This window comes from Mycobacterium sp. E3339 (assembly GCF_001666915.1).
Lineage (GTDB): Bacteria > Actinomycetota > Actinomycetes > Mycobacteriales > Mycobacteriaceae > Mycobacterium.
The window spans coordinates 57672-115342 of the sequence record NZ_LZIZ01000060.1 but is presented as its reverse complement, the minus strand read 5'-3'; the positions used below and the strand labels follow the sequence as shown (position 1 = coordinate 115342).

The window sequence follows — 57671 nt, the reverse complement described above, 5'->3', positions numbered from 1 at the left end:
GGGATCCGATCGGACGCCCGCCGGAATCGGGAGCGCCTGCTCGAGGTCGCGACGGCGGCGTTCGCCGCCGCCGAGGGGCGATCCGTATCGCTGGAGGCCATCGCGCGCGACGCCGGCGTCGGAATTGGCACGCTGTACCGCCATTTCCCGAATCGGGAGGCGCTCGTCGAGGCCATCTACCGCGCCGAGCTCGCCGAAGTGGCCGCGACGGCGGAACGGCTGCTCAAGCGGCATCCGCCCAGGGCTGCGCTGCGCCGCTGGATGGACCGCTATGCCGCCTTCGTGGCCGCCAAGCGCGGAATGGCCGAATCGCTGCACGCGATCTTCGACTCAGGCGCCATGCAGGCCAGCCAGACTCGTGACAGCATCGTCGGCGCCGTGGACCTGCTGTTGCGCGCCGGCGCCGAGGACGGGAGCCTGCGCCCCGATGTGCAGGCCGACGACGTGGTGTCCAGCCTGATCGGCATCTTCATGGCCAGCGGCTCGCCGGAGCAGACGGGCCGCATGCTCGACCTGCTGGCCGCGGGCATCGCCGCCGCCTGACCACCGAGCGTCACGCCAGCGTGACGGCAGCCGCTGAGCGCCGCGCTGGCGTGACGCTCGGCGCAAGAACTTAGCCCACGGCGCGCTCGGCGCCCTCCCAGAACCGCGCGCGCACGGCCTTCTTGTCGGGCTTGCCCAGCGCGGTCACCGGCACCGAATCGACGACGATCACCTGCTTGGGCGATTGCACCGAACCCTTGCGCTCCTTGACGGCGGACTGGATCTCGACGGTCACCCGCGCCACCGACTCCTCGTCGGAGGGATGGTCGGGCCGCAACACGATCACGGCGGTGACGGCCTCGCCCCACTTCTCGTCCGGCGTGCCGATCACGCAGACCTGCGCGACGGCCGGGTGCTCGGCGACGACGTCCTCGACCTCGCGCGGGAACACGTTGAACCCGCCGGTGACGATCATGTCCTTGACCCGGTCGACGATGAACCAGAAGCCGTCCTCGTCCTCCCGGGCCATGTCACCGGTGTGCAGCCAGCCGTCGGAGAACGTCTTGGCCGTCTCCTCCGGCAGGTTCCAGTACCCGCCGCTCAAAAGCGGCCCGGACACGCAGATCTCGCCGACCTCGCCCTGCGGCACCGGGTTGCCGTCGCCGTCCAGCAGTGCCGTGCGGGCGAACAGGGTGGGTCGCCCGCAGGAGGTGAGCCGCTTCTCGTCGTGGTCCTTCTTGGCCAGATACGAGATCACCATCGGGGCTTCGGACTGCCCGTAGTACTGGGCGAAGATCGGCCCGAAGCGGCGAATGGCCTCGGCCAGCCGCACCGGGTTCATCGCCGAGGCGCCGTAATAGACGGTCTCCAGCGAGGACAGGTCGCGGGTGTGCGAATCGGGGTGGTCCATCAGCGCGTAGATCATCGACGGCACCAGCATGGTCGCGGTGATCTTCTGCTCCTCGATCACCCGCAGCACCTCGGCCGGGTCGAACTTGGTCAGCACCACCAGCTCGCCGCCCTTGATGATGGTCGGCACGAAGAACGCCGCCCCGGCGTGCGACAGCGGGGTGCACATCAAAAAGCGCGGGTTTTCCGGCCACTCCCACTCGGCCAGCTGGATCGTGGTCATCGTGGTGATCGACTGCGCGGTCCCCAGCACACCCTTCGGCTTGCCGGTGGTGCCGCCGGTGTAGGCCATCCCGCCGATGTGATCGGGCGGAAGGTCGGCGGCCACCAACGGCTTGGGCGAATACTTCGCGGCCTCGGCCACCAGGTCCACCGCGGAATCGCCGAGCGCCTCGGGGACCGGGCCGATGGTCAGGATCTGCTTGAGGCCGGGCACCTTCTCCAGCAGGCCCAGCGCCCGCTCGACGAACATCGGGTTCGGGTCGATGATCAGCGACGTCACCCCGGCGTCGTTCAGCACGTAGGCGTGGTCGTCCAGCGAGCCCAGCGGGTGCAGCGCCACGCGCCGGTAACCCTGGGTCTGCCCGGCGCCGATGATCATCAGCACCTCGGGCCGGTTCAGCGACAGCAGCCCGACGGTCGCGCCGGTGCCCGCGCCCAGCGCCTCGAACGCCTGGATGTACTGGCTGATCCGCTCGGCGAGCTGGCCACCGGTCAGCGTGGTGTCGCCGAGGTGCAGCACCGGCTTGTCCTTGTTGCGTTTGAGCGCACCTACGGTCAGGTGTCCGGAATGAATGGGAAGGCGCAGTAGCTCGTCACTCATGAGGCCAAGACTAGAACGTGTTGCAGTTTTAGTCAGCCACCCCCTCAACCGGCGCCTTGATCACTAGCATCCCTGGACATGGCCGCCGCAGATCTCGTCGTCACCGGAACCGTGCTGACCGTCGACGAGAAGCGGCCCACCGCCGAGGCGCTCGCCGTCGCCGACGGCCGCATCGTGGCCGTCGGCACCCGCGCCGAAATCGAGGCGCACCTCGGCCCGGACACCCGGACCATCAACGTCGGTGACGGCTGCGTCATGCCGGGATTCGTTGAGGCGCATGGCCATCCGCTGATGGAGGCGCTGGCGCTGAGCGACCGGATCGTCGACATCCGGCCCGTCACGCTGCCCGACGCGGACGACGTCGTCGCCGCGGTCCGCCGCGAGGTCGCCGCCCGGGGTGCCGACGGCGCCTACCTCAACGGCTGGGATCCGCTGCTGCAGCGCGGGTTGCCGCAGCCGACGCTGGACTGGCTCGACGAAACCGCGCCCGACGGGCCGCTGGTCATCATCCACAACTCCGGGCACAAGGCCTACTTCAACTCGCATGCCGCCCGTCGGTCCGGATTGACCCGCGACACCCCCGATCCCAAGGGCGCGCGATTCGGCCGCGACGCGCGCGGCGACCTGGACGGCTCCGCCGAGGAGACCGGCGCGGTGTTTCCGCTGCTGGCCGGGGCCATCGCGCCCGAAGACTATCCGGCGATGCTGCTCGCCGAGTGCGCCCGGCTCAACCGCGCCGGCCTGACCACCTGCTCCGAGATGGCCTTCGACCCGGCGTTCGGTCCGGTGGTCGAGCGGCTGCGCGGCGACCTCACGGTCCGGCTGCGCACCTACGAGATCTCCAACCCGCAGATGCGCACCGACGCCACCCCCGGCCAGGGCGACGACATGCTGCGCCAGGTCGGCATCAAGATCTGGGTGGACGGCTCCCCGTGGGTCGGCAACATCGCCCTGTCCTTTCCCTACCTGGACACCGACGCCACCCGCACCATCGGGGTGCCGCCCGGCTCCTGCGGGCACGCCAACTACACCCGCGAACAGCTCAGCGAGATCGTCGGCGCCTACTTCCCGCTGGGCTGGCCGATGGCCTGCCACGTGCAGGGCGACGCCGGCGTCGACACCATCCTCGACGTGTACGAGGAGGCGCTCAAGCTCCACCCGCGCGACGATCACCGGCTGCGCCTCGAGCACGTCGGCGCCATCCGGCCCGAGCAGCTGCGGCGCGCCGCCGACCTCGGCGTCACCTGCAGCATCTTCGTCGACCAGATCCACTACTGGGGCGACATCATCGTCGACGGCCTGTTCGGTCCCGAGCGCGGATCCCGTTGGATGCCAGCGGGTTCCGCGGTGGCCACGGGCATGCGGATCTCGTTGCACAACGACCCGCCGGTAACCCCCGAGGAGCCGCTGCGCAACATCAGCGTGGCCGTCACCCGCACGGCGCCCAGCGGCCGGGTGCTGGCGCCCGAGGAACGGTTGACGGTCGAGCAGGCCATCCGCGCGCAGACCATCGACGCGGCCTGGCAGCTGTTCTCCGACGACGTGGTCGGCTCGCTGGAGGTCGGCAAGTACGCCGACCTCGTGGTGCTGTCGGCCGACCCGCGGACCGTCCCGCCCGAGCGGATCGCCGACCTCGAGGTGCGCGCGACCTTTCTGGCGGGTCGCCAGGTCTACGGCGCGTGAAGCCGACGCTGGAGGAGCTGCTGGCGCGCCTGCACGTGGTCGCGCTGCCGATGCGGGTGCGCTTCCGCGGCATCACCACCCGGGAGGTCGCCCTCATCGAGGGCCCCGCGGGCTGGGGGGAGTTCGGGGCCTTTCTGGAGTACGAGCCGCCGGAGGCCGCGCACTGGCTGGCCGCCGGCATCGAGGCGGCCTACCGCCCCCCGCCGCCGCCGCTGCGCGACCGCATCCCGATCAACGCCACCGTGCCGGCCGTCGACGCCGCCCGGGTGGATGAGGTGCTGGCCCGGTTCCCCGGCGCCCGGACGGCCAAGGTGAAGGTCGCCGAGCCCGGCCAGACGCTGGCCGACGACGTCGAGCGGGTCAACGCCGTGCGCGAACTCGTGCCGACCGTGCGGGTGGACGCCAACGGCGGCTGGAGCGTCGAGCAAGCGGCCAGGGCGGCCGCCGCACTGACCGCCGACGGCCCGCTGGAGTACCTCGAGCAGCCCTGCGCGACGATCGGCGAACTCGCCGCGCTGCGCGCGCGGGTCGACGTGCCGATCGCCGCCGACGAAAGCATCCGCAAGGCCGACGACCCGCTCGCCGTCGTCCGCGCCCGCGCCGCCGACGTCGCGGTCCTCAAAGTCGCTCCGCTGGGCGGCATTTCGGCCATGCTGTCGATCGCCGCGCAGATCGACATCCCCGTCGTGGTCTCCAGCGCGATCGACTCCGCGGTCGGCATAAGCCAGGGGCTGGCGGCGGCCGCCGCGCTGCCCGCGTTGCGCCATGCCTGCGGCCTGGGCACCGGCGGGCTGTTCGGGCAGGATGTGGCGGACGTCGCCCCGCCCGTCGACGGCACCCTGGCGGTCGGGCCGGTGACGCCGGATCCGGAGCGACTCCGCGCGCTCGCCGCGGCCCCGGAGCGGCGGCAGTGGTGGATCGACCGGGTCAAGGCCTGCCACCCGCTGCTTGTACCGTCGTCCGAGTGATCAACCTGGCTTACGACGACCGCGGCTCCGGCGAGCCGGTGGTGTTCATCAGCGGCCACGGCGGTGCCGGTCGGACCTGGCACCCGTATCAGCTGCCGGCGTTCCTGGCCGCCGGCTACCGCGTCATCACCTTCGACAACCGCGGAATCGGCGCCACCGAGAACGCGCAGGGTTTCACGACGCAGACGATGGTGGCCGACACCGCGGCGCTGATCGAGGGCCTCGACGCCGCCCCGGCCCGCATCGTGGGGATGTCGATGGGGGCGTTCATCGCCCAGGAGCTCATGCTCGCCCGGCCCGAACTGGTCAGCTCCGCGGTGTTGATGGGCACCCGGGGCCGCATGGACAAGGCGCGCCAGTTCTTCCGCGACGCCGAGGCCGAACTCAGCGACGCCGGCGTCCAGTTGCCGAACTCCTACGACGCGAAAATCCGTCTGTTGGAGAACTTTTCGCGCAAGACGCTCAACGACGACGTCGCCGTGGCGGACTGGATCGCGATGTTCTCCATGTGGCCGATGAAGTCCACCCCCGGTACCCGCTGCCAGCTCGACGTCGCCCCGTACACCAACCGGCTGCCCGCCTACCGCGCCATCGCGACCCCGGTGCTGGTGATCGGCTTCTCCGACGACGTGCTGACGCCGCCCTACCTGGGGCGCGAGGTCGCCGACGCGCTGCCCAACGGCCGGTACGTGCAGATCCCCGACGCCGGCCACCTGGGTTTCTTCGAGCGCCCGGAAGCCGTCAACGAGGCCGCGCTGAAGTTCTTCGCCGGCAACTGAGCCCGGCCCCGGTCGGCGGGTTGTGACAGGCTGTAGGAGTGAACCCCTCGACGACACAGGCCCGCGTCGTCGTCGACGAGCTGATTCGCGGCGGCGTCCGCGACGTCGTGCTCTGCCCGGGGTCGCGCAACGCGCCGCTGGCCTTTGCCCTGCAGGACGCCGACCGCTCCGGGCGGATCCGGCTGCACGTCCGCATCGACGAGCGCACCGCCGGCTACCTGGCCATCGGGCTGGCGATCGCCGCCGGCGCCCCGGTGTGTGTCGCCATGACGTCGGGCACCGCCGTGGCCAACCTGGGACCGGCCGTGGTGGAGGCCAACTACGCGCGGGTGCCGCTGATCGTGTTGTCGGCCAACCGGCCCTACGAGATGCTGGGCACCGGGGCCAACCAGACCATGGAGCAGCTGGGCTACTTCGGCACCCAGGTCCGCGCCGCCATCAGCCTGGGCCTGGCCGAGGACGCGCCCGAGCGGCTGGACGGGCTCAACGCCACCTGGCGATCGGCCACCTGCCGAGTCTTGGCCGCCGCCACGGGATCTCGCACCGCCAATGCCGGGCCGGTGCAGTTCGACATCCCGTTGCGCGAACCGCTGGTGCCCGATCCCGAGCCCCACGGCGCCACCGTTCCGCCGGGACGGCCCGACGGACGCCCGTGGACCTACACCCCGGCCGTCACCTTCGACCAGCCGCTGGACATCGACCTGTCGCCCGACACCATCGTCATCGCCGGACACGGCGCCGGCACGCACCCCAACCTCGCCGAGTTGCCGACGGTCGCCGAGCCCACGGCGCCGGCCCCCGCCAACCCGCTGCACCCGCTGGCCCTGCCGCTGCTGCGGCCCAAGCAGGTGATCATGCTCGGCCGCCCGACCCTGCACCGGCCGGTGTCGGCGTTGCTGGCCGACCCGCAGGTTCCGGTGTACGCGCTGACCACCGGGCCGCGCTGGCCGGACGTCTCGGGCAACTCCCAGGCCACCGGGACGCGGGCGGTCACCAGCGGCACGCCGAATCCGGCCTGGTTGAGGCGCTGCGCGGAGGTCAACCGGCACGCGATCGAGGCCGTGCGAGGGCAGCTGAAGGCGCACCCGCTGACCACGGGTTTGCACGTGGCGGCCGCGGTGGCCGACGCGCTGCGTCCGGGGGACCAGCTGGTGCTCGGGGCGTCGAACCCGGTTCGCGACGCGGCCCTGGTCGGCCTGGACACCCACGGCATCCGGGTCCGCTCCAACCGCGGGGTCGCCGGCATCGACGGCACGGTGTCCACCGCGATCGGGGCCGCCCTGGCCTACGAGGGCCGCACCGTCGCGCTGATCGGCGATCTGACGTTCGTCCACGACAGCTCCGGGCTGCTGATCGGCCCCACCGAGCCGACCCCGCGCCAGTTGACCATCGTGGTCTCCAACGACAACGGCGGCGGTATCTTCGAGCTGCTCGAGCAGGGTGACCCGCGGTTCTCCGACGTGTCCTCGCGCATCTTCGGCACGCCGCACGACGTCGACGTGGGCGCGCTGTGTCGGGCCTATCACGTCGAGAGCCGTCAGATCGAGGCCGACCAATTGAGCGCGGCGCTCGACGAACCGCCCACCGGGATGCGGGTATTGGAGGTCAAGGCCGACCGGTCGTCGCTGCGACAGCTGCATGCCGCCATCAAGGCCGCCCTGTGACGAGCCCAAAAGCGTTACTGCGCATCCTGATTCACGGGCGCAGTGACGAGCCGCCGCAGACCCCGGCGAGGATCGCGTTGCGCTGGGCCCGGATCGCGGTGCTCATCGTCACCGGCCTGGTCACGCTGCAGTCGGTCCTGTTGGTCGCCGGCGCATGGCGCGACGACCTTGCGATTCAACACAACATGGGGGTGGCGCAGGCCGAGGTGCTCAGCGCCGGGCCGCGCCGCTCCACCATCGAATTCGTCACCCCCGAGCGGGTCACGTATCGTCCCGAACTCGGCGTGCTGTACCCGTCGCACCTGGCGACCGGGATGCGGATCTACGTCGAATACAACAAGAACGACCCCAACCTGGTTCGCGTGCAGCACCGCAACGCCGGGCTGGCCATCATCCCGGCGGGGTCCATCGCGGTGGTGTGCTGGCTGGTGGCCGCCGTCCTCCTGGTGGGGCTGGCGCTGCTGGACAAGCTGCTGGATCGCCGGCCCGAGGCGAAGATCACACCCGCCTAGCTGGGGTTCACTGCGCCCGACCAGCAGATTTCGCGTGACGTATGCCCGCAGGCAACCTTCGCGACAGCCGGTGCTGAGACCGTAGTGTCGTGCGCGTTGCCATCGTCGCCGAATCGTTCCTGCCGGAGGTCAACGGTGTCAGCAACTCGGTGATCCGGGTCCTCGAGCATCTGCGTCGGACCGGTCACGAAGCCCTGGTCGTCGCGCCGGACACCCCACCCGGCGCGGCTCCGGCGGATCGTATCTACGACGGGATTCGGGTGCACCGAGTCCCGTCGCGCATGTTCCCCAAGGTGACCACGCTGCCCCTGGGCGTGCCGACACCCCGGATGGTGAGCGTGTTGCGCGGATTCGACCCGCACGTCGTGCATTTGGCGTCGCCGGCCTTGCTCGGCTACGGCGGTGTCAAGGCGGCCCGCTGGCTGGGCGTGCCGACGGTCGCCGTGTATCAAACGGACGTACCGGGTTTCGCGGCAAGCTATGGCATCCCCATGACGCAACGGGCCGCATGGGCGTGGTTCCGGCACCTGCACAGCCTCGCCGACCGCACGCTGGCACCGTCCAGCGTGACCATCGAATCCCTTGTGGCGCACCGTTTTCCGCGGGTGCACCACTGGGCCCGCGGTGTCGACGTGCTGCGGTTCGCCCCGTCGGCCCGCGACGAGGCGCTCAGGCGGCGATGGTCGCCGCACGGCAAGCCGATCGTCGGGTTCGTCGGCCGGCTGGCGCCCGAGAAGCACGTCGAGCGGTTGGCCCCGCTGGCGGCGCGCGACGACCTGCAACTCGTCATCGTCGGTGACGGTGTCGACCGGAACAAGCTGCAAAAAGCAATGCCGACGGCGGTTTTCACCGGCGCGCTGTACGGCGAAGAGCTCGCCGTGGCATACGCCAGCATGGATGTCTTCGTGCATCCCGGCGAACACGAGACGTTCTGCCAAGTCGTGCAAGAAGCGCTGGCGTCGGGGTTGCCGGTGATCGCCCCCGACGCCGGCGGCCCACGCGACCTTGTCACGCCGTGGCGCACCGGTTTGTTACTGGGCGTCGACGAGTTCGAGGCGAGGCTGCCCGCGGCCGTCACCCACCTGATCGACGAGCGCCATCGCTACGCGCTGGCGGCCCGGCGCAGCGTGCTCGGCCGCAGTTGGCCGGTGATCTGCGACGAGCTGCTCGGCCACTACGAGGCGGTGTTGTCGCCGTTCGCCCGCAGGCGGATGTTCGCCAAGCGGTACGCCCAGGGCGGTTGAGCTGCCGGGCGGCGCCGCGCCGCCCAACGTTTGCTGTCCTCATCCTGACTTAATATTCTCGCGGCAGCGCATTGCGTTCTAACATCCAAGTTTGGTGCGACGCGTTTGGCGGACGGTTCTCGACCAGGCTTTGCGTTGGGGGTCAGAATTGGCCTGATAGGAGGGGTCAGTATGTCTTCCCATCTGGAGGTCTGGAAGCCGTCAGGACGCGAGCTGGTGGCACTCAGTGGTGAGCGAGTGACGCTCGGCAAGTCTTTGACCAATGCGGTGGCGCTCGAACACGACGCGACTGTGTCCCGCGTGCACGCGGTCTTGGAGAACTTCGGGCAGGCCTGGTCCGTGCGGGATCTGGGTAGCCGCAACGGCACCTTTGTCAACGGGGAAAAGATCGCGGCAGAACGGATCCTGCGGTCCGGAGACGAATTGCGGCTCGGCAGTTCACGGTTGGTCTTCTGGATGACAAGGGGGCCCGACGAAGCGCCGGGTGATCAAGAAACCGAGACGGGTAAGTCGATCTTGCGACCGCCCCGGATGACCGCGCGCGAATTCGAGGTCCTCAAGGCTTTGTGCCGTCCCTTCGTCTCCGATGACCCGTTTCCCGAGCCCGCATCCGTACGTCGGGTAGCCCAGGAGTTATTCGTTACCGAGGCGGCCGTCAAGCAACATCTGCAACACCTGTACGACAAGTTCGGCATCACCACCGAGGGAGATCGCCGCGTCCGGCTAGCCAACGCGGCCATCCGGCTCGGGGCCGTCAACCGTTCCATGCTGCGTGAGCGTCGTCCGCAGCAACGGTGACCGGGAGGGACGTTCCGGCGGGGCCACCGCGGCCGTGTGCGATCACGACACCTTGTCGAGCACCCCGCCGCCGAGCAGGGCGACGGCGCTGAGCGCACTGCGGCGGTATTCGTCGCAGGCGGGGCATGAATCGATGTGGCGCGCAATGCGTTTGCGCATCAGGACGTTGAACTGCTGGTCCCAGCCGGCCAGGTCTGCGGTGAGCTGGGGGCATCCGGTTTGGGCGGTGCGCCGGGCCACCAACAGTGCGCCCAGCGAGCGCTCGATGGTGTCGCGCAGCCGTTGCAGGAGCTTTTTGGTGGAGTCGTAGCTCATGCCCAAAGCCTGCGCGAGCTCGGTTCCGGCCAGGCCGCGACGGTAGGCAAGCTCCAACACCTGGCGGTCGCGCTCGGACAATCCCTGGGCCGCCTGGGCGATCAGTTGAGCGAGTTCGTTGCGCGCCGTCAGCGTGAAGGGCCCCGGACCGGTTGCCGCATCGTCGGGCAGCTCGTCGTAGGCGGCCTCGCGGCGGCGTCCGGCCGCGATTCTCAGCGCGCTGCGACGGGCGATGGCGTAGAGCCACGGCCTCAGCTTGTCCGCGTCGCGCAGCTTCGGCAACTCCGTTGTCGCGGTGCAGAAGACCTCCTGCACGCAGTCAGAGGCCGCGTGGCGATCGCGCAGTATGCCCACGCAGTAGGCGTGCAGCGGGGCGGCGTACCGGTTGTAGATCCCGGCCAAGGCCCCGCGGTCGCCGGCCGCCGCAGCGCGGGCGAGGTCGGCGTCGCTGACGATGCGGCTGTTCGGAAGTGTGGTCATGGAAGTCATGACTGAAATGCTCGGTGATTGTAGATGAGTTCGTAATCACCGCGGTGGCCAGTTTCCGCTCCCGCGCGGGAAGGGTTTACTACCCATTTGGTAAGGGCCCGATGGGCGGGCCCCGGTACCCGAGCACGCGAACGACCACCGCCCCTAACCGATGTGACGGTTAGGGGCGGCGGCGACGATTTTGACGTGTTTGGTGCAGCTCACGCCTTCGTTTTGGTGTGGGCCGTCCGGGTGCCGGTGCCGTTCCCGGTGCCGGTGCCCGTGCCGTTTCCGGTGCCGGTACCGGTGCCGTTGCCGCGGCCGCCGTGCGCGAAGCGCAGCTCGTCGGCGGTCAGGGTGCGGATGCTCTGGCGGCGCAGCGCGAGCTTGTCGTGATTGATACTCATCGGATCTTTCCTTCTTAGTGATTCGTTGACGGCGAGCCCGGGCGGGCCCACTCATAGGTAGGAGCGCCGGCGCCGTCGAAGGGTGACATCTTTTTGCATGCCACGACAACGAGGACTGCCCCACAATCGATACGGAATCGCTTGTGGGGCAGTTTCTTTCGGGCGGGCATTGCGGCTAGGCCACGGTGACCGTCTGTTGGGGTAGATCCGTGGCCGTCAGCGTCGGATTGGTGCGGGTGCCGGTGTGGGTCCCGGTGGTGGGCACCGTGGTGTGCTTGGTGGTCTTGCCCGTGCCGTTGCCGCCGCCGGTACCGTTGCCGCCCTCGCCGCCGTGGGCCATGCGCAGCTCGTCGGCCGTCAGGGCGCGAATGCTCTGCCGGCGCAGGACCAGCTTGGCGTGGTTGGTGTTCATTGTCTTCTCCTTGTTGTGATTTGTGTTGGCGCGGACCGGGTTTCGCCCGTGCTCACAGGTAGGAGCGACGAAACGGGCGAAACGTGACGCTATTTGGCCCGCGCCAACTGGCTCGCATAGTGGCGATCGAGGAAGCTCAGCAGGATGAGTTCGTGGGTGCGGGCGGCCGAGCGCAGCAGCCGCACGGCGTTCAGGTGACTGAAGCTGTGCAGCAGGTCCGAATAGGACTGGGTCAGCCCACCGGACTCGCAGAGGTCCGCCAGCTCCGCAAGCAGCGGCACCAGCCGCTCGGATCGCCGCCCGAACGCTTGGCGCGCGGACTCGTACGGGTGCTCCTTGGTGTCATCGAGCAGCGCTGTGACGTCGGCGCGCTCGCGGCGCCAGCGCTGCCCGATCCCGGGGTCCAGGTTGGCCGCGTTGGGGTATTCAAGCCGGTAGCCGGCAGCCCCGCTCCTGGCCCACTCGCGGCGCTCCCGGATGTCCAGGCCCGCGTCGGCCAGGAGGCGGTCGGTGGCGTACAGGCACAGCTTCCAGCGGGCGTCGGCCGCCTCGTCGCCGCAGGGGTCAAGCAGGTCCAGCACCTGCAGCACGGCCTCGCTGTCGACGGCGTGGATGTGCTCGGCCAGTTCGATGCCGGCGTCGCCGCCGTACCGTTCGATCTCGCGGTGGTAGGTGTCGGTGGCCAGCTTCCATACCGTGCCGTCGGCGAGGTGGGGGGCGAGCGCGTCGGTCAGTGCCGGTAAGGCGTGGTCACGCAGTGCCGCGGGGTTACCATGCAACCGAAGCCGCAGGTGATGTTCGGGGTCGGCATAGCGCAGGAAGAACCAGTGGTCGACTACGCCGCCTTCGCGCAGCTTCGCGATGACGGGTCCGACGGTGTCGGTCAGGATGCGATCCGCGGACGCGGTACCCGCGTACGCCTTGAGGTAGAGCCACTGACTGCCGGGCGCGAAGGTCCGGTGCGCCTTGGGCGCGGTCCACGATCTGGGGGCGGGTGCCGGCTCGCCGCGGCGGACGAACGGCACGATGAGTTCGTGGGCGAACCGGCCCTGCGGCCCGGTGGCGACCCCGGTGGGCAGGACCTCCTCGACGATCGCCTCACTCCGCCCGCGGAGCACCTTCGCGGCCGCGGCGGTCAGGACCGGGCTGGCGGTGTCGACGTACAGGCGGTTGTCACCGTCGGCGATGAGCAGCTGGCCGGGTAGCCCCCGCTGGCGGGTGAGGGCCGCCCAGCCGGGCACGGCGTCGGGTTTGGTGACCAGGGAGATCTCGTCCGCCGACAGCCGCCAGCGGGCCCGCGCCAACACCAGGCGCCCGGAGGTGACCCGCGGCAACGTCGGCGCCCCGGAGAGGGCGCCCCAATCCCACGCGAGTCCGCCGGTTACGCCGTCGCTTTGCAGCGCGGCGAGAAACCGGTACACCCCGAAACCGCGCCACGCCGGATTGTGCGCGGTGGTCAGCCGCGGCCTGACTTCGGCGCCCAGCCGCGGGCTATAGAGGACGACGCGGTCACCCTCGAGCCGCACGGTCAGCTCGTCGACGCCGAGCTGACGGTCCGCGGGTGAGCCCGAACGCCCCAACAGCACCAGTTCGTAGTCGCGCAGCACCGGCCGGGCCAAGACGTTGCCCACCCGGCCTTCCGGCAAATGGATGATTTCGGCGAACACCACCCCGGGCGACTGCGCCTCCTCGGCACGCAAATGGTTTCGGACCGCGTCGGACAGGCGGGGATCGCCGTGACAGAACCGGCCGAGCAGCTGCGCCCCCGAAGGCCCGTAGGCACAGTCGATCTCGACGCCGTCCTCGAGCAGGCTGGCATTGACGGCCAGACCGTCGGGCAACGGCGCCGGCGACGGCGAGGACGACTCGAGTCGAGCGACTGTCGCGGCGTCGAGCTCGAGACTCGCGGCGCCACTGTCGCGAACGCGCATGACTAGGTCGAGCAATGCCGCGTCGCGGGCGGCGAACGCGTAGTGCGGCGCCGGGCCACCCAGGTCCATGCCCTCCAGCAGCGGCGACTCGTCGGCCGCCGGGTGCGTCGACGCGTCGAACCCGATGCCCATCTCCTCGTCGAGCGCCTCCATCAGGGCGACCTCGCGGTCCTCGTAACGCGCCGCGAACTGCTGCTTGAAGCGGGTCAGCGCCGGATCCTCGCCGCCCGTGGACAGCCGATGCAGCAGTTGCACGCCCTCGGTCAGCAGCCGCACGGTGTCCGACCCCAGGGTCAAACCCGAGCCCGCCCGGTGCAGGTCGACCTGGACCAGCCGCGCCTCGTCTCCCGCACCGGCCAGCTCGAGCAGCGTCGCGGCGACCGCCTCGTAGGCCTCCGGCGGATTGCCGATCCCGGCGGCGTCCAGACCGGCGAGCTCCTCGCATACGCGCCGCAACGCCTCCGACGTCGCGGCGAAGTCCGGCCCGCTCAGCGACGACATCAGCTGCGTCAGCGGTTCGGCGCCCGTCACCGCGGGCTCGGCCACCGGTGTCAGGACCTTGGCCTCGATCAGGGCGTCGACGTATTCGCGGGCCTCGTCGCGCTCGACCCCGACCCCTTCGGCAACGGCCTCGACGACTCGGTCCACCACGCGGCCGCCGGCGGCCGCCTCCAGCGCACACCGCAACGGCGCGTCGTCCTCGACCACGACCAGGTGATGCGTGCGACGGCCGTCGCGAAGCCGGCTTTCGATGAGCCGCATGGCGCCCGCCGCGTGGTAGCGGCTGGAGTTGGGTTCCACCTTCATCGACGGCCGTGTCGCCGGGTCGGCCAGTAGCCGTTCCACCAGCGCGGCCAGCACCTCCGTGTCGGGTCGGCTGTGCCGGCTCACCCCCTCCGGACCGTCGACCACCAGCGCGGTAGCTCCCGGTTCCGGACTCACCTTCCCCAGCGAGCAGCCGGCGAAGAGCCCGAATGGTGTTGCGCGGGTGCACATGCGGGCCAGGTAAGCGGTCACAGAGGCGATCACTCGGGCGTCCGGATCGCCCGCCACCAAGCGGCGCGTCAACCCCGGCGAGGCGAGGTGCAGCGCCTCCCGAATCTCCGGCCGCGCGACCAGGCTGCGCCAGTAGGTGGAGTCGGCGCGCAGGCGGTCCAATTCCTCCAGTGGGAGCAACGGCGCCCGCATCACGAAGAAGCCACTCGGATTCAGTGCGGATGTCGATTCGTTCATTTCCAGCTCCTAATGGGTCGTCTCGCCGACGAGTTGTCCGGCTACGAGTTGTGCGTAATGACCACCAGCGGCCATCAGGTCGAGGTGAGACCCGGCCTCGACCACCCGGCCCTTGTCCATCACCACGATCTGGTCGGCGTCGATCACGGTGGCCAGTCGGTGCGCGATCACGATGACGGTGCAGCCGAGTCGGGCGATGTTGGCGTGGACCCTGGCCTCGGTGACGGTGTCGAGGCTGCTCGTCGCCTCGTCGAGCAACAAGATCCGCGGCCGGGGAGCGAGCGCGCGCGCCAGGGCAAGCCGTTGGCGTTGACCACCCGAGAGCGATGCGCCCGCGTCGACGAGCGGGGTATCGAATCCCATTGGCATCGCGCGGATATCGTCGGCGATGCCGGCCAGCTCCGCGGCTGACTCGAGCCGTTCCAGCGGCAGGCCGGGGTTGCCCAGCACCAGGTTGTCGCGAATCGGCAGCCCGAAGATATAGGGGTCTTGGGTCACCACGCCAATTTGGGAGCGCACGCTGCGCGGGTGCAGGGCGGCAAGGTCCATGCCGTCGAGCAGGACGCGGCCCTCCGAGGGGGCGTAGAGACCCAAGAGCAGCCGGCCGAGCGTGGATTTGCCTGAGCCGGAACGCCCGACGATGGCCAGGACCTGTCCGGGGCGCACCTCGAGGCTGGCGTCGTTGACGACCGGTGGGCCGTGGGGGTCGTAGCGGAAGGTGAGTCGTTCGGCGCGTACCGACCCGGTGAGCTCCGGCGCATGCCGCAGCTCGCGACCGGCGGTTTCGGTGGGGGTGTTGAACACGTCGTCGAGGCGGGCCAGATAGCTGCCGAGCAGCTGCACCTGCAACGCGGTGGCGACCAGAATGCCCAGTGGCTCAAGGAATCCCGTTGCCAGCGCGGCCAGGGCGAGCATGGTGCCCAGCGACAGCTGCCCGCCGGAAGTCAGGGCGGCGCCAACCAGCAGCACCGCGATGGGGGACAACAGCGCCAGGCCGTGGATCGCGGTCGACACGAGGGCCTCCAGTCGCCCTCGGCGCAGCGAGACGTTCATTTCGGCGACGAACAGGTTGGTCCAGTGAGAAACGGCGCGACGCTCCGCGCCGGCGGCCTTGAGCGTCTCGACGGCCGAAAACATTTCGTAGGCATAGGACTGCGAGCGGGCCTCGGTGGCCAGCGCCTCGCCCATCAGGTGCTGGTTGCGGCGGCGCGCCGCGAACAGCACGGCGACTTGGGCAGCACCCAGCCCGCAGACGAGGACGCCCAGGGCCGGCGACAGGACGAATATGACGACCAGGTAGAGGGTGGCCAGCGTGCCGTCGAGTAGCGCGGAGATGGTGCCCGTGGTGAGGATCTCGCGAACGGTGGCGTTGCTGCGCAATCGCATCATCAGGTCCCCCGAGGAGCGCTTCATGAAGAAGGCGTACGGCAGGTCCACCAGGTGCTCGAGGAAGTCGAGCGTCATGTCGACGTCCAGACGGCTGCGCAGCCGTAACAGCAGCTGGGCGCGCAGATACGTCGCGAGCACCGAATAGCCGATCAGCGCGGCCATCACGGCGGCCAGCACCTTCAGCAAGCGCCCGTCGTCATTGGGCACCACCCGATCGACGATCACGCCGGTCAGCGCCGGCACCGCCAGCGCCATCACCCGCACCACCACCGAGGTGACCAGCACGCGGGCGATTCCGCTCGACCGGGCCAGCAGGCGCCGGGCGTGATGCAACGCCCCCGGGGCCTTCCGGCCACCGGCCGCGAAACTGTCGCCGGGCTCCAGCATGACCGCGACGCCGCTGTAGAGGTCGTTGACGGTGCCCCAGCTGAGCCGGTAGCGCCCGGCGGCCGGATCGACAATGGTCACGCCGCGCTGTGACGTCGAGTCGAGAACAACGAAATGTGCTGCACCCCAATGTAATATGGTGCCCCGCGGCAGGTCCCGAAGGTCGTCGAGCTCGGTGGCGACCCCTCGGGCGCGCAAGCCGTACGCCGACGCGGCCTCGGCTAGCCGCAACGCGTCCACGCCGTCGCGCCCGGTCCCGGTGGCTTCGTGCATCTCGGTGAGCGAAACGTGGCGCCCGTGATAGCCGAGCGCCATGGCCAGCGCGGCGGCACCGCAGTCGGCCATCTCGGCCTGCGCGATGTACGGGATCGCCCGCGTCCGTCCCTTCACCGCAGCCTCGGCATCAGCACGCCGATCAGCCGCCGCCGTCCCTGTGGGACAACAAGCTCACCGGCCGGTGCCGAAACGGGACGGGCCAATTCGGCCTTCACCTCGGTCGCGGTCACATCGACGACGACGCCCTGCGTCGTGCCGGAGGGGTCCCGGAACTGGACGGGCGCACCCGGTGGGGGCGGTGTCACCCCCTCACGGCTCGCCGTGACCCAGACACCTTGAGCGACGGCTGGTAGCGCCTCGGTCTGCGCGACGCTGACGGTACCGGCGTACACCGCGCCCGCTGCCAACAGCACGGTGAGTGCGACAAGGCCCGGGTTCACCCACCCCTGCTGCTTGATGAGTTCGCCGGGGCGGCTCGCAGCGGACTGGCGGTCGCGCCACCGCTCACGAAACACCGGCTCATGGCGGCCCGGGCGGTCATCGCTGTTTCGGTCGGTTTCCATCCGTCGCTCCTCGGTGGCGGTCGGCCCCAATTGGGCCTCGTTGACGGGTAGGAGCTTGAGCGGCGCGAGACGGTGACGCATTTTGCCGGTGCTCGTCGGCCCCGGTCGGCAGCAAAGCGAGTATTGCCGTACTCAAGACAGCCGCCGGGTGTGGCGGGATCATCGGACGATGACCGATAAAGCCAGCACAGACCGGCTGCGGCCGGACAGCGACGTCGTCGTGGTGGGCGCGGGCATCGCGGGCCTGTACCTTGCCTACCGGCTAAGTCGGTCCGGTTACCGATTCCGCGTCTTCGAGGCGGGCGACGACCTCGGCGGCACCTGGTACTGGAACCGCTACCCGGGCGCCCGGGTCGACGTGCCCAGCGTCGACTACATGTACAGCTTCGATCCCGACTGGCGCCGCGACTGGCAGTGGTCGGAGAAGTACGCCACCCAGCCGGAGATCCTGCGCTATCTCAATCACGTCGCCGACAAGCACGACCTGCGCCGCCACATCACCTTCTCGACGCGGGTGCAGCGGGCGAGCTGGGACGACGATGCCTCGTTGTGGCGGATCGCCACCGGCGCGGGGGATCAGCTCACCTGTCGTTTCGTCGTGATGGCCACGGGCTGCCTTTCCGCGCCGAAGCCGCCCGAGGTCGACGGACTCGAGCGCTTCGCCGGCGACGTGTACTTCACCAGCAACTGGCCGCACGAGCCGGTGGATTTCCGCGGCAAGCGGGTGGCGGTGATCGGCACGGGATCCTCTGGCGTTCAATCGATTCCGATCATCGCCCAGCAAGCGCGAGAACTGGTGGTCTTTCAGCGGACCCCGAATTTTTCGATCCCGGCGCGCAACGGCCCGTTGTCGGCCGAGAAGCTCGCGCAAACGGCGAATGAGGCGGAATACCGTGCGGCGGCAAGGATTTCACCGGCCGGCATTCCGATGGAGCGAAGCATCACCCCGACCTTCAGCGTGTCGGAGGCCGAACGGCAACGACGTTACGAGCAAGTCTGGACCGGCGGCCTGCTGTTCGAATCGGTGAACGCATTCTCCGATGTGATGAGCAACGCCGCGGCCAACGCCGACTTCGCAGAGTTCTTCCGCAACAAGATCCGCGCCATCGTCGACGATCCGCAGACGGCGGCCGATCTATGCCCCACCGATCACCCCGTCGCGGGGAAACGGCCCTGCCTGGACACGAACTACTACGCCACCTACAACCTGCCGCACGTGCGCCTGGTCAACGTCCGCAAGCACCCCATCCGGCAAGTCACGGATACGGGCATCGACACCGTCGACCAGTCGTTCGCCCTGGACGCGATCGTCTTCGCCACCGGTTTCGACGCCGTCACCGGCGCGCTGACCGCCGTCGACTTCCGGGGCCGAAACGACGTGGCGCTCAAGGACAAATGGGCGCACGGCCCGCAGACGTACCTCGGGCTGAGCACGGCCGGCTTTCCCAACCTGTTTTTCATCACCGGCCCCGGCAGCCCCTCGGTGCTGACGAATATGGTCGTGTCGATCGAACAGCACGCGGACTGGGTGCTCGACTGCCTCGGTTACCTGGGCGCGGAAGGTTTCGAGGTCATCGAGCCCACCGAAACGGCCGAAGCCGGGTGGACGCAACACGTCAACGACTGCGCCGACATCACGCTCTACCCGTCGGCGAACTCGTGGTACATGGGCGCCAATGTGCCCGGAAAGCCGCGGGTTTTCCTGGCCTATTGCGCGGGCCTGGACTTCTACCGCGCCGGCTGTGATGAGGTTGTCGCCCGGGACTATCTGGGTTTCCGCCTGTCCGGTCCCGCCGGCTCTCGGTGCAACGACGGGGTGGTGCGCCGGTTGCAGCCGGACGTGGAGATGGTCCTCAACGCCGCGGCGGAGATGAACCTGCCGCCGATGGAATCGATGGCCGTGGATGATGCCCGCGCGTTGTACGCGCAGATGTCGATGGTTCGGCCGCCGGGACCCGATGTCGGCGAGATCGTCGACGGTGTGTTGTCCGGCGCCGCCGGCGATTTGGCGTACCGGCTCTACCGGCCCGCTACCGCGGGCCCGCACCCGGTGGTCGTGTATTTCCATGGCGGGGGCTACGTTCTCGGTGACGCCGCCTCGGATGATCCACTGTGCCGCGACCTGTGCGCGCGAAGCGGCGCCATGGTGGTCTCGGTGGACTACCGTCATGCGCCCGAGCACCGCTTCCCTGCGGCCGTGGACGACGCGATGGCCGCGGTGCGGTGGGTCGCCGACAACGCCGGGGCGCTCGGCGGCATCCCGGGACGGTTGGCGGTGTGCGGCTGGAGCGCGGGCGGAGGCCTCGCGGCCGTGGTGTGCCGGCTGGCGCGGGACATGAACGGCCCGACGATCGCGGGCCAGGTGTTGTTGACGCCCGTGACATCCGGCGACATGACGCGCGCATCCTTCATCGAGAATGCGGACGGCTACGGCCTCACGACGCCGCTACTTCGCTGGTTCTACGACCATTACATCGACGCGGCGGATCGCGACGATCCGCGATTCGCCCCCTTGACTGCCGTCGACCTGTCCGGGTTGCCGCCGGCGATCGTGGTGACCGCCGAGTTCGATCCCCTGCGCGACGTCGGCGAGGCCTACGTGGCCGCGCTCGAAGCGGCGGGCGTACCGACCGAGCATGTGCGCGCTCGGGGCCACACCCACCTGTCGCTGGCCATGGTCGACGTGGTCATCTCGGGTGCACCGGTGCGAGCGCGGATGGCCGATTCGCTGCGCGAATTCTTTGCGGCAGCACCGATTTCGCACTCAATGGCCTGATTGCCGAAGCGACGGTCAGCTGTACTGGCTGAATTTGATCGTCAACGTTGCCGGTCCGCTGAGCCCGGTGAGGGGCTTCCACGGGGCGGGTCCGGTGCGGTGGGCATTGGGCATGCGCCGTGTGATGACCGCCAGGGCCTCGGCGAGCTCGAGCCGCGCGAGGTTGGCGCCCAGGCAGTAGTGCATGCCGGCGCCGAACGTCTGCATCGGCGGGGCCCCCGCCCGGGTGATGTCGAGGCGGTCGGGTTCGTCGTAGACGGCGGGATCGCGGTTGGCGGCGGCGGTGTTCGCGATGACCAGGGTGCCGGCGGGGATTGCGACCCCGGCGATTTCGACGTCCTCGAGCGCGATGCGCAAGGTGGCGGCAACGACCGGTGAATGCCGCATGGTCTCTTCGACCGCGCCGTTCGCGAGGTCGGGATGCTCGGCGAGCAACGTCCACTGGTCGGGGCGGTCGCACAGCGCGTGCACCGAGGCGGCCAGCTGGTTGCGGGTGGTGTCGGTGCCGGCCATCAGCAGGCCCGCCACCAGCATCCGCAGCTCATCGGCGGTGAGGTGGTCGCCGTCATCCTCGGCGCGGATCAGGTCGGAGATCAGGTCGTCGGTCAGGTTGTGGCGGCGCTGCGCGACCATGCCGTCGATGTAGGCGTCGAGCTCGTCCCACGCGGCCAAGATGCTGCGCTGGTGGGCGGCGACGTCCCAGCTGAAGACCTTGAAGATGTCGTCGGTCCACTCCGAGAACAGCTTCCAGTCCCCGGCCGGGGCGCCCAACAACGCGCAGATGATCGGGATGGGGTACTGGCGGGCGATGTCGACGACCACCTCGCAGCGCCCGGCTGCGATGTGGTGGTCGATCAGTTCGTTGATCACGTCGGTGATCGTCGTACGCAGCCGCGCGGTGGCTCGTGGGGTGAAGGCTTTGGACACCAGCCGGCGCAGCCGGTGGTGCTCGGCCCCGTCGAGGCTGATCAGGTTGGTCGCGACGCGCTCCCACAGCGGGCCGGAGGTGATGCCCTGCGAGGCAAGGAACATGCCCTGGGGCACGCGGAATCGCGGGTCGCGCAAGATGGTTCGAACCAGTTCGTAGGTCAGCAATTCCGGGCCGTGCGGGCCGATGGCGATCGACGCCTGCTGGCGCGCGCCGCGGATGATCGCGTGGGCCTCCTCGATGTCGCGGCAATGCTCGTAGTCGATCGTGGGAAGGCCGGCATCAAACACACTCGGGCAGGTCGGCGCGTCAACCGTGATGGTCATGGTGGTCCCCGTGAGTCGTCGGTGGTGTGCTTCCACCACCGAGTCTCAGGGGCACGAGAGCCCACCACATGCGTAGCCGACTACCTGTCTTTGCGTACGGCACCGTTGAGTTGACAACTACCGGTGTGGAGCGTCGCTCATTCGGTAGTTGTGCTCCGGGACCCAGTTGCCGTGGAATCCCGCCGGTACTCGATGCGGCAGCTTGATGCTGGCAACGTCCTCAAGGGTTTGCGCGTCGAGAATCGTCAACTCGCTGCGATTCGTGGATCGGTCATAGACATAGCCCATCAGCACGCCGTCGTCTTCGGCGGCATCGGGCGACGACGGGTGAAACACGAATTCACCCAACGCTTTTTGCGACCCGAGGCAACGCGACTGAGTGTTGCCGCGAACAAAATCATGCTTGAGCAGGGAATCGCCACCTTCGATCCCCTCCAGCACCGTCGGTGTATAGCCGTATCGATGTCGCTTTCCAACGAGGCGCTCGTCTATGCGGGGAAACTCCTGGCCACGATCGTCGAAGCGAGCTTCACGCAACTTTCCGTCGGCCAGATCGATGATCCAGCGGTCCAGGGTGGGCGGCCCTTCGTTGGGACCGGTCCGGTCGCGGTCGAACATCTTCTCGTTCCGTACCACGTCGAGCACGATCGTGTCGCCTTCTTCGTAGGCGTTCATCGGATGAAACACGTAGCACGGTTCGACGTCGAACCAACGCACATCCGCGTCGCCGCCCTCTCGGGGCATCACTCCCACGCGGGCAGGGTAATTCGGATTCCACGAGTAGGGCATCCGCCGGTCTATGGTCGCCGTTGGCAGTCGCGCGACGATGGGATCCGGAATGGCGACCCGGCCTATCAGCGCCGACAGAATCAGCTGCGCAACCGGCCGCAGCCCACGCGGCATCGTGATGGCCGCGCCGACCGCGGCGTCGAAGGTCACCGGCAGGTCGTAGAACACGACGTAGCGCTCTGTCAGGGAGAAGTCGTGCATCATCGGGCTGCCGCTGACCGTGATATCGACGGTACGCCGAGCTCGACCCTCAACGTCGATCACCGAATACTGCACCTTGTTGGCGCGATAAAGATTGTATGAAACCGCGTGCAGTTCACCCGTTTCCGGGTCCCGATGGGGGTGCGCCGTGTACCCGCCGGTGAGCGTCCCGGCAAAATCGCACACGCCGACCGTCTCCAACTCTTCGGTGAGTTCGTAATTGGCGATGCCGCCCTCGATCAGCGCGACTGTCTTGCCGGCGTGTCCGATCACGTTGGTATTCGCACCAATTGGGAAAAAGCCGAAGTGACCGGGGGGTGCGGACTCGCCAAGAGCCTTCGAGGTGCTTGGGCTGCGCACCCAACGGTTGCGGTACCACTCCGCCTGACCGTCACGGATGCGGATGCCGTGCACCATGCCGTCTCCGAGAAACCAGTGATACAGCCCCGGATCGAGCTCACTGATCGGGTTCGAACCGTTTCGCAGATATCGCCCATCCAAGTAATCCGGGATGGTCCCGACGACCTCCAGCCCTGTCAGCGTGTATTCCTCGTGTATCGGGGCAAATGGGCCCTGCAGGTAGCGGTTGGTCATCCCAGACCTCCTACATGAACGCACCCTGTGTTGGTTGCGCCGGATGGCCGATGATCATGCCACCTAAACTTGACAGGTGTCAAGTTTAGGTGGCTACCCCTGCGCCAGCTCGGCGACGGGCTGCCATTCCTCCCAGGTGCGCAGCCGGCTCTCGTAGTCCGCCTTGGCCGTCTCCAGCGGCGACGCGCCGAAAAACACTCGCAGCGGCGGCTTTTCGGCGTCGACCACCTTCAACAGCGCCGCGGCCGATGCCTCCGGATTGCCCGGGCTGGCCCAGCGCTTGCTGCGCTCGGCCTGCACGGCGGCGCGAACCTCGTCGTACGCCGGCAGCGGGTCGGCGTGCTTGGCCGAATCGCCGGCCCAGTCGGTGTCGAAGCCGCCCGGCTCGATCAGCGTGACGTGCACGCCGAACGGGGCGACCTCTTGCGCCAGCGCCTGCGAAAAGCCCTCCAGCGCCCACTTCGACGCGTGGTAGATGCCGACCAACGGGAACGCCGTGATGCCACCGATCGAGGACACCTGGATGATGTGGCCGCTGCCCTGATCGCGCAGGTATGGCAGCGCGGCCTGGGTGATCCACAGCGCCCCAAAGACGTTCGTCTCGATCTGATCGCGCGCGTCGCTCTCGGAGAGCTCCTCGACGAACCCGAACTGGCCGTAGCCGGCGTTGTTCACCACGATGTCCAGGCGTGCGAAGTGGTCGTGCGCCCGCTTGACCGCGGCGAAGTCGGCGTCCCTATCGGTGACGTCCAACCGGATCGGCAACAGCCTCTCGCCATATTGTTCGACCAAGTCGTCCAGCGATGCCGTGTTGCGCGCCGTCGCGGCCACCTTGTCGCCGCGCTCCAGCGCCGCTATTGCCCACGCCCGTCCGAAACCCCGCGATGTACCGGTGATAAACCAAACTTTTTCAGTCACGCACTGCTACAACGCCGATGTGGCCTTCTCATTCCCGGCAGGTAGCGTTTGCATCGTGAGTCGCGCGGCGTTGGACAAGGACCCCCGGGACGTCGCGTCGATGTTCGACGGCGTCGCCCGCCGGTATGACGTGACCAACACCGTGCTGTCGCTGGGCCAGGACCGCTACTGGCGGCAGGCCACCCGGTCGGCGCTGTCGATCGGACCGGGCCAGAAGGTGTTGGACCTGGCCGCGGGAACCGCGGTGTCCACCGTCGAACTGGAGAAGTCGGGGGCGTGGTGCGTGGCGGCCGATTTCTCGGTCGGCATGCTCGCGGCGGGCGCCGCCCGCAGGGTGCCGAAGGTGGCCGCCGACGCCACCCGGCTGCCGTTCGGCGACGGTGTATTCGACGCTGTCACAATCAGTTTCGGGCTGCGCAACGTCGTCGACCCGCAGGCGGCGCTGCGCGAGATGGCGCGCGTCACCCGGCCGGGGGGCCGGTTGGTGGTGTGCGAATTCTCCACGCCCACCAACGCGCTGTTCGCCACCGCCTACAAGGAGTACTTGATGCGGGCGCTGCCCCGGGTGGCGCGCGCGGTGTCCAGCAACCCCGACGCCTACGTCTACCTCGCGGAGTCGATCAGGGCGTGGCCCGACCAGACGAGATTGGCGCACGACATTTCACGGGCCGGCTGGGCCGCGGTGCGATGGCGCAACCTGACCGGCGGCATCGTGGCCTTGCACGCGGCCTACAAGCCGCTGCGTTGAGAACTGCTTAGTGAGTGCCGGCGCGCTGCACGAACCCGATCTGGTCCGGGCAGTAGTGGTCGACAGCGGCGCCGAGGAACTGGAACGCCTGGCCCTGGGTGGTGCCGCGCGGCAGGTTGTGCTGAATGAAGTTCGCCGACTTGTACGGGTCACCGTCCACGCCGCGGCCGATGCGGTCGCAGGTGATCTTGCCCAGCCACGCGAGCTGATCCTGCGGCTGGTAGATGCCGAACCCGTTGACGGTGTTCTTGAACGGCGCGTCGTAGTCGTTGGACGGCGGCGGCGAGGCCAGCGCCGGCGCGGCCAGCGCAATGGCGGCGGCGGCCAGGCCGCCAATAGTAGCCAGCTTCGTTCCCTTCATTAGCCGGACTATACACCTCTCATCTGGGGCGCGGGGAAAAACAGCAGGCCGGACGGGGTAGGGCTCAGCTGAACGGGACCCGGCGATCGAGCAGCCGGGACAGCCGCCCGCCGCCCCGCCAGGCCCGTGCCACCCAGTCCGCGTCCTCGTCGGTCACCAGGTTGGCCATCACCCGCACGGCGATCGTCATCAGCCTGGGGGAGCGCATCGCGACGGGACCGGTCGCGGGTAGGAACCGCTGAAAGGTCAGCAGCAGGGCCAGCCGGCGCGCGACCGAGAACCCCCGGCCGTAATGCTGTTGCAGCAGCGACGGCCACACGTGCGACAGGTCGCGACAGTCCAGCAGCTCGGCGGCCAGCCGGCCCGTCTCCATCCCGTAGTCGATGCCCTCGCCGTTCAGCGGGTTGACGCAGGCCGCCGCGTCGCCGATCAGCATCCAGTTGGGCCCGGCCACCCCGGACACCGCGCCGCCCATCGGCAGCAGCGCCGACGACACGGCCCGCGGCGCCCCGGTAAAGCCCCACTCGCCCCGGTGCAGGTCGGTGTAGTAGTTGATCAGCGGTCGCAACGCCAGGTCGGCCGGCCGTTTGGACGTCGACAACGCCCCGACGCCGATGTTCACCTGCCCGTTGCCGAGCGGGAAGATCCAGCCGTAGCCGGGCAGCACCGCACCGTCCGGGGAGCGCAGCTCCAGGTGCGACGTGAGCCACGGGTCGTCGGCGCGCGGGGTGGTCAGGTACCCGCGGGCGGCGACCCCGTACACCGTCTCCTGATGCCACCGCCGGCCCAGCTTGCGGCCCAGCGAGGACCGGGCCCCGTCGGCCACGATCAACTGCCGGCAACCCACCTCGGTGCCGTCGGCCAGCGTCAGCGACACCACTCGCCGGGACGAATCATGATGAACCGCAACCGCTTTCGTGCCGAGCATCATCCGCGCGCCGGACTCCTCTGCCACCTTGCGGATTCGGTCGTCCAGCTCGAGTCGGGCCACCGCGCTGCCTGTCGAGGGAAACGACGGGCCCGGCCAGCCGACCTCCACCTCGCCGCCGAACCCGCTCATCCGCAGGCCCCGGTGCCGGATTCGGGTGTCCAGCCAGTCGCCCAGGCCGAGGCGCTCGCACTCGGCGACCGCGCGCGGGGTCAACCCGTCCCCGCACGCCTTGTCGCGGGGGAAGCTGGCTGAATCGACGACCAGCACGTCGGTGCCCGCCCGCGCGGCCCCCGCCGCGGCCGCCGAACCCGCGGGTCCGGCACCCACAACCACCACGTCGGCTCCGGTCAACACATCCACCAGTATGTTGGTCGCGTGAGGACTCCGGCGACGGTGGTGGCGGGCGTTGACTTCGGCGACGCCGCATTCGCGGCGACCGTGCGCGACGGCGTCGGGCGGGTCGAGCAGCTCATGGACACCGAGCTGCGCGGCGCCGACGACGTGATGATCGACTCGCTGACGCACCTGTTCAAGGCCGGGGGCAAGCGATTCCGCCCGCTGTTCACCGTGCTGTCCGCGCAGCTGGGGCCGAACCCCGACGCCCACGAGGTGACCATCGCGGGCGCGGTCATCGAGCTGGTGCACCTGGCCACGCTCTACCACGACGACGTGATGGACGAGGCCGAGGTGCGCCGGGGCGCGCCCACCGCGAACGTCCGCTGGGGCAACAACGTCGCGATCCTGGCCGGCGACTACCTGTTTGCCACCGCGTCGCGCCTGGTCTCGCGGCTGGGCCCGGAGGCGGTGCGGCTGATCGCCGAGACCTTCGCCCAACTGGTGACCGGGCAGATGCGGGAGACCCGCGGCCTGACGGGAGCCGCCGAGGGGGCGGACCCGATCGAGCACTACCTGAAGGTGGTGTACGAGAAAACCGCCTGCCTGATCGCCGCGGCGGGTCGGTTCGGGGCCATGTTCTCGGGCGCCGACGGCGAGCAGGTCGAGCGGCTCAGCCGCCTCGGCGGCATCGTCGGCACCGCCTTCCAGATCTCCGACGACATCATCGACATCGACAGCGACTCGCACGAGTCGGGCAAGCTGCCCGGCACCGACGTGCGCGAAGGCGTGCACACCCTGCCGATGCTCTACGCCCTGCGCGAAACCGGGCCCGACGCGGCGCGGCTGCGCGAGCTGCTGGCCGGGCCCATCGAGGACGACGACGCGGTGGCCGAGGCGCTCGCGCTGTTGCGGGCCTCCCCGGGGATGGCGAAGGCCAAGGAAACGTTGGCCGGGTACGCCGCGCAGGCCCGCGACGAGCTGGCCCTTTTGCCCGACCTGCCCGGTCGGCGGGCGCTGCAGACGCTGGTCGACTACACCATCAGCCGGCACGGCTAGCGCGTCGGGGGAACCTTGGCCGCCGTTTCAGGCGTTCAATGAGCGATAGTTGATGCTCCAAGGAGGACACCGATGACCTGGCATCCCCATGCCAACTGGCTGAAGACCTTCGCCTTGTTGGTCGGTATGTCCGCGTTGATCGTGTTTGTGGGCTCGCTGTTCGGCAGGACGGCGATGTTCCTGGCGGTGCTGTTCGCCGTCGGGATGAACATCTACACGTACTACAACAGCGACAAGCTTGCGCTGCGGGCGATGCACGCGCAACCGGTGTCGGAGCTGCAGGCGCCGGTGATGTACCGGATCGTGCGCGAGCTCGCCACCGCCGCGCACCAGCCGATGCCGCGGCTCTACATCAGCGACACCAACGCGCCCAACGCCTTCGCGACCGGGCGCAACCCACGCAACGCCGCGGTGTGTTGCACCACCGGCATTTTGGGGATCCTCAACGAGCGCGAGCTGCGCGCGGTGCTGGGACACGAGCTGTCGCACGTTTACAACCGCGACATCCTCATTTCGTGCATCGCCGGCGCGATGGCGTCGATCATCACCGCCCTGTCCTACATGGCGATGTTCCTCGGCGGTGACCGCGACGACGAAGGCAATCCCTTTGCGCTGCTGTTTGTTTCGCTGCTCGGTCCGATCGCGGCGACCGTGGTGCGGCTGGCGGTGTCCCGGTCCCGGGAGTATCAGGCGGACGAGTCGGGCGCGGCGTTGACCGGCGATCCGCTGGCCCTGGCGTCGGCCCTGCGCAAGATCTCCGGCGGTGTGCAGGCCGCCCCGCTGCCCCCGGAGCCGCAGCTGGCCAGCCAGGCGCACCTGATGATCGCCAACCCGTTCCGTGCGGGTGAGCGAATCGGCTCGCTGTTCTCGACGCACCCGCCGATCGAGGACCGCATCCGCCGGCTGGAGGCGATGGCGCGGGGTTGATATTGCCCGCGCTCACCCCCAATCACGCAGCCGCCTCGGGCCTTTCGGTTTCCACCAGCTCACCCTCGGCCTTGCGCGGCGAGTGACCCGTCTCGAGCGCGCCCTGGATGCGGACCGTGCCGCCGTTGGCCTCGTGCTGGCGTTGCCAGTCGCTGATCGTCTGATGTGCCGCGTGATCCAGGTAGTGCACCGAAACATGCACGGTGACAACGGTTCCGGCCGGGATGGACGCCAGCACCCGCGTCAGGCGCGGGAGCGCCAGGAACGTGCACGCGGCGCCCTCGATGGTCACCTCCCACTCGTCGTCGACCGGCTTGGCCTCGACCTTGGCCCGGATCACCCGCCACCCGGTCAGCGCGATGGCCAGCGCGAGCCCGATCAGCACCCCGTGCAGCAGGTTGAGGAAGACGACGCTGACGGCGGTGACGACGTACACGGCGAGATCGCCGTGCTTCGAGGCGGTTTCGATGTGGGCGGGCTTGAGCAGCTGGACGCCGATGACGATGAGCAGCCCGGCCAGCGCCGCCGTCGGGATCTCCTCGACCAGCTCCGCGAACGGGACGGTGAACAGCAGGATCCACACGCCGTGCATGAATGCCGAGGCGCGCGATTTGGCGCCCGCGTTGACATTGGTCGAGCTGCGGACGATTACGCCGGTGACCGGCAGCCCGCCGATGGTGCCCGACACGATGTTGGCCGCGCCCTGGCCCACCAGCTCGCGGTTGAAGTCGGTGCGCGGCCCGTTGTGCATCCGGTCGACCGACACCGCCGACAGCAGGCTCTCGACGCTGGCGATCAGCGCGACGGTGATCACCCCGATGGCCACCGCGCCCCAGTTGTCGTGCGGAATGTCGGGCAGCTGCAGCGCATCCAGCGGCGAGCCGTCGAGATCGATCCGTCGCACGTGGAACGGGAAGACGACGGACACGAGCGTCACGACGACGATGGCGACCAGGGGGCCCGGGACCCGGCGCACCTTGGCCGGAACCCAGCGCCAGGCGACCAGGATGGCGATCACCAGCACGCCGAGGATGACCCCGGGCCGGTGCGAGTCGATGATCTGTCCCGGCAGCCCGATCAGGTTGTGCCAGGCCGTGCTCTTGGATTTCCCGCCCAGCAGCACGTGCGCTTGCTGCAGCGCGATCGTGATGCCGATGCCGGCCAGCATCGCGTGCACCACCACCGGCGAGATCGCCAGGGCCGCCCGCGCGACGCGGCTGAGGCCCAGCAGCACCTGCAGGACGCCGGCGGCCACGGTGATCAAACAGGTTACGCCCCAACCGAAGTCGGACACCAGGTCGGCGACGATCACCGTCAGCCCGGCCGCCGGCCCACTGACCTGCAGCGGCGACCCGCCGATCGCGCCGACCACGATCCCCCCGACGATCGCGGCGATCAGGCCGGCGAGCACCGGTGCGTTGGAAGCGATCGCGATCCCCAGCGACAGCGGGAGCGCGACCAGGAAGACGACGAGCGACGAGGGCAGGTCGTGCCGGATGATCGATCGCACTCGATCTTTTCGCGAGTTGGTGCCCTGATCCTGAGGTTTATTGCCGAGCTTTTCGATGTTTCGCATCGGTCTCGTCCCTCGTTAGGAGTTAGCGGGGGATGTTCCGAGATCCGCCCCGTATTGCGTTGTATTACGTCGGCGTAACACCTTGGCGCACAGTAGGTTACGACCCGGCCGGACCCACAGGAACATGGCCGGGAACCCCTGGCTGCCTGATTGACGGTATTTTGCTGGCAAACCGAGGGTCAAGCGGACGGGCCGGGCCCATAGAGAATGCAAAGATTTGAATATGGCCGGCGCCGGATGGCCACGTCAGAATCCCGAGCCGTGCACCTCGTGTCCGGGCATCTCGACCATCAGGCCGCGGTAGGCGTCCTCGACCGTCGAACCGTGGTTGATCACCGCGTCGACTTCGCGGGCGATCGGCATGTTCAGGCCGAACTCGTTGGCGAACTCCATGATCACGCTGGCGGCTTTGACGCCCTCGGCGACCTGGTTCATCGAGGCGATGATCTCGTCGATCGGCTTGCCGGCGCCCAGTTGCTCGCCCACGTGGCGGTTGCGGCTGCGCTGGCTGGTGCACGTCACGATGAGGTCGCCCAGGCCGGCCAGGCCGGGGAAGGTATCGGGATTGCCGCCCACGGCCACACCCAGCTTCGTCATCTCGCGCAGCGCGCGGGCGATCACCAGCGCGCGGGTGTTCTCCCCGATCCCCAGCGAGTAGCCCATTCCCACCGAGATGGCATAGACGTTCTTCAGCGCCCCGGCCATCTCCACCCCGATGACGTCGTCGGTGGTGTACACCCGGAAGCGCCGGGTGCGAAACAGCCCGGACAGCCGGGTCGCCAGATGCTGGTCGGGCATGGCCAGCACCGCCGCGGCGGCGTAGCCCTCGCCGACCTCGCGGGCGATGTTCGGTCCCGCCAGGATGCCCGCCGGATGACCCGGCAAGACCTCCTCGATGATCTGCGACATCCGCATGTTGGTGCCCTGCTCGAGCCCCTTGACCAGCGACACCACCGGCACCCAGGGCCGCAGTTCCTTGGCCAGCTCGGTCAGCACCCCCCGGAACCCGTGTGAGGGCACGCCCATGACCACGACGTCGGCGCAGCTCGCCGCCTCGGCGAAGTCGGTGGTGGCGCGCAGGGTGTCGCTCAGCACCGCCTCGTCGCCGAGATAGCGGCTGTTGCGGTGATTCTCGTTGATGTCCTTGGCGGTCTCCTCCGAGCGCACCCATTGCAGCGTCGGCCCTCGTCGCGCGCAGATGGAGGCCACCGTGGTCCCCCAGGAACCGCCACCGAGGACAACGACCTTGGGTTCGCGCATCTGTGCTGCCATGGCGATCAGCGTATTGCCGTCACCGGACATTTAGTAGGAGTTCACGAAGTTCCGCCGGCAGCCGCGTGGCGCTCAGCCCGCCAGGGGTGCGCGCTCGGCGACCCGGCCGAACACCATGGCCTCCTCGATGCGGTCGAAGCGGTAGTCGATGGCGTCGGCGAGGTAGTTCTGCCGCACGTTCCACGGCCGCTTGGTTCCCGATTTCGGCAGCGCATGCACCGACCGCAACACGTAGCCGGCGTTGATGTCCCAGGACGGCTTCTCGGCCATCGGCTCGTTGCCGCGATGCGGGTAGGCGTGCGTGTAGCCGTGAGCGGCCATGTGCGCCAGCAGCTTTGCCGTGGCCCGGGCGGTGATGTCGGCGCGCAGGGTCCACGATGCGTTCGTGTAGCCGACACACCAGAACAGGTTGGGCACGTCCTCGAGCATGTGTGCCTTGTAGACGAAGCGGTCGTTGGTCTTGATCTCGTTGCCGTCCAGGCTGATTGCCGTCCCGCCCAGCGCCTGCAGCTGCAGCCCGGTGGCGGTGACGATGATGTCGGCGTCGAGGTGTCCGCCGGACTTGAGCGCGATGCCGGTGGCGTCGAAGTGGTCGATGTGGTCGGTGACCACCTCGGCTCGGCCGGCGGCGATGGCGTTGTACAGGTCGGCGTCCGGGATCAGGCACATCCGCTGGTCCCACGGGTTGTAGCGCGGCTTGAAGTGGGTGTCGACGTCGTAGCCGTCGGGCAGGCTGCTGATCGCCTTGCGCCGCAGTAGCCAGCGCACCAGGCCCGGCGCCTTGCGGGACAGGGCGAAGAACACCGCTTCGGTCAGCGCGCTGTACATCCGCACCACCAGGTGAGCCGGCTTGCGCGGCAACACCTTACGGGCGACGGCCGCGACCTTGCCGTACTTGGACGCCGAGATGAGGTATGTCGGCGAGCGTTGCAGCATGGTCACTTTGGCGGCCCGGTCCGACAGCGACGGCAGCAGCGTGACCGCGGTGGCCCCGCTGCCGATCACCACGACCTGCTTGCCCGTGTAGTCCAGGTCCTCGGGCCAGTGCTGCGGATGCACCACGGTGCCGCCGAACGCCTCGATGCCGGGGAAGTCGGGGGTGTAGCCCTCGTCGTAGTTGTAGTAGCCGCTGCCGAAGAACAGGAACCGGCCGCGGTAGAGCTTCCGCGCGCCGTCCTGCTCGACGGTCACCGTCCAGGTGTCGGTGGACGAATCCCAGTCGGCCGAACGGACGTAGCTGTCGAACCGAATGTGGCGATCGATGCCGTACTTGCGCGCCGTGGCGGCCAGGTACTCGCGGATGTGGACGCCGTCGGCCACCCCCTCCTTGCGGGTCCACGGCTCGAACGGGAAGGACAGGGTGAAGATGCTGCTGTCCGAGCGAACCCCGGGGTAGCGGAACAGGTCCCACGTACCGCCGATCCGCGCTCGCCGCTCCAGGATCGTGTAGCTCAGCTGCGGGTTGCGCTCGCCGATCCGATAGGCCGCGTCGATGCCGGAGATGCCGGCGCCGACGATGATGACGTCGGAGTAGTCGGCTTCGCTAGGGGTCATCGTGAACCTCGCTCACATCGTGGACTGGTCACCAGATTAGGCACCCACCGGTTGGCCGGGCCAGGAATCCCTATGCCGGCTCCATCAGCACGTCGACGTGCAGCGGCGCGCACCGGTCGATCAGCCAGAGCTGGTCGGCGGGGCTGGCGAAGATCCGCGCGTGCGTCGGATCCTGATCGAAGGCCGCAGCGCACCTGTCGCCGAAGAAGACGTAGGCCTTGGCGTCGTTGCACTGCCGCGACATCCACACCAGCCCGTCCAGCCCGGCGCCGTGCGCCGCTTCGGCCCAGCGCACGGTGGTGGCGTAGCTGGAGGCCGGGCTCGCCGTGAGCTCGGCGGCGGTCACCTTCAGGCGCCGGAGCCCGGTGCCGTGCAGCACCCCCAGGCGCACGGATCGGGTGACCTTGAGGCGGACCAGCACCTTGTCGGCGTATTGGTCGTAGGGCAGCAGCCCGCCCTCGGCCGGGATGTCGTGCAGCAGCGTCTCGGCGATGGCCGCGTCCTCAGTGTCGGCGGCGTACATGATCGGCACCACGGGGTCGCCGAAGAAGCCGAAGCGGGTGCGCGCGCCGATCCCGGGATTGAAGTCGGTGGCGGTGCGCGTCGCCGAGAGCACGCGGTAGAGCAGGTGGCCCGCCGGCAGGGTGGCGGTGGCCGGGTCGAACGGGTCGGGTGGTCGTTTCACCACGAAACGGCCATGGCCTCCGCGGCGACCGCGACGACGCGGTCCGGATCGGTGCCGAGGCGGTCGACGGGACGCTCGGAGTCCAGATAGGTGGTGGGGGAGCACAGCCACTGCACCAGGCCGGCCTCCGACCAGCCGTTGTCCTCGGCGACCTCGCGCAGCCGGGCGATGACCGGCAACGGCTTGCCGTCCGGGCCGAACTGGAACCCGGGGTAGGCCAGGTAGGTGCCGCGCCGCACCGCGACCAACGCCCCGTTGCGGTGCGCGGTGGTGGCCAGGTTGCGCGGCGCGCTGGACCGCGACCCCATCCGCTTGCCGGCGTCGGTGCTGCTCAGCATCCCGAACTCGTCCTCGATGCGGGCGTACAAATTCTGCTCGGCCTGCACCGCGCGCGCCACGGCGGGCTCGGTGTAGACCGCGACCGACGACAACGCGTCGCCCACGGCGCGGGCGCTTTCGCGCAGGCGCTCGTGCGCGGTGGCCAGCTCGGCGACGGTGGTCATGGGATTCGCTCCAAAGTTCGGTTCGTGCAGTTCATTCTACTGCACGAACCGAACGTATGGGGCTAGCGGTAGTTGACGAACTGCAGCGCGACGTCCAGGTCGGCCTGCTTGAGCAGCGCCTGGACGGCCTGCAGGTCGTCGCGCTTTTTGCTGCTGACGCGAATCTCGTCGCCCTGGATCTGGGTCTTGACGGATTTGGGACCCTCGTCGCGGATCAGCTTGGTGATCTTCTTGGCGTTCTCGCTGGTGATGCCCTGCTTGATGGTGCCGTTGACCTTGTAGGTCTTGCCGGACGCCTGCGGCTCGCCGGCGTCGAAAGCCTTCATCGAGATGTCGCGCCGGATCAGCTTCTCCTTGAAGACGTCGACGGCGGCCTTCACGCGCTCCTCGGTGGACGACGTCAGCTCGATCGCCTCGTCGCCCTTCCATGCGATCGTGGTGTCGGTGCCGCGGAAGTCGAAGCGAGTGGCCAGCTCCTTGGCGGCCTGGTTGAGTGCGTTGTCGACCTCTTGGCGCTCGACTTTGCTGACAATGTCGAACGATGAGTCCGCCATTCGATCCGTCCCTTCATCCGGTGATGGCCGTTTGTGCTTTGTCTACCCCCTCGTTGTAACCTGTCTGGCGGCAGGTTGCCCGAGCGGCCAATGGGAGCGGACTGTAAATCCGTCGCGAAAGCTTCACAGGTTCGAATCCTGTACCTGCCACCAAGGTTCGCTAGAGCGGCGACACTCTCGACCCGTCGTCGATCCGCACGTCGCGGCCGGCACCCGCCGACACCGTCGCCGCCTCGCCGCGGGCCAGGCCCACCGTCGCGACGATCACCAACACCGCGGCCACCGCGAGCACCACCCAGTCAAAGCCGTGGGCGTCCAACGTCTCGCCGAGCACGGTGATCCCCAGCACCGCGCCCACGATGGGCTTGGCGGCGATGATCGTCGGCAGCGAGGCCGTCAAAGCGCCTGCGCGGTAAGCCGATTGATGGATGATCATGCCGGCCACCGCGCAGAACACCCAGCCGTACACCTCGGGCCTGGTCCACAACTGTTCGGGGTTGTGTTCGATGATGTCGACAACGCCCTTCATCAGCACCGCGAACACCGCGAGCAGTGAACCGGCGACCGCCGCGAGCAACAGCGCGGCCACCGGGCGATCCGACCAGATCCGGGCGCCCACCATCGCCAACAACAGCGGCGGGGCCATCGCCACCGCGACGATCAGCCAGACCTGGGCCGCCGCGCGTTGCTGGCCGCCGGTCGGATCACCGACCGCGATGACGACCACCAACGCCGCGGTGAGTAACACCGCCCACATCCACTCCCCGCGGGTGACCGGGTGGCGGCTCATCCGCGCATAGATCGGCAGGGCGAACAGCAACGAGGTCACCTGCAGCGACATCACGAGCAGCACGGAGCCCTTGTCCAGGGCCGCGGCCAGCAAAACGTAGCTGGCGATGTCGCCCAGTCCGCCCAACAACCAACGCCTGTCGCGCAACAACATGCCGAACAGCGCCAGGTGACCGACCGGTTTGTCGGTGACCTCCTGCGCGGACCGCTGGCGGACCACGTTGCCGATCGCCGACGCCAGCGCGGCAAGGAGGGCAAGGATCGCCGCCATATCAGTGTCCGACATGGGTTACCTCCTCGCGTGGGCGTCGCTGCATGGATTTGCTCACCAATCTAGCCGGGCTACGGCGAACCGCCCGCCGAGCGCGTCATCAGAGCGGGAAAGCGGTGCCTGTGAGCCGCTCGGAAAGCTCCCACAGCGCCGTCGCCGTGCCCGCCCGCTTGGCCGGCCAGTTGCGCCACGTCGGCTGGGTGCGGCCGTACAGGCCGAACCGCGGGCCGACGAAGGTGTCGCCCGGCAAATCCTGGGACACCGCGAACAGCGTCTGCCGGGCACCGAAGTCGGCGTCGGTGGACACGATGCGATCCACGGCCAACACCGCCGCGTCGCCGAATTTGCGGCCCGAGTTGCCCTGAAGGTTCGTGTGCGACCAGCCGGGATGGGCGGCCAGGGCGCGCAGCGCAGAACCGGCGGCCTCGAGGCGCCGCTGCAGTTCGCTGGTGAACAGCAGGTTGGCCAGCTTGGACTGGCTGTAGGCCAGCCACGCCGAATACGGGCGGGATTGAAAATTCAGGTCTTTGAGGCTGATGTAGCCGAAGTGGTGCATCAGCGAGGACACCGTCACCACCCGGTCGCCGAGCTTGGGCAGCAGCAGGTTGGTCAGCGCGAAGTGGCCCAGGTGATTGGTGCCGATCTGGCCCTCGAAGCCGTCGACTGTGACGGCGTGTTTGGTGGCCATGATGCCGGCGTTGTTCACCAGCACGTCAAGGGCGCCCATCTCGTCGGCGAAGCGGCGCACCGAACTGAGGTCCTGCAGGTCCAGTTGGCGCACCTCGACCTCACCGGTCATCCGTTCGGCCGCGGCCTTGCCCTTCTCGGTATTGCGCACCGCCAGGACGACGCGGGCGCCCACCCGTGCCAATTCGCGGGCGGTGGCCTCGCCCAGTCCGGCGTTGGCCCCGGTGATCACGACCGTGCGTCCGGCGAACGAGGGCAGATCTGCTGCGGTCCAACCAGGCATGGCAGCCACCCTAACGACGTGATCCCGCCCACCGGAACGCCGCAGGTATCGTGCGTGGGATGGCCGGCGGGATCCCATCTGAGCGGATGTACCTGGGGGTCATCGTCAATCCGCTCGCGCGCAGGAATCGCCGCGCGCGGGGTGACCGCGTCGCGGAATTGCGCCGCATCGTCGGCTCGTGGGGCGAGGTTCACGAAACCTCCTCGATCGAGGACCTGGGCAAGACCCTGGACGAGCTGCGCCCGCGGGTCACTCACCTCGTCGGGGACGGCGGCGACGGCGCGCTGCACTGGCTGATCAACGAAATCGAGCGCGGGGAAAGCGATTCCGAGCGCTGGCCGACGTTCGTGCCCACCAACGGCGGCAGCGTCAACGCCGTCGCGCGCAAGGCGCGGGTGCGTGGCCGCCCCGACGCCATCGTCCGGGCGCTGGCCGCCGCCGCCGCGGCCCAAAGGCCGCCGGCCGAGCTGCACCTCGACACGTTGCGACTCGACGGCGAAACCGAGGACGGCGCCGCGTTCCATCGCCTGTGTTTCGGGCTGGCCGCCGGGGGAGTCGGAAACCGGTTCTACGACATGTATTACGGAAAAGCCGAACACGGCCGCGGCGAGGTTGTGAAGGTGATCGGCCGCTCGTTCCGCGACTATCTGGCGTCCAAGGTCGGCCGTTCGCCGGCCGCCAGTTACTCGTCGGTGCTGTTCACCCCGACGCGTGCCCGCGTGGTCATCGACGGCGAGGAGGTTCCGTCGCGGACGCACCGCGTGCTGCACGCGGGTGCGATCGACCTGCGAATCGGGGGGCCGTTCCGCCTTTTCCCGAAGGCCGAGAATCCCGGCGCGCTGCATTTTCAGGCCGGCGAAATCCGGCCCTCGAGGATCGTCGTGCAGCTGCCGGCGGCGCTCACCAACGGCACGCTGCGGGGCCCCGGCGTGCGCGACGTCAACGGTCGCGAAATGGTCATCGAGGCGGAGGGGGAGCCTCTTTCCCCGATCATCGACGGCGAACGGTTCGTCGGGGTCGTCCGGCTGGTGGCCCGCGCCGGCCCGCGGATCCGCGTCGCCCGGGTCGGCTGAGTCCGTACCTCAGTAGTTCCGGAGCCGGGACCGCGAAATGGCGGTCTTGTAAACGGCTCAATGCCCTTTGCGGTGCGGATGAGAAATGACACAAGAAACACCTAGCGGCAAAAGGATGGCCATTCATGATTATCGCAATTGCGTAAGTCAGTATCCACGCCTTTGAGGAGGCAGCCCGCAGGGAAATCCCAGGTGATAGGCGTAACTGAGATACTGAAGTCCGTAGTTGCTGAGCTGGCGAGTGCCCATTCGCGGCGGTGGATTGGCCAATGCTGTGAAATTAATGTGTCATGCCGGAAAATGCCGCTCCTCGCTTTGCTTGGCGGCCATCCGCGGCGCTACATTGGGCGTTATCAATTGATACGAAACTTCTTATGGCTCATAGTGGACCCGGAAGGGGGTGGCTCCTGCCATGGAGACGCTCATTGATCACCTGCACATGCGGGAAACCCAGACACCGGACAAGACCCTCTTCCGCTTCCTCGACGACGAGGGCCGCGAGCAGGAGCACTACACCTACCGCGGCTTCGCGGAGCGCACGCGGGAACTGGCCGCCTACCTGTCGACGGAAGCCGGTCTGCGCCAGGGCGATCGCGCGCTGCTGGTCTACCCGCCCGGCCTGGAAATGATCGCGGCGTTCTACGCCTGCGCCCGCATCGGGGTGATCGCCGTGCCGGTCAGCCCCCCGCTGCCGATGTCGTTCGAGTCGGGATTGGCCAAACTCGCGTTCATCGCGCGGGACTGCCAGGCCAAGGCGGTGTTGTCGACCAAGCAGTTCGAGTACGACTACCGCTTGCTGCTCAACCACTTCGACGGCGGGTCGGCCTGGCCGGAGGCCCAGCGGCCGCCGGAACTGCCCTGGTTCGGCACCGACGGCACGCAGGAGTTCGGCGGCGCCCATGTCCCGGACACGCCCGGGCCGGTGCTCTTCCTGCAGTACACCTCCGGGTCGACCAGCGATCCCAAGGGCGTGGTCGTCAGCCACGCCAACGTGATCGCCAACGCCTCGGCGTTCAAGGGCGGCGAGGTGCTGGTCAGCTGGCTGCCGCAACACCATGACATGGGCCTGATCTCCGCCTACCTGTTCATCCTGCTGGTCGGCGGCACCACGCACGCGATGTCGTCGCTGGACTTCCTGAAGCGGCCGTCGGCGTGGCTGCGGCTCATCAGCGACGTGCGCGCCACCCACACGCCGGTGCCCAACTTCGCCCTCGAGTACTGCCTGCGCGAGGACAAGCTGCCCACCTCCGAGCTGGCCGGGGTCGACCTGAGCAGCCTGGAGAGCATCGTCGTTGGCGCAGAGCCGTTGCGCGCCAGCACTTTTGCGCGGTTCCGGGAGCGTTTTGCGCCCTACGGCCTGGAGCCCAACGCGCTCACCGGCGCCTACGGCATGGCCGAGAACACCCTGATCGTATCGCTTCGCGGCCGCCAGACCCTGGCGCTGAACAAGCGCGCGCTGGAGCGCAACCTGGCGCGGGTCGAAAAGGCGCAGCCGGAGAACAGCAACCAGGCGCCGGTGGTGAGCTGCGGCAAGCCCATCGAGGGCAACGTGGTGCGAATCGTGGATCCGGAATCCGGGCAGGCCCTCGGCGAGGGCCGGGTCGGCGAGGTTTGGCTGGACGGACCGTCCAAGGGCGGCGGCTACTGGAATCGCCCCGAGCTGACCGCGGAGGCGTTCGCGGCCCGCATCCCCGGCGACACCGAGCACAGCTATCTGCGCACCGGCGACCTCGGATTCCTTTACGAGGGCGAGCTTTTCGTCTGCGGCCGCAGCAAGGACCTCATCATCGTGCGCGGCGTCAACTGCTACCCGTCGGACATCGAGGCCATCGTCGAGCGGTCGGCCCCGCAGGTCCGCGGCGGCTGCGTCGCCGCCTTCGCGGTGGAGCGCGACGATTCCGAGGTGCTGACCGTGGTGGCGGAGGTGCGCGACCCCGACGCGCTGCCGGACGGCAAGGCGCTGGCGCGCGCCATCCGCCGGCACGGCCACATCGACCCGCACACCATCGCGTTCGTGCCGCCGCACACCATTCCCAAAACCACCTCGGGGAAGATCAGGCGATCCTCGACCCGGCAGCTCTGGGTGGGCGGCGAGCTACCCGTGCTGGCGACCTACACGCACCCGACGCACGACGGATCCGAGCTCACCGGGGGCCCGCTGGACCGGTTCCGCAACCTGATCGAGAGCTACGACCTCACCGGCGACGAGGACTGCTCCTTCGCCGACCTCGGCATCGACTCGCTCGCGCTCGCCGAGTTGCGCGCCGACCTGCAGGCCCTGCTGGAAGAGCACGGCGCCGGGGAGCTGGCCGAGGAGGTGAACACCCGCCTGCTGCAGCGGCTGACGGTCGCCGAGTTCTTCGCGCTCATGCGGCAGTTCGGTGCCGGCTCGGGACAGCCGCTGGACGCGCTGCGTCAGGCGCTGGACAAGATTTCGGCCGAGTACGAGGCGTACGAGACGGCGCGGATGCGGGCCGACGCGCGGCTTCCGCTGCCCGCGCTGCCGCCGGCGCGGCCGGGCGCGCCCACCGACATCCTGCTGACGGGTGCGACCGGTTTCCTGGGGCCGTTCCTGGTCGCCAGCCTGCTCGGCCGGACGTCGTTCACCGTCCACGCGCTGATTCGCGCCACGGACTCCGCGCACGGGCTGGACCGCATCGTCGCGTCGCTGCGCAAGGCCAAGTTGTGGTCACCGGCGCTGGAGGCCGAGGTTCGGCGGCGGGTGCGCGTCGTCTGCGGCGACCTGGCCGAGCCACAGCTGGGCCTCGGCGAGGAAGGTTTCCAGCGACTTGCCGAGACCGTCGACGCCGTTGTCCACAACGGCGCCCTGGTCAACTACGTCAGGACCTACGACGCCCTGCGACCCGCCAACGTGATCGGCACGCACGAGCTGCTGCGCCTGGCAATGACCGCCCACCGCAAGGCATTTCACCTTGTCTCCAGCACCTTCATCTACGGCTGGAGCGTGAAGCCGGTGGTCGGCGAGTCCGACGCGAACCTGGAGATGAACGCCCTGGACTTCGGCTACTCGCAGACCAAGTGGGTGGCCGAGCAGCTGGCGTTCGCCGCCCAGCGCCAGGGGCTCGACGTGCGCATCTTCCGGCCGTCGCTGATCTCACCGACCGGGGCGGGCTTCGGCAGCGGTGACGACATCCTGGTGCGCACGGTGGCGTTCATGATCGAGCACGGCGTCGCCGCCAACGCGCTCAACCAGCTCAGCCTGCTGCCGGCGGACCTCATCGCCGATCACATCGTCGCGCTGATGGGCTTGCCGAGGGACGACACGGTCTACGGCAATGTTTTCAATATGACCGCGGACGACTACTACAACATGACCGACATCACCAGGGTCTTGTCCGAGCGCTACGGCTACCGCTTCGAATACCACGACATCTCGTCCTTCGCCGCCGAGATGAACCGCCGGTGCACGCCGCGCGACCCGATCTACCCGCTGGTCGACTTCCTCACCCGCTCGGCGGACAAGATCGCGGCGATGCGGGACAAGCGCTACGGCAACAGCCAGTACCAACGCGCGCGCGAGCTGGCCACGGTCCGCCTGCGTGAGCCGGCGCTCACCGAGACCGTGGAGAATCTCGTCCGGTTCTTGCGCAGTGAGCGCCTGATCACCGAGGCTGAGGCCGAGGCGCAACGCAGCGCGTAGCTGAGGGGGTAAAACCATGTTCACCGTCGACGACCAGGCGACCGGTCCGCATGACGCCGCGCTCGACCACGAGCGCATCGTCCTGCAGGCCCGTGACGTCGACTTCGACTGGGCGCAACTGTCGTTCTATTACGTGCCCAACGAGCCCTTCACCACCCACTTCTGCAACGTGCTGCACCTGCTGCTGCCCGCCGGCGAGGAGTTCATCGTCGACGCGTTCAAGAACGTGTTGCCGCTGATCAAGGACGATCAGCTGCGGCTGGACGTGCAGGGCTTCATCAGCCAGGAGGCCATGCACTCCCAGGCCCATTCCGGGGTGCTGGACCACTTCGCGGCCAAGGGCGTCGACGTCACGCCCTTCACCGACCAGATGGCCTGGCTGTTCTCGCAACTCATCGGCGACCGGCCGGGGTGGGGGTGGCGGCGACGGCAGAGCTGGCTGCTCGAGCGGGTGTCGATGGTGGCGGCGCTCGAGCACTACACCGCGATCCTGGGCGAGTGGATTCTCGACACCCCGCAGCACGACGCGTTCGGCACCGACCCGGTGATGCTGGACCTGCTGCGCTGGCACGGCGCCGAAGAGGTCGAGCACAAGGCCGTCGCGTTCGACACCATGAAGCACCTGCGCGCCGGGTACTGGCGCCAGGTGCGCACCCAGTTGCTGATCACGCCGGCGCTGCTGTGGCTGTTCGTCCGCGGCGTGCGGTTCATGTACTCGGTCGACCCGTATCTGCCGCCGGGCACCAAACCGCGCTGGCGCGACTACTTCAGCGCGGCGCGGCGGGGCCTGGTGCCCGGGCCCTTCCAGTTCCTGCGGGTCATCGGCGCCTACTACACGCCGAGCTTCCACCCGTCCAAACTGGGCGGGGTGGGCCGCGCGGTCGACTACCTGGCCCGATCACCGGCAGCCCGCGCCGCGCACTGAGCATCGGAGAGTACGCACGAATGACTCAGCCCACCAACGTAATCGCCTCCGACGGCGTGTCCCTGGCCGTCCACGCCCACTCGGAGCTCGATCGGGGGCGCCCGACGATCCTGGCGATCCACGGCTACCCGGATAACCACCACGTGTGGGACGGCGTCGCCGACGCGCTCGGCGACCGCTACAACTTCGTGGCCGTCGACGTGCGGGGCGCCGGTGAATCGTCGCGGCCGAGGCGCCGCGCGGGATACCGCCTGCCGCAACTGGTTTCGGATATCGGCGCGGTGATCGACAGCCTCGGGGTGGACCAGGTTCACCTGATCGCGCACGACTGGGGGTCGATCCAGGCCTGGGCGGCGGTCACCGATGACGCGGTGATGGGCAGGGTCGCCTCGTTCACGTCGATCTCGGGGCCGCACCTGAACTATGCGGGCAAGTTCCTGCGGTCCGCCCGCACGCCCCGCGGCGTGTTCGACGTGCTCAAGCAGGCGTTGGCGTCGTCGTACATCTGGTTCTTCCTGTGCCCGGGGGTGCCCGAGGTGGCGATCTGGACCCGGGCCAGCGTCACGGTTTTCGCCGGGGTCGAACTCATCGGCCGGCCACGTCGGACCGACCGACGGCGCGCGGCGACCACCCGGTCGACCCGCGACTACGTCAACGGGCTGAACCTGTACCGCGCCAACATGCCCGGGCCGTTCCTGGCGCCCGGGAAGGAGCTGCCGCAGACCAAGGTCCCCGTGCAGGTGTTGGTGGCGCGCAGGGACTATTTCGTCTCCCCGCCCCTGCAGCGGTTCACCGGCTCGATACCGCCCCACGGTCGGGTCGTCGACATCGAGGGTGGCCACTGGGTGGTGTCCTCGCACCCCGACGTCATCGCCGGGCTCACGGCCGAGTGGGTCGACCAGAACACCGTTGGCGTAGGAAAGTAGCTGTGGCACAGGCGATTTGGAGTAGCAGACCCGCCGACCTGTACGGCCGGCCCAGGCGCGATCGCCTCTACACGGCGCTGTGGGGGGTGGGCACCCTCTTCGGCGGTTTGGCCTCGGCCTCGCGGTGGAGCCCGTCGCGGGTGCTGCCGGTGCGGCGGACCACCACCGCGGTGGTCACCAAGCGTGAAGTCCTCACGCCCGACGTGGTCGCCCTGACGCTCGCCGACCCGCAAGGCGGGTTGCTGCCGTCCTGGACCCCGGGCGCGCACATCGACGTTCGGCTGGCTTCGGGCCGCCGCCGCCAGTATTCACTGTGCGGTCCGCCCGGGCGGCGCACCGACTACCGCATCGCGGTGCGCCGGATCGCCGACGGCGGTGGCGGCTCGATCGAAATGCATGACACCTTCGCCGTCGGCGACGCGATCGAGTTCGAGGGCCCCCGCAACGCGTTCTATCTCGTCACCGACGAGCGCGAGGTGTTGTTCGTGATCGGCGGCATCGGCGTGACACCGATCCTGCCCATGATTCGACTCGCCCAGCAGCACGGAATCGATTGGCGCGCCGTGTATGCCGGGCGCAGCCGGGAGTACATGCCGCTGCTCGACGAGCTGCTGGCGGTGGCGGCCGAGCGGGTCACGGTGTGGGCCGACGACGAGCGCGGCCGCATCCCCGCCGCGTCGGAACTGCTCGCCGGCGCGGGTCCGACGACGGCCGTCTACGTGTGCGGCCCGACCGCCATGCTCGAGTCGGTGCGCGTGCTGCGCGACCAACACGCCCACGCGCCACTGCATTACGAACGGTTCGGGCCGCCGCCCGTCGTCGACGGTGTCCCGTTCGAGCTCGAACTCGCCCGTTCGCGGCGGGTGCTCGCCGTCCCGGCGAACCGGTCGGCGCTGGACGTCATGCGCGACGGCGACCCGACGACGGCGTACTCGTGCCAGCAAGGGTTCTGCGGCACCTGCAAGGTGAAAGTGCTTGCCGGGGAGGTGGATCGGCGTGGCCGCGCCACGGAGGGCGACGGCGAGATGCTGGTCTGCGTGTCGCGGGCCAAGGGCGATCGCCTGGTGATCGACGCCTGATCAAGCCGGGTAGGCGTGCACGAGCGCGCTGTTGAGTTTTGGCACGGCGTGGGTGAGCTCGTGTTCGGCGTCGTGAGCGATGCGGTGGGCATCCTCGAGGCTGGTGCGGGGATCGATGTCGAGTTCCACGTCGGCGTGCAGCTGGTGACCTATCCAGCGCATCCGGACGCTTCGCACACTGCGGACACCGGGCCGAGCGGCAAGGCACGCTTCGGCGATATCGACGAGCGCGGGGTCCACCGCGTCCATGAGCCGGCGGAAGATGTCGCGCACCGCGCGGTACAGCACCGCCACGATCGCCACCGTGATGATCATGCCGACGACCGGGTCCGCGATCGGGTAGCCGAGAGCAACACCGATCGCCCCGAAAAGCACTGCCAACGAGGTGAATCCGTCGGTTCGCGCGTGGAGGCCGTCGGCGACGAGGGCGGCCGAGCCGATGCGGCGGCCGATCCGAATCCGGTAGCTCGCCACGCCCTCGTTACCCAGGAAGCCGATCACGCCGGCCGCGGCAACCCAGCCGACGTGCTCGACGGCAACGGGGTGCATGAGCCGCAGGACCGCTTCGTAGCCGGCCACGATCGCCGACAGGGCGATCATGGTTATGACGAACAAGCCGGCGATGTCCTCGGCGCGCCCGTAGCCGTAGGTGTAGCGGCGGGTCGGCGCGCGTCGGCCCAGCGAGAACGCGATCCAGAGCGGCACCGCGGTCAGCGCGTCCGAGAAATTGTGAATGGTGTCGGCGGCCAGGGCGATGGATCCGGAAAGGATGGCGATGACCACTTGGATGGCGGCGGTCGCGCCCAGGCCAGCGAGCCCGATCTTGACGGCCCGGATGCCGGCGGCGCTGGATTTCAGCGCCGTGTCGACGCTGTCGGCGGCATCGTGGCTGTGCGGGACGAGGGCGTGCGTGAGGATGCCGCGAAGTCCGTGGGCATGCCCGTGACCGTGGTCGCCGTCCGCGTTCATCCGCGTATTGCCCGCTTATCTGCATGCATACGCAGATAATAAGCCACCCGGGCCGGCGGTGTTAACCTCGCCTTGCAATTCAACCGCTGACTCCGCCGGGCACCCCCAGGGTCCGCTTCGGTCCCGTGGCGAGCAGGGCCTGCGGCGAACCGCGAAGCTCCGCGGCGAGGTCGTGCTCGAGCGCCGGAATCGCCAAGCCCCGGCGGCGGAACTGCCGATCCAGCGCGGCGATGAACAAGCCCTCGCCCGGGCGGCGGCACGCCAGCACGGCGCGCTCGTTCATCACATCGCGAGTCAGGGCTGCGGCCGGACAGGACGCGACCACCTCCAGCGAGGCCCGCATGTCCAATGTGGTTGCCACCCCGCAAGAAGGTGAGGCACCGATTCCGATCACGCCGGCGACCGCGATCCCGGACTGCTGGTAGTCGGCCACGTCGCGAACGACTTGCCGCGCCGTTCGCCGGTAGACGAGGCGGGTCCAGACCACGAACACGCGCAGCAACACAGCGCGCAGCGGATACAGGAACCCGCCCTTGGAGTGGTACAGGGGCAGGCTGTGGGGCTTGAGCACGCCACCCCAAGCCAGCCGCTCCGGGCATGGCAGCTGGTGAACCCCGTAGCCCGCGTTCATCAGCTCCTCGACCGCCTCCACTACCGCACCCGCTCGGGTGGCGCCGCCGGCGTAACGCGTGTTTTCGTTCAGCAGGCAGTGCGAGACGAGCATGACTCGTCGACCGCGCTCGTCACGCAATTGGTCGAGCAGCAGCTGCGGTCGCCTGCCACGCATACCGAGAGCATCGACGTCCGCATGGACGTTCAGTAGGGGCCAAGGTCACCGAAGGTCGGGTCCTGTTGGTTCTGGCGGGGGGCCTCGTCGTGGGACAAATTAGGACCAAGCTGTAGCCACCCAGAGCGGAACCGACGTGTCAGTGCTCGAGGAAGTGTCCTTCGACTCGAACGGGGTGACGTGTGCGGCCGACGTCTATTTGCCCGCCGGGGCGAGTGACAGCCTCGCCTGCGTGGTGATGGGACACGGCGGGAGCGCCACCAAGCGCCTCGGGCTGCCCGCGTACGCGGAGAAGTTCACCAAGGCGGGCCTGGCGGCGTTGGCGTTCGACTATCGGCATTTCGGGGCCAGTGGGGGCGAGCCTCGCCAAGTGATAGACGTTGCCGAACAACAAGATGACTACCGGGCAGCCGTGCGATACGTGCGCGGCCGCGAGGACATCGATCCGCGCCGGGTCGCTTTGTGGGGTACCTCGCTCAGCGGTGGCCACGTGTTGGCCGTCGCAGCAACGGACCCGGCAATCGCCGCCGTGGTGTCACAGGTCCCGCTCATCGACGGCTGGCACCGCGGCCGCCGGCTACGCGAGCGTCTCGATTGGGATGTGACGCGGCGGACGCTGCAATTCACCGTCGCCGCGGTGCGCGATGTGATTGGCGCGAAGTTGGGTCAAAGGCCCTATCTGGTTCCCGTCGTAAGCGATTCCGGTGAGGTTGCGGTATTCACCGAGCCCGAGGCCAAATTCGCGTTCGAGGCGCTGGGCGGCGAAGCCGTCGGCTGGCGCAATGCATTGGCACCCCGCATGCTGTTTACCTTGCCGCGCTACCACCAAGGTACGGCGGAGAAGTTGCAGATGCCGGTGCTGATGTGCGTGGGGGACTACGACTTGCAAGCCTCGCCCAGGTTCGCGGCGACGGTTGCGTCGCGAATCAAAAGCGTTGAACTGCATCGCTATCCGGCGGGGCACTTCGATGTCTACACCGGATCGCTCTTCGAAGAGATCAGCGCGGTGGAGACGGCGTTTCTGTGTCGCCACTTGATGCGGTGTGCCTGACGAAATTCAGGACCAGGGACCGGGGAAGCGGCCGTCCTGGTCCTGCACCATCACGATGTCCTTGCAGTCGCCGTTCAGGGCGGCGGCGTTCTCGCCCCGGCACACCAGCGTCCAGCCCGATATCCGCGCGAAGGGTCGGACGGACCAGGTGGTCGCGATCGGCTCGGTGGCGGGCAGGGCGAGGACCGCAAACGTGTTGCCGGCGTTGGTGATGTACAGGTGGTCTTCGAAGAACGCGATCTTGGCCACCGACATCTTCTTCGCCTCATCGTGCGTCTTCACAAAGTCCCACTGCTGGCTGCGCAGGTTCCACACCCCGAAGCCGAATGGGGTGCCCTCCGAATCATGGCCGTCGACAAACAATTTCCCGCCGGACAACGTCGCGGACAGCCCGCCGCCGGGAATGCGGTCGGAGTCGCCGACTTTGATGACGGCCTTGGCGTTCAGGTCGTAGAACATGGTCGACAGCGCCGCGGGGTTGGCGGGATCCGAATGGGTGATCTTCACGAGTTTGTCGGGCCCATCGGACAATTCGGCGTCCACGCTGCGAATGTCGTTGTCCTGGAAGATCGGCTCCCCGCTGGGCCGGCGCAGTTCGGCGCCCGACGTCCTGGCCGGATCGGAGTTGCGTTGGAACGCCAGGACGTCCTGCCAGGCGCGCCCGGATTGGGGGTCGTTCCAGGGCATCGACAGGTCGGTGGGGGAAAGGATCACCGTCCGCGGCGGCGACGTGGGGGCGCGGCCGTCGGTGAAGGCGTTGATCCACGCGACGCCCGCCGCGGTCGAGGACAGGCCCCAGTCCTTGGCCGCGGTGAGCTTCAGGTCGGGGGTGGGCGGCTGCAGTTCCTTGGTCGCCAACGGTTGGCCGGCCTTGAAGTCGTAGGCATATGCGGTCGCCTTGGTGACTTCGGGTTGTTGCGCCTGCGCGGGTTTGACGGTCGTGACGAGGTAGACGACCTTCATGTCGTCGGCTGTGCCGGTCAGCGCGCAGATGGCGCCGGTGAGGTTTTCGCCGGCGGGAACGGCCGGGACCGGCGGCGCGACGTATTGCCCGGTCTTGGTGTCGAAGATCTTGGGGCGGATGTCGTCGAGCGCGGATTTGCCGCCCGAATACTTGTCGGGGCAGCCGAAGTAGGCCGTGCCGCCATAGGTCTTCCAGTCCTTTTCCAGCGGACCCGTGATCGGCGCCGGCGCCGGAACGGCGGTCGGCTTCGGCTTGGCCGCCGAGGTGGTGGGGGTCGCTGCGGGCGGCGCCGCGGTCGCCGAGCAGGACGCGATGGCCAGGCAGGCGGCCGGCGCCACGAGGGCAAGCCCGTATTTGGGCATGGTTCGCCCAGTTGACGCCCGCATCGAAAACCCCCGTTAAGTTCGTGTAACCAAGGAGCGTAAAGCCGCCTCCGCACGCCCGCGACTTAAGGCGGCCTGCGTCACATGGGCGCCGGCTAGCGGTCGAATTCGATGGGCAGGCTCGTCGGGCCGCTCAGGCTCACCATCGGCTTCCACGGCACCGGTCCGGCCGTGCGCGGGTTGAGCAGGCGGCCGGCGATGACGTTCAGCGCCTCGGCGATCTCGCGGCGGGCCAGGTTGGCGCCCAGGCAGTAGTGCACCCCGCCGCCGAAGGTCAGGATGGGCGGCGCCCCCTCGCGGGTGATGTCGACGCGGTCGGGGTCGTCGTAGACCGCCGGGTCGCGGTTGGCCGCGGCGGTGTTGACCAGGACCATCGTTCCGGCCGGGAACAGGTAGCCGTCCAGCTCGGCGTCCCGCACCACCAGGCGAATGGTGCCGCACGCGATCGGGGAGTGCCGCATGGTCTCCTCGACCGCCCGCATCGCCAGCTCGGGGTGCTCCTTGAGCAGGCCCCATTGCTCGGGGTGCTCGCAGAGGACGTGCACCGACGCGGCCACCTGGTTGCGGGTGGTGTCGGTACCCGCCAGCAGGAGGCCGCCCGCGAGCATCCGCAATTCGGCGGTGTTCAGGCGGTCGCCGTCATCCTCCGCGCGAATCAGGTCGGAGAGCAGGTCGTCGGTCAGGCTGTGCCGCCGCCGCGCGACCATGTCGTCGACGTAGTCGTCGAGCTCGCCCCACGCGCGCATCACGACCGGCTCGACCTCGCGGATGTCGACGCTGAAGCTGAAGGCCTTGAAGACGTCGTCCGCCCACAGCGAGAACTGCCGCCAGTCTTCGCGCGGCGCGCCGAGCAGCGCGCAGATGATCGGGACGGGGTAGGGCCGGGCGAGGTCGGTGACGACGTCGCAGCGGCCCGCGTCGATGACCGTGTCGATCAGCCCGTTCATCACCTCGACCATGGTGTCGTGCAGGCGCAGGGTCGCGCGGGGCGTGAACGCCTTGGACGTCAGGCTGCGCAGGCGGTGGTGCTCGTCGCCCTCCAGGCACAGCAGGCTGTTGATCACCTTGTCCCACAGCGGGCCCGACGTGACGCCCTGGGCGAGCAGATTGATCCCGGGCGGGATCTGGAAGCGAGCGTCGCGCAGCACCGCGCGGACCAGGTGATAGGAGAGGACTTCCGGGCCGTGCGGTCCGATGGCGACCGGCGCCTGCCGCTGCGCCGCCTGCAGGCGCGGATAGACCTCGGCGGGCGACTCCTCGGCACCGTACGCCAACGTGGGCAGGTCGGCATCGAAAACACTGGTAGGAGCGGTACCGACGGTCACTGCGGTCTCCTAGCGACAACTTTCACACAATGTATGGCCGCCCTGGGGGAGTGTCAACGACATTGGGGTTAAAACCCGCCAGCCGCCATACGAAAAGGACGCTATGTGTGGCCAGCGTGGGGGCGGCTAGCCGCGTCGCCTGCCGCGGACCAGCTGGCCGCCGATTAGGGCGACCGCGAACGCGCCGCCGGTGACTCCCGAAATGAGCAGGGGCAGTTGGCCGTTCGAACCCCACAGGAAGCCCGCCCACAACCCGGCCGCCAGCACGGCCAGCCCGACGCCGCCCTGGAACACCCCCTGCGCGCTGGCCTGATGATCCTCGTCGACCAGCCCCGAGATCCAGGCCTTCCCGACGCCGTCGGTGCAGCCGGTGAACATTCCGTAGGCGCCGATCAGCAGCCACGCCGTCACCGCGTCGGTGGTCAGCCCCAGCCCCACGTAGCCGATCGCGAAGAAGGTCAGCCCGACGCCGAACAACGCCGGCCTGCCGATGCGGTCGGCCAGCGAGCCGGCCGGGTAACTGGCCAACGCGTACACCGCGTTGTATCCGACGTAGGCCAGGATCACCCCCACCACCGAGAAGCCGATCTCGTTGAGCCGCAACAACAACAGGGCATCAGGAAAGTTCACCACGCTGAAGGCGACCAGCAGCGCCGTCACCCGCCAGTACGGTCGCGGCAGCGAGCGCACCCCGGCCCACATGGACTCGCGCTTTTCTCGCGGGGCGCGCCGGCCGCGCTCGCGCACGAGGAAGACCAACGCCACGGACAGGACGGCGGGCACGATGGCGACATACAGCAACGGCGGGATCCGGTGGTCCAGCAGCTCGTAGCCCGCCAACCCGAGCAGCGGGCCCACCACCGCGCCGAAGGTGTCCATCGCGCGGTGGAAGCCGAACACCCGGCCGCGCAGGGCCTCGGGCACGTCGGCGACCAGCAGCGCGTCGCGCGGGGCACCGCGCACGCCCTTGCCGAGCCGATCGACGACGCGGCCCGCCAGCACGCCCGGCCACGCCCCGGCGACGGCGACGATGACCTTGCCGAGCGCCGCCATCCCGTAACCGGCGGCGATCAGCGGGCGCCGCGCGAACCGGTCCCCGAGCGGGCCGGCCGCCAGTTTCGTCAGCGACGCCGCGCCCTCGGCCGCGCCCTCGACGGCTCCCACCACGGACGGTGGCGCGCCCAGCACGGCCGTCAGGTAGATCGGCAGCAGCGGGTAAAGCAGCTCGCTGGCGGCGTCCTGCAGGAACGAGACCCCGGAGAGCACCGCGACGTTGCGGGTGAGCCAGCGGGGCCTCGCGTCGGTTTTACCCTTGCGCACGAAGCCGCACCATCCGCGTCGTCGACGTCTCGTCCAGCTCGACGACATCGGACCGCGACCGCAGGAAATCACTGAACGAGCGGAACCCCAGAGACCTTTCGCTGAACGACGGGTCCATCCGCTTCATCTGTGCCTTCACCGCGGAGTTGTGCAGCCAATCGACGTCGTCCTTGTCCAGGCCGATCTGCAGCGCGCGGGTCAGCAGCGCCGTGGCGGCGGCCTGTGGATCGGGCGGCTCCGGTTCCTCCGGCTGCGCCGCCTTGGCCTTTCCGGTCCGCCGTTTCGCCGGCTTCGCCTCGGCTTCCGCGGGCTCGGGTTCCAGGGCAGGAACCCCGGGCAGCGAGTCGTAGATGACGAACTCGTCGCAGGCCGCCGCGAGCGCCCGGCTGGACGCGCCGGCCACCCCAATGCCCACCACGTATCGCCCGAGGCGCTTGCAGCGCTGCGCCAGCGGGATGTAGTCGGAGTCGCCGGCCACGATCACCACGTGGGTCAGGTCGGGCAGCCGGAACATGTCCTCGACCGCGTCCACCGCCAGCCGGATATCGGCACCGTTCTTGCCGTAGGCCGCCGCGGGGAACAGCTGCACCAGGTCGACCGCGCGGGCCACCAGCTGCCCGCGATACCCGGCGTTGATGTCCGCCGACCAGTCCGCGTAGGCCCGGGTGAGCACCAGCGTCCCGAACGACGACGCGAAGTCGAGGATCGCCGCGACGTCAACGGTGGCCCGGTCCAGCCGCTCGGCGTACTGCTCGAGCCCCTTGGCCTTGTCCCGCTGGAACGAGTTACGGCCGTGCACCTGGTCATATCGCGAGATCACGATGTTGTCGAAGTCGAGGTAGACGGCCACGCGGGCCGCAACCGGTTCGGTCATGGGCTAAATCATCGCTGAGGCGTCCGGCACTGCGGCGCCCGGAAGCGGTTTCCGTCACGATTCGGCCGTAATCGGTGCCGGAGTGGGTATCCCCGGGGCCATGAACGAGTTGAAGTATCTGGAGCTGCACGGCGATCGCGTCGCGTACCGCGACGAGGGCGACGGCGAGGCGCTCCTGCTCATCCACGGCATGGCCGGTAGCTCGGAGACCTGGCGGTCGGTGATTCCGCCGCTGTCGAAGAAGTTCCGCGTGATCGCGCCCGACCTGCTCGGGCACGGCGAGTCGGCGAAACCCCGCACGGACTATTCGCTGGGGGCGTTCGCGGTCTGGCTTCGCGACCTGCTCGACGAGCTCGGCGTGAGCCAGGCCACCCTGGTCGGCCAATCGCTGGGCGGCGGGGTCGCGATGCAGTTCGTCTACCAGCACCCCGACTACGCCAAGCGGTTGATCTTGATCAGCAGCGGCGGCCTGGGTCCCGACGTGGGATGGGTGCTGCGGCTGCTCTCGGCGCCCGGCGCCGAGCTGGTGTTGCCGATCATCGCGCCGAAGCCCGTGCTGTCCATCGGCAACCGGCTGCGGTCCTGGATGAAGAGCGCCGGCATCCAGTCGCCGCGCGGGGCCGAGCTGTGGAGCGCCTACTCGTCGCTGTCCGACGGCGACACCCGGCAGTCGTTCCTGCGGACGCTGCGGTCGGTGGTCGACTACCGCGGCCAGGCGGTCAGCGCGCTCAGCCGGCTGCGGCTGCGGGAGAACCTGCCGGTCATGGCGATCTGGGGAGAGCGCGACGGCATCATCCCCGTCGATCACGCGTACGCCGCGCACGAGGCCCGCACCGACGCCAGGCTCGAAATCCTGCCCGACGTCGGGCATTTCGCGCAGGTCGAGGCGCCGACCCAGGTCGTGGAGCTGATCGAGGACTTCATCGCGAACGGTGAGCGCCACGAGAGCGACAGCGAGCGGCTACCGCTGTGACCTACGCGCCCCGGTAATCCACCTGCCAGTGCTTGATGCCGTTGATGAACGACGACCGCAACCGTTCCGGCTGCGCGAGCGGGGTCAGGTCGGGTACGAGATCGGCGAGCGCGTTGAACATCAGATCGATCGTCATGCGCGCCAGGTTGGCGCCGATGCAGTAGTGCGCCCCGGTGCCGCCGAAGCCGACGTGGGGGTTCGGGCTGCGCAGGACGTTGAACGAGTACGGGTCGTCGAAGACCTCTTCGTCGAAGTTGGCCGAGCGGTAGAACAGCACCACCCGCTGGCCCCTCGCGATCCGGACGCCGCCGAGCTCGGTGTCCCGGCGCGCGGTGCGCTGAAAGGCCGTGATCGGTGTCGCCCAACGGATGATCTCGTCCGCCGCGGTCTTGGGCCGCTGAGCCCTGAACACCCCCCACTGCGCCGGGTAGTCGGTGAAGGCCATCATGCCCTGGGTGATCGAGTTGCGGGTCGTCTCGTTTCCGGCGACGGCCAGCGTGACAACGAACATGCCGAACTCCGCCTCCGACAGGTGCTGGCCCTCGGCGTCGGCCCGGACCAGCGTGGTGACGATGTCGTCGCCGGGGTTCTCCCGCTTGCGGGCCGCCAACTGCATTGCGTACCACATCAATTCGCCGGCGGAGGTCAGCGCGTCGTTGCCGGCGAACTCCGGGTCGTCGCTGCCGATCATGTTGTTGGTCCAGTCGAACAGCTTGTCGTAATCCTCCTGCGGCACCCCCAGCAGCCCGCAGATCGCCTGCAGCGGTAGCTCGCAGGCCACCTGGCGGACGAAGTCCCCCGAGCCCGCCGTCGCGGCCTCGGTCACGATGCGGCGCGCCCGCTCGGAAAGCCCGGCCCGCAGCCGTTCGACCGCGCGGGGCGTGAAGGCCCGCGAGACGATCTTGCGCAACCGGCTGTGTTCGGGATCGTCCATCATGATCATCGACGCCCGCCCCGCCTCGATCTGCCCTTCCGCCAGGTCTTCTCGGTACCGCGGGACGATCGACTTGGTGGCCGAGGAGAAGACGTCGCTGCGCAGCGAGACATCGCGGACGTCGCGGTGCTTGGTCACCACCCAGTAGCCGCCGTCGCCGAACCCGCCCGCGCCGGGCGCCTGCTCGTTCCACCAGATCGGTTCCGTCGCGCGCAGTTCGGCGAACTCCCGCACCGGGAGGCGGTGGGCATAGATGTCGGGGTCGGTGAAGTCGAAGCCGGGCGGGAGGTTCGGCGTGGCCATCGGCTTCCTCCTCGGACGCGCTTGGGATCGGTAGCAAACCCGACGTGGCTTACTGCCAGCACCATAAAGCCGAGCAATGAAGAAAAGAAGGCTCCATGAAAATCACGGCGATAGTGGCGGCGGGCCTCGCGGCCGGCGCGCTGGCAACGGCCGCTTGCGCGCAGGCCGAGATCGCGGCGGCGCCCGTCGCGACCCACTCCTATCCCTTGGCCCCGCCGGCCGACCCGGAAGCGGAGGTCGCGGAGCTGCAGCAGCAGGTGTCCGACCTGCACGACAACTGGGACAACCTCACCCCGGCGCAACGCCAGCAGCGGCTGACGCAGCTGCAGCAGCAGGCCACCAGGGTGTCCAACGACACGCAGAACCTGCCGCCGGAGCAGCGGCCCGGCGTGGAAATGCGGCTGCTGCAGACCATGTTCGAGCTGTTCGACCTGGTGCGAAAGGCCCAGGGGCCAAACCAACCCTGCTACTTCCCGGCCTGCCTGCCCGGCCTTTAGCCCGCCTCGATTCGGCTGGGCGGCGCCGCGGTTTCGCGCCCACCGAGGTTGGTGGCCGCGGTCACCACCGCCCGCTCGATCTGGCGGAGCGCATGCACCGCGGTGAGCAACCGCCGGGTATCGGGCCCCTCGCGCTGCCGCGCCAGGGTCTCGGCGGCGTCGAGGTCGTCGGCCGCGGACACGATGGTCGGTGCGCGGCCGGTGCCGATGGCGGCGGCCAGCGCGTCGATGTTGCGACGAGTCTGTGCCGCCGCGGCCGTGAACGCCTGGGCAACGGGTTCCGAGGCCGCCGGGCCCCGGTACTGCTCGCTGCTGCGCGCCAGGCTGCGGCCGTAGCGGTCGCATGCGGCGAAGATGCGCAGCGCCCGGCGAATGCTGCGCCGGCCCGCGAGGCCGGCGACCCCGGCCAGCAACGGTTTGGCGGTGACCCGGAACTGCTGCAGGTCCCGGTCCAGCCGGCGCGCCCGCTCCGACGGGCTGACGCCCTCGTCGTCGCCGAACATCGTCGCGGCGGAGGCGTCGATCAGCGCCGACAGGCTGGCCAGGAACGTGCGGGTGTCGTCGCGGATGGCGGCGCGGGTGTGCGTCGGCAGCACGACGATGGCCACGGTGGCCCCGATGACCGCACCGAGCGCGGTCTCTTCGATCCGCAACATCAATACGCCGAACGAGAATTGGCCGAGCAGGCCGTACAGCAACGCCAGCATGGTGGTGATCCAGAAGGTCATCAGGCTGTAGGTGACCGTCATGAAATAGAACGCGCAAAACAGGCAGACGAAGATCCCGGCCAGCGCGGCCGTCTTGTCGCCGGCCAGCAGCGAGGCCACCAGCACGCCGCAGGGCACGCCCAGCAACGTGCCGAGCAGGCGTTGCCAGCCCTTGGTCAGGGTCTCGCCCCACGAGTTGGTGCCGGCGAAGATGACGAACGCGGCGATCACCGCCCAATACCAGCGGGCCGGCGACACCAGCTCGCCGGCGACGATGGCCAGCGACGCGGCGACGGCGACCTGGATGGCCTGCCGGGTGGTCGGCCGCAGGCCCTCGGGCGGCGCCTCCTCGGCGGGCTCGTCGGTCGCGTCCGTGCCGTCGGATGCCGGCGGCCGCTCGCTGTCCGTGCCGTCCGGGGCGCCGGTGGCGGCGTGGTCGACGATGGCCCGGACGTCGGCGGTCGCGGTGGCGGCGTTGATTATCGCCAGGGCGAGGCGGCGCACCGCGGCGCCGCCGGGATCGTCGTCGTTCTGCGCGTCCAGCAGCTGCCGCGCCTGGTCGGCGGCGCGCCGAAGGCCGTCGGGTTCGGGCAGGCGGATCGCCCGCGCCAGCCCTGACAGCGCGCCGACGAGCGCGGCCCGGGTCGGGGCGGGGATGGCGGTCGGGGTCTGTGCGGCGAGGGCCGCGGCGCGCCGGCCGGCCGTGGCGACCCACTCGATGGCCAGCTCCGCGTCGAGCAGCCAGGGGGCCAACTGTTCGGCCGTGACGCCCGGCCACAGCATGGCCGGGTCGGCCTTGTCCTCGATCTGGCTCTGCACCATCAGCGCGGTCTCGTTGAGCCGCAGCGTGCGGGCCCGCATGCGGCGCCGGCGCCGTTCATCGAGGCGGCCCGTGCGCACGGCCTCGGCGGTGGTGTCGACGACGATCGCCATCCGCGCCCGTAATGCCCGGATGGTCGCCCGCAGCACGCGCTCGGGCCGGTCGGGCATGACGTAGGTGGTCATCACGAACGTGCACACCGTGCCCACCGCGACCGCCCCGATCATCCACGGCAGCTCCGAGACGCTCGCCCGCAGATACAGCGTGAAGAAGTAGGACATGAACGCGACCATGCCCAGTGCGCGGCCGCGCGCGCCGAAGCGGCGAATGTAGGCGGCGGTGAAGACGACGACCACGAACACCGCGTCACTGATCACCGGGTGGGGCGCGAGCGCCGCGGCGGCGGTGATGGACACGGCGGCGGGCACGGGCAGCAGCGCCATGGTGATCCGCTGCTGGCGCGGGTCCGGTTCGTTGACCGATCGCGACGCGACCATGGTGATGACGACGCCGAGCAGGGCGACCGTCAGTGGCTGTCCCGTCGCCCGGGTCAGGAGGTAGAGGGCCAGCAGCGAGCAGCCGAGCGCGGCCGTCGTCCGCGTCGCCATGCGCAGCCGCAGCAGACCGGGATCGGAGCCGATCAGCCAGTTGCGGGCTTGCTCGTAGAGCACGGGCCTCCCTTCCCAACCTGCCGAACGCGTCATGGTTACCCGAAGTTCGACACCGGCTAGTCTTCGACATCGTGACAGCGCCGACCCGGGCCAAGCTGGCCGACGGCCGTGACCTGCTGTTCTTCGCGCTGCCCGGGCACCGCCCGACGCCCGTCGAAGATCGCAGGCCCCTGCCCGCGCGCGACGGGCAGCGTACCGAGTTGCGGTTCGACCGAACGACGGGGCAGTGGGTGATCGTCGCCGCGCTGCGGCAGGACCGCACCTACAAGCCGCCCCCGGACCAGTGCCCGCTCTGCCCGGGCCCGACGGGGTTGACCAGCGAGGTGCCCGCCCCGGACTACGACGTCGTGGTGTTCGAGAACCGGTTCCCCAGCCTGTCCGGCACCGGCCCGGCGCTCGCGCCCGCCGGTGACGGTTTCGTGTCCGTCCCGGGGCAGGGCCGCAGCGAGGTGATCTGCTTCTCCAGCGACCACACCGGATCCTTCGCCGGGCTGGCACCGGCGCATGCCCGGCTGGTCGTCGAGGCGTGGCGGCACCGCACCGGCGAGCTGATGACCACGCCGGGCGTCGAGCAGGTGTTCTGCTTCGAGAACCGCGGCGAGGAGATCGGCGTCACGCTGACCCATCCGCACGGCCAGATCTACGGCTACCCCTATCTGACCCCGCGCACCGCCGCCATGCTCGGGCAGGCCCGCGAACACCGAAACCGCCACGGCACCAACCTTTTCGGTGACCTGCTCGCCGGCGAAGTCGCCGACGGCGGCCGCATCGTCGCGCGCGACGACCTGTTCACCGCGTTCGTGCCGTTCGCCGCGCGCTGGCCCGTCGAGGTGCACATCTACCCGAACAGGTTCGTGCGCAACGTCACCGAACTCGACGGCGACGAGCTGGACGCCTTCGCGCGCGTCTACCTCGACGTGCTGCGGCGATTCGACCGGATGTATTCGGCACCGCTGCCCTACATTTCGGCGTTGCACCAGTACGCCGACACCGACGCCCAGGCCGACGGCTACTTCCACGTCGAGCTGATGTCGATCCGGCGCAGTGCCACCAAGCTCAAGTACCTGGCGGCCTCCGAGTCCGCCATGGACGCGTTCATCAGCGACGTCACGCCCGAAAG

Annotated in this window: 49 protein-coding genes and 1 tRNA gene (2 of these 50 cut by a window edge); 22 read left to right on the top strand and 28 right to left on the bottom strand. The window is 69.0% G+C overall.

Going from position 1 to position 57671, the window contains the following annotated elements:
* Positions 1-543, top strand: the 3' portion of a protein-coding gene (locus A5702_RS05625) for a TetR/AcrR family transcriptional regulator (RefSeq protein WP_055403138.1). It extends 6 nt beyond the left edge of the window; only the last 543 of its 549 coding nucleotides appear in the window; its start codon lies off the left edge, out of view; its stop codon occupies positions 541-543.
* 70 nt (positions 544-613) lie between these two features.
* On the opposite strand, the gene fadD8 is transcribed toward A5702_RS05625, so the two are convergent.
* Positions 614-2215 carry a fatty-acid--CoA ligase FadD8 gene (gene fadD8, locus A5702_RS05620; RefSeq protein WP_068218906.1) on the bottom strand — a complete coding sequence of 534 codons (1602 nt, stop codon included), beginning with the start codon at positions 2213-2215 and terminating at the stop codon, positions 614-616.
* A gap of 78 nt (positions 2216-2293) precedes the next feature.
* On the opposite strand from fadD8, the gene A5702_RS05615 reads away from it, so the two are divergent.
* The 7 genes from A5702_RS05615 to A5702_RS05585 all read left to right on the top strand — a co-directional run bounded on the left by A5702_RS05615 (position 2294) and on the right by A5702_RS05585 (position 9863).
* On the top strand, positions 2294-3898 hold the full coding sequence (locus tag A5702_RS05615; protein WP_068218903.1) for an amidohydrolase: 1605 nt from the start codon (positions 2294-2296) through the stop codon (positions 3896-3898).
* 50 nt (positions 3899-3948) lie between these two features.
* Positions 3949-4866, top strand: a complete 918-nt coding sequence (locus A5702_RS05610) for an o-succinylbenzoate synthase (RefSeq protein WP_231964997.1) — start codon at positions 3949-3951, stop codon at positions 4864-4866.
* Entirely contained in the window at positions 4863-5645 is a 783-nt protein-coding gene (locus tag A5702_RS05605; RefSeq protein WP_068218897.1) for an alpha/beta fold hydrolase, read from the top strand. Before A5702_RS05610 ends, A5702_RS05605 begins: the two co-directional genes overlap by 4 nt.
* A gap of 38 nt (positions 5646-5683) precedes the next feature.
* A complete protein-coding gene (gene menD, locus A5702_RS05600) occupies positions 5684-7309 on the top strand; it encodes a 2-succinyl-5-enolpyruvyl-6-hydroxy-3-cyclohexene-1-carboxylic-acid synthase (RefSeq protein WP_068218894.1) in 1626 nt (541 codons plus the stop codon).
* A complete protein-coding gene (locus A5702_RS05595; RefSeq protein WP_067821701.1) occupies positions 7306-7821 on the top strand; it encodes a DUF3592 domain-containing protein in 516 nt (171 codons plus the stop codon). Before menD ends, A5702_RS05595 begins: the two co-directional genes overlap by 4 nt.
* A gap of 89 nt (positions 7822-7910) precedes the next feature.
* Positions 7911-9065, top strand: a complete 1155-nt coding sequence (locus A5702_RS05590; RefSeq protein ID WP_068218888.1) for a glycosyltransferase family 1 protein — start codon at positions 7911-7913, stop codon at positions 9063-9065.
* Between the two features lie 171 nt (positions 9066-9236).
* Positions 9237-9863 carry an FHA domain-containing protein gene (locus tag A5702_RS05585; RefSeq protein ID WP_055403130.1) on the top strand — a complete coding sequence of 209 codons (627 nt, stop codon included), beginning with the start codon at positions 9237-9239 and terminating at the stop codon, positions 9861-9863.
* A 42-nt stretch (positions 9864-9905) separates the two neighbouring features.
* On the opposite strand, the gene A5702_RS05580 is transcribed toward A5702_RS05585, so the two are convergent.
* From A5702_RS05580 to A5702_RS05555, 6 genes are all read right to left on the bottom strand, one after another.
* Entirely contained in the window at positions 9906-10667 is a 762-nt protein-coding gene (locus tag A5702_RS05580) for an RNA polymerase sigma factor (RefSeq protein WP_068218885.1), read from the bottom strand.
* Positions 10668-10867: 200 nt separating this feature from the next.
* On the bottom strand, positions 10868-11053 hold the full coding sequence (locus tag A5702_RS05575) for a hypothetical protein (protein WP_055403129.1): 186 nt from the start codon (positions 11051-11053) through the stop codon (positions 10868-10870).
* Positions 11054-11228: 175 nt separating this feature from the next.
* Positions 11229-11465: a hypothetical protein gene (locus A5702_RS05570; RefSeq protein ID WP_055403128.1), complete on the bottom strand. Its 237-nt coding sequence runs from the start codon at positions 11463-11465 to the stop codon at positions 11229-11231.
* An 89-nt stretch (positions 11466-11554) separates the two neighbouring features.
* The gene (locus A5702_RS05565; RefSeq protein ID WP_067821710.1) at positions 11555-14629 is read right to left on the bottom strand and encodes a lantibiotic dehydratase; all 3075 of its coding nucleotides are present in this window, start codon (positions 14627-14629) and stop codon (positions 11555-11557) included.
* Between the two features lie 9 nt (positions 14630-14638).
* Complete coding sequence (locus A5702_RS05560; protein ID WP_068218881.1) at positions 14639-16795, bottom strand: peptidase domain-containing ABC transporter; 2157 nt, start codon at positions 16793-16795, stop codon at positions 14639-14641.
* Positions 16792-17244: a hypothetical protein gene (locus A5702_RS05555; RefSeq protein ID WP_055403125.1), complete on the bottom strand. Its 453-nt coding sequence runs from the start codon at positions 17242-17244 to the stop codon at positions 16792-16794. Before A5702_RS05555 ends, A5702_RS05560 begins: the two co-directional genes overlap by 4 nt.
* Before the next feature lie 169 nt (positions 17245-17413).
* On the opposite strand from A5702_RS05555, the gene A5702_RS05550 reads away from it, so the two are divergent.
* Positions 17414-20020, top strand: coding sequence for an FAD-dependent oxidoreductase (locus A5702_RS05550; protein WP_068218876.1), 2607 nt, complete (start codon positions 17414-17416; stop codon positions 20018-20020).
* A gap of 15 nt (positions 20021-20035) precedes the next feature.
* Here the strand turns inward: A5702_RS05550 and A5702_RS05545 are convergent, their stop codons facing one another.
* The 3 genes from A5702_RS05545 to A5702_RS05535 form a co-directional block, all read right to left on the bottom strand.
* Positions 20036-21274, bottom strand: coding sequence for a cytochrome P450 (locus tag A5702_RS05545; RefSeq protein ID WP_068218873.1), 1239 nt, complete (start codon positions 21272-21274; stop codon positions 20036-20038).
* A gap of 117 nt (positions 21275-21391) precedes the next feature.
* A complete protein-coding gene (locus A5702_RS05540) occupies positions 21392-22858 on the bottom strand; it encodes a carotenoid oxygenase family protein (RefSeq protein WP_068218869.1) in 1467 nt (488 codons plus the stop codon).
* A 93-nt stretch (positions 22859-22951) separates the two neighbouring features.
* Positions 22952-23776: an SDR family oxidoreductase gene (locus A5702_RS05535; protein WP_068218866.1), complete on the bottom strand. Its 825-nt coding sequence runs from the start codon at positions 23774-23776 to the stop codon at positions 22952-22954.
* A 55-nt stretch (positions 23777-23831) separates the two neighbouring features.
* Between A5702_RS05535 and A5702_RS05530 the strand changes: the two genes are divergently transcribed.
* A complete protein-coding gene (locus tag A5702_RS05530) occupies positions 23832-24524 on the top strand; it encodes a demethylmenaquinone methyltransferase (protein ID WP_067821726.1) in 693 nt (230 codons plus the stop codon).
* A gap of 7 nt (positions 24525-24531) precedes the next feature.
* On the opposite strand, the gene A5702_RS05525 is transcribed toward A5702_RS05530, so the two are convergent.
* Positions 24532-24885 carry a DUF732 domain-containing protein gene (locus A5702_RS05525; RefSeq protein ID WP_067821729.1) on the bottom strand — a complete coding sequence of 118 codons (354 nt, stop codon included), beginning with the start codon at positions 24883-24885 and terminating at the stop codon, positions 24532-24534.
* 64 nt (positions 24886-24949) lie between these two features.
* On the bottom strand, positions 24950-26176 hold the full coding sequence (gene menJ / locus A5702_RS05520) for a menaquinone reductase (protein WP_068218863.1): 1227 nt from the start codon (positions 26174-26176) through the stop codon (positions 24950-24952).
* A gap of 15 nt (positions 26177-26191) precedes the next feature.
* Between menJ and grcC1 the strand changes: the two genes are divergently transcribed.
* A complete protein-coding gene (grcC1, locus tag A5702_RS05515; RefSeq protein WP_055403118.1) occupies positions 26192-27208 on the top strand; it encodes a nonaprenyl/(2E,6E)-farnesyl/geranylgeranyl diphosphat synthase in 1017 nt (338 codons plus the stop codon).
* Between the two features lie 72 nt (positions 27209-27280).
* Positions 27281-28135 carry a zinc metalloprotease HtpX gene (gene htpX, locus A5702_RS05510; protein ID WP_055403117.1) on the top strand — a complete coding sequence of 285 codons (855 nt, stop codon included), beginning with the start codon at positions 27281-27283 and terminating at the stop codon, positions 28133-28135.
* A 22-nt stretch (positions 28136-28157) separates the two neighbouring features.
* On the opposite strand, the gene A5702_RS05505 is transcribed toward htpX, so the two are convergent.
* The 6 genes from A5702_RS05505 to A5702_RS05480 all read right to left on the bottom strand — a co-directional run bounded on the left by A5702_RS05505 (position 28158) and on the right by A5702_RS05480 (position 34279).
* Positions 28158-29711, bottom strand: coding sequence for a SulP family inorganic anion transporter (locus tag A5702_RS05505; protein WP_068218861.1), 1554 nt, complete (start codon positions 29709-29711; stop codon positions 28158-28160).
* A gap of 246 nt (positions 29712-29957) precedes the next feature.
* Complete coding sequence (locus A5702_RS05500; protein WP_156349632.1) at positions 29958-30983, bottom strand: NAD(P)H-dependent glycerol-3-phosphate dehydrogenase; 1026 nt, start codon at positions 30981-30983, stop codon at positions 29958-29960.
* 72 nt (positions 30984-31055) lie between these two features.
* Positions 31056-32537: an NAD(P)/FAD-dependent oxidoreductase gene (locus A5702_RS05495; RefSeq protein WP_055404222.1), complete on the bottom strand. Its 1482-nt coding sequence runs from the start codon at positions 32535-32537 to the stop codon at positions 31056-31058.
* 70 nt (positions 32538-32607) lie between these two features.
* A complete protein-coding gene (locus A5702_RS05490; protein ID WP_068218858.1) occupies positions 32608-33225 on the bottom strand; it encodes an RES family NAD+ phosphorylase in 618 nt (205 codons plus the stop codon).
* Complete coding sequence (locus A5702_RS26635) at positions 33219-33725, bottom strand: hypothetical protein (RefSeq protein ID WP_055404227.1); 507 nt, start codon at positions 33723-33725, stop codon at positions 33219-33221. The genes A5702_RS05490 and A5702_RS26635 overlap by 7 nt, the downstream gene beginning before the upstream one ends.
* Before the next feature lie 62 nt (positions 33726-33787).
* Positions 33788-34279, bottom strand: coding sequence for a YajQ family cyclic di-GMP-binding protein (locus A5702_RS05480; protein WP_055404229.1), 492 nt, complete (start codon positions 34277-34279; stop codon positions 33788-33790).
* A gap of 69 nt (positions 34280-34348) precedes the next feature.
* Between A5702_RS05480 and A5702_RS05475 the strand changes: the two genes are divergently transcribed.
* Positions 34349-34432: transfer RNA gene (locus A5702_RS05475), tRNA-Tyr, on the top strand.
* A gap of 7 nt (positions 34433-34439) precedes the next feature.
* On the opposite strand, the gene A5702_RS05470 is transcribed toward A5702_RS05475, so the two are convergent.
* Positions 34440-35354 carry a DMT family transporter gene (locus A5702_RS05470; RefSeq protein ID WP_068218855.1) on the bottom strand — a complete coding sequence of 305 codons (915 nt, stop codon included), beginning with the start codon at positions 35352-35354 and terminating at the stop codon, positions 34440-34442.
* Positions 35355-35439: 85 nt separating this feature from the next.
* Positions 35440-36309: an oxidoreductase gene (locus A5702_RS05465; protein ID WP_055404233.1), complete on the bottom strand. Its 870-nt coding sequence runs from the start codon at positions 36307-36309 to the stop codon at positions 35440-35442.
* Between the two features lie 86 nt (positions 36310-36395).
* Between A5702_RS05465 and A5702_RS05460 the strand changes: the two genes are divergently transcribed.
* The 5 genes from A5702_RS05460 to A5702_RS05440 all read left to right on the top strand — a co-directional run bounded on the left by A5702_RS05460 (position 36396) and on the right by A5702_RS05440 (position 43973).
* Positions 36396-37382 (top strand): diacylglycerol kinase family protein, encoded by a 987-nt coding sequence (locus A5702_RS05460; RefSeq protein WP_068218853.1) that lies wholly within the window; start codon positions 36396-36398, stop codon positions 37380-37382.
* 412 nt (positions 37383-37794) lie between these two features.
* Positions 37795-41043, top strand: a complete 3249-nt coding sequence (locus tag A5702_RS05455) for a thioester reductase domain-containing protein (protein WP_068218850.1) — start codon at positions 37795-37797, stop codon at positions 41041-41043.
* Between the two features lie 16 nt (positions 41044-41059).
* A complete protein-coding gene (locus A5702_RS05450) occupies positions 41060-41968 on the top strand; it encodes a metal-dependent hydrolase (RefSeq protein WP_068218847.1) in 909 nt (302 codons plus the stop codon).
* Between the two features lie 20 nt (positions 41969-41988).
* Positions 41989-42894 carry an alpha/beta fold hydrolase gene (locus tag A5702_RS05445; RefSeq protein WP_067821763.1) on the top strand — a complete coding sequence of 302 codons (906 nt, stop codon included), beginning with the start codon at positions 41989-41991 and terminating at the stop codon, positions 42892-42894.
* Between the two features lie 2 nt (positions 42895-42896).
* Positions 42897-43973, top strand: coding sequence for a PDR/VanB family oxidoreductase (locus tag A5702_RS05440; RefSeq protein ID WP_068218844.1), 1077 nt, complete (start codon positions 42897-42899; stop codon positions 43971-43973).
* Here A5702_RS05440 and A5702_RS05435 read toward each other — a convergent pair whose 3' ends face one another.
* Together A5702_RS05435 and A5702_RS05430 are read right to left on the bottom strand one after the other, a co-directional pair.
* Positions 43974-44942, bottom strand: coding sequence for a cation diffusion facilitator family transporter (locus A5702_RS05435; RefSeq protein ID WP_068218841.1), 969 nt, complete (start codon positions 44940-44942; stop codon positions 43974-43976).
* A gap of 79 nt (positions 44943-45021) precedes the next feature.
* Entirely contained in the window at positions 45022-45729 is a 708-nt protein-coding gene (locus tag A5702_RS05430) for a 2-thiouracil desulfurase family protein (protein ID WP_082955959.1), read from the bottom strand.
* Positions 45730-45865: 136 nt separating this feature from the next.
* On the opposite strand from A5702_RS05430, the gene A5702_RS05425 reads away from it, so the two are divergent.
* The gene (locus A5702_RS05425) at positions 45866-46780 is read left to right on the top strand and encodes an alpha/beta hydrolase (RefSeq protein WP_068218836.1); all 915 of its coding nucleotides are present in this window, start codon (positions 45866-45868) and stop codon (positions 46778-46780) included.
* Positions 46781-46786: 6 nt separating this feature from the next.
* On the opposite strand, the gene A5702_RS05420 is transcribed toward A5702_RS05425, so the two are convergent.
* The 4 genes from A5702_RS05420 to A5702_RS05405 all read right to left on the bottom strand — a co-directional run bounded on the left by A5702_RS05420 (position 46787) and on the right by A5702_RS05405 (position 51646).
* On the bottom strand, positions 46787-48106 hold the full coding sequence (locus A5702_RS05420; protein WP_156669497.1) for a hypothetical protein: 1320 nt from the start codon (positions 48104-48106) through the stop codon (positions 46787-46789).
* Positions 48107-48222: 116 nt separating this feature from the next.
* Positions 48223-49452 (bottom strand): cytochrome P450, encoded by a 1230-nt coding sequence (locus tag A5702_RS05415; RefSeq protein ID WP_068218830.1) that lies wholly within the window; start codon positions 49450-49452, stop codon positions 48223-48225.
* 126 nt (positions 49453-49578) lie between these two features.
* A complete protein-coding gene (locus A5702_RS05410; protein WP_068218828.1) occupies positions 49579-50772 on the bottom strand; it encodes an MFS transporter in 1194 nt (397 codons plus the stop codon).
* On the bottom strand, positions 50759-51646 hold the full coding sequence (locus A5702_RS05405; protein ID WP_055404252.1) for an NYN domain-containing protein: 888 nt from the start codon (positions 51644-51646) through the stop codon (positions 50759-50761). Before A5702_RS05405 ends, A5702_RS05410 begins: the two co-directional genes overlap by 14 nt.
* Before the next feature lie 100 nt (positions 51647-51746).
* Here A5702_RS05405 and A5702_RS05400 point away from each other — a divergent pair, with 100 nt between their 5' ends.
* Positions 51747-52619, top strand: coding sequence for an alpha/beta fold hydrolase (locus A5702_RS05400; RefSeq protein WP_055404255.1), 873 nt, complete (start codon positions 51747-51749; stop codon positions 52617-52619).
* 1 nt (position 52620) lies between these two features.
* On the opposite strand, the gene A5702_RS05395 is transcribed toward A5702_RS05400, so the two are convergent.
* Positions 52621-53856 (bottom strand): cytochrome P450, encoded by a 1236-nt coding sequence (locus A5702_RS05395; protein WP_068218824.1) that lies wholly within the window; start codon positions 53854-53856, stop codon positions 52621-52623.
* A gap of 95 nt (positions 53857-53951) precedes the next feature.
* On the opposite strand from A5702_RS05395, the gene A5702_RS05390 reads away from it, so the two are divergent.
* Positions 53952-54353: a hypothetical protein gene (locus A5702_RS05390; protein ID WP_055404259.1), complete on the top strand. Its 402-nt coding sequence runs from the start codon at positions 53952-53954 to the stop codon at positions 54351-54353.
* Here A5702_RS05390 and A5702_RS05385 read toward each other — a convergent pair.
* Positions 54350-56524, bottom strand: a complete 2175-nt coding sequence (locus tag A5702_RS05385) for an FUSC family protein (RefSeq protein ID WP_068218948.1) — start codon at positions 56522-56524, stop codon at positions 54350-54352. The genes A5702_RS05390 and A5702_RS05385 overlap by 4 nt on opposite strands.
* Before the next feature lie 98 nt (positions 56525-56622).
* Here A5702_RS05385 and galT point away from each other — a divergent pair, with 98 nt between their 5' ends.
* A protein-coding gene (galT, locus tag A5702_RS05380; RefSeq protein WP_197506504.1) for a galactose-1-phosphate uridylyltransferase crosses the window boundary here: on the top strand, positions 56623-57671 show its 5' portion. It continues 31 nt past the right edge of the window; 1049 of the gene's 1080 nt are visible here — the first part of the coding sequence; it begins with the start codon at positions 56623-56625; the stop codon falls past the right edge of the window.

Excerpts from the sequence above, each read along its gene's own strand:
- fadD8 (WP_068218906.1), bottom strand. The coding sequence starts at position 2,215 with ATGAGTGACGAGCTACTGCGCCTTCCCATTCATTCCGGACACCTGACC.
- A5702_RS05615 (WP_068218903.1), top strand. The coding sequence starts at position 2,294 with ATGGCCGCCGCAGATCTCGTCGTCACCGGAACCGTGCTGACCGTCGAC.
- A5702_RS05610 (WP_231964997.1), top strand. The coding sequence starts at position 3,949 with ATGCGGGTGCGCTTCCGCGGCATCACCACCCGGGAGGTCGCCCTCATC.
- A5702_RS05585 (WP_055403130.1), top strand. The coding sequence starts at position 9,237 with ATGTCTTCCCATCTGGAGGTCTGGAAGCCGTCAGGACGCGAGCTGGTG.
- A5702_RS05580 (WP_068218885.1), bottom strand. The coding sequence starts at position 10,667 with ATGACTTCCATGACCACACTTCCGAACAGCCGCATCGTCAGCGACGCC.
- A5702_RS05575 (WP_055403129.1), bottom strand. The coding sequence starts at position 11,053 with ATGAGTATCAATCACGACAAGCTCGCGCTGCGCCGCCAGAGCATCCGC.
- A5702_RS05570 (WP_055403128.1), bottom strand. The coding sequence starts at position 11,465 with ATGAACACCAACCACGCCAAGCTGGTCCTGCGCCGGCAGAGCATTCGC.
- A5702_RS05565 (WP_067821710.1), bottom strand. The coding sequence starts at position 14,629 with ATGAACGAATCGACATCCGCACTGAATCCGAGTGGCTTCTTCGTGATG.
- A5702_RS05555 (WP_055403125.1), bottom strand. The coding sequence starts at position 17,244 with ATGGAAACCGACCGAAACAGCGATGACCGCCCGGGCCGCCATGAGCCG.
- A5702_RS05550 (WP_068218876.1), top strand. The coding sequence starts at position 17,414 with ATGACCGATAAAGCCAGCACAGACCGGCTGCGGCCGGACAGCGACGTC.
- A5702_RS05545 (WP_068218873.1), bottom strand. The coding sequence starts at position 21,274 with ATGACCATCACGGTTGACGCGCCGACCTGCCCGAGTGTGTTTGATGCC.
- A5702_RS05540 (WP_068218869.1), bottom strand. The coding sequence starts at position 22,858 with ATGACCAACCGCTACCTGCAGGGCCCATTTGCCCCGATACACGAGGAA.
- A5702_RS05525 (WP_067821729.1), bottom strand. The coding sequence starts at position 24,885 with ATGAAGGGAACGAAGCTGGCTACTATTGGCGGCCTGGCCGCCGCCGCC.
- htpX (WP_055403117.1), top strand. The coding sequence starts at position 27,281 with ATGACCTGGCATCCCCATGCCAACTGGCTGAAGACCTTCGCCTTGTTG.
- A5702_RS05505 (WP_068218861.1), bottom strand. The coding sequence starts at position 29,711 with ATGCGAAACATCGAAAAGCTCGGCAATAAACCTCAGGATCAGGGCACC.
- A5702_RS05500 (WP_156349632.1), bottom strand. The coding sequence starts at position 30,983 with ATGGCAGCACAGATGCGCGAACCCAAGGTCGTTGTCCTCGGTGGCGGT.
- A5702_RS05495 (WP_055404222.1), bottom strand. The coding sequence starts at position 32,537 with ATGACCCCTAGCGAAGCCGACTACTCCGACGTCATCATCGTCGGCGCC.
- A5702_RS26635 (WP_055404227.1), bottom strand. The coding sequence starts at position 33,725 with ATGACCACCGTCGCCGAGCTGGCCACCGCGCACGAGCGCCTGCGCGAA.
- A5702_RS05480 (WP_055404229.1), bottom strand. The coding sequence starts at position 34,279 with ATGGCGGACTCATCGTTCGACATTGTCAGCAAAGTCGAGCGCCAAGAG.
- A5702_RS05470 (WP_068218855.1), bottom strand. The coding sequence starts at position 35,354 with ATGTCGGACACTGATATGGCGGCGATCCTTGCCCTCCTTGCCGCGCTG.
- A5702_RS05465 (WP_055404233.1), bottom strand. The coding sequence starts at position 36,309 with ATGCCTGGTTGGACCGCAGCAGATCTGCCCTCGTTCGCCGGACGCACG.
- A5702_RS05460 (WP_068218853.1), top strand. The coding sequence starts at position 36,396 with ATGTACCTGGGGGTCATCGTCAATCCGCTCGCGCGCAGGAATCGCCGC.
- A5702_RS05455 (WP_068218850.1), top strand. The coding sequence starts at position 37,795 with ATGGAGACGCTCATTGATCACCTGCACATGCGGGAAACCCAGACACCG.
- A5702_RS05450 (WP_068218847.1), top strand. The coding sequence starts at position 41,060 with ATGTTCACCGTCGACGACCAGGCGACCGGTCCGCATGACGCCGCGCTC.
- A5702_RS05445 (WP_067821763.1), top strand. The coding sequence starts at position 41,989 with ATGACTCAGCCCACCAACGTAATCGCCTCCGACGGCGTGTCCCTGGCC.
- A5702_RS05435 (WP_068218841.1), bottom strand. The coding sequence starts at position 44,942 with ATGAACGCGGACGGCGACCACGGTCACGGGCATGCCCACGGACTTCGC.
- A5702_RS05430 (WP_082955959.1), bottom strand. The coding sequence starts at position 45,729 with ATGCGTGGCAGGCGACCGCAGCTGCTGCTCGACCAATTGCGTGACGAG.
- A5702_RS05420 (WP_156669497.1), bottom strand. The coding sequence starts at position 48,106 with ATGCCCAAATACGGGCTTGCCCTCGTGGCGCCGGCCGCCTGCCTGGCC.
- A5702_RS05405 (WP_055404252.1), bottom strand. The coding sequence starts at position 51,646 with ATGACCGAACCGGTTGCGGCCCGCGTGGCCGTCTACCTCGACTTCGAC.
- A5702_RS05400 (WP_055404255.1), top strand. The coding sequence starts at position 51,747 with ATGAACGAGTTGAAGTATCTGGAGCTGCACGGCGATCGCGTCGCGTAC.
- A5702_RS05395 (WP_068218824.1), bottom strand. The coding sequence starts at position 53,856 with ATGGCCACGCCGAACCTCCCGCCCGGCTTCGACTTCACCGACCCCGAC.
- A5702_RS05390 (WP_055404259.1), top strand. The coding sequence starts at position 53,952 with ATGAAAATCACGGCGATAGTGGCGGCGGGCCTCGCGGCCGGCGCGCTG.